The sequence below is a fragment of the Eudoraea algarum genome, from assembly GCF_050589645.1.
Lineage (GTDB): Bacteria > Bacteroidota > Bacteroidia > Flavobacteriales > Flavobacteriaceae > JBNGOQ01.
Genome location: NZ_JBNGOQ010000001.1, coordinates 489,549 through 547,219, shown reverse-complemented (window position 1 = coordinate 547,219; position 57,671 = coordinate 489,549). Strand labels below are relative to the sequence as shown.

Annotated in this window: 53 protein-coding genes (1 of these 53 only partly in view); 39 read left to right on the top strand and 14 right to left on the bottom strand. The window is 46.1% G+C overall.

What is annotated here, in order from left to right; translation table 11 throughout:
• Positions 1-762 carry the 3' portion of a TlpA family protein disulfide reductase gene (locus ACRD67_RS02490; protein WP_430965453.1) on the top strand. Its footprint begins 567 nt before the window's first position, so the window shows 762 of its 1,329 coding nt (coding positions 568-1,329); the start codon falls outside the window, past its left edge; the stop codon is at positions 760-762.
• 5 nt (positions 763-767) lie between these two features.
• Here the strand turns inward: ACRD67_RS02490 and ACRD67_RS02485 are convergent, their stop codons facing one another.
• Together ACRD67_RS02485 and ACRD67_RS02480 are read right to left on the bottom strand one after the other, a co-directional pair.
• Positions 768-1,427 carry an aspartate kinase gene (locus ACRD67_RS02485; protein ID WP_430965452.1) on the bottom strand — a complete coding sequence of 220 codons (660 nt, stop codon included), beginning with the start codon at positions 1,425-1,427 and terminating at the stop codon, positions 768-770.
• A 51-nt stretch (positions 1,428-1,478) separates the two neighbouring features.
• Complete coding sequence (locus tag ACRD67_RS02480; protein ID WP_430965451.1) at positions 1,479-1,838, bottom strand: YraN family protein; 360 nt, start codon at positions 1,836-1,838, stop codon at positions 1,479-1,481.
• A gap of 205 nt (positions 1,839-2,043) precedes the next feature.
• Between ACRD67_RS02480 and ACRD67_RS02475 the strand changes: the two genes are divergently transcribed.
• The 8 genes from ACRD67_RS02475 (at position 2,044) to ACRD67_RS02440 (ending at position 10,756) form a co-directional block, all read left to right on the top strand.
• On the top strand, positions 2,044-3,552 hold the full coding sequence (locus ACRD67_RS02475; RefSeq protein ID WP_430965450.1) for a DUF1800 domain-containing protein: 1,509 nt from the start codon (positions 2,044-2,046) through the stop codon (positions 3,550-3,552).
• Between the two features lie 11 nt (positions 3,553-3,563).
• Positions 3,564-5,255, top strand: a complete 1,692-nt coding sequence (locus ACRD67_RS02470; protein ID WP_430965449.1) for a DUF1501 domain-containing protein — start codon at positions 3,564-3,566, stop codon at positions 5,253-5,255.
• A 130-nt stretch (positions 5,256-5,385) separates the two neighbouring features.
• Complete coding sequence (gene metG, locus ACRD67_RS02465) at positions 5,386-7,476, top strand: methionine--tRNA ligase (RefSeq protein WP_430965448.1); 2,091 nt, start codon at positions 5,386-5,388, stop codon at positions 7,474-7,476.
• A gap of 94 nt (positions 7,477-7,570) precedes the next feature.
• The gene (locus ACRD67_RS02460; RefSeq protein ID WP_430965447.1) at positions 7,571-7,891 is read left to right on the top strand and encodes a GIY-YIG nuclease family protein; all 321 of its coding nucleotides are present in this window, start codon (positions 7,571-7,573) and stop codon (positions 7,889-7,891) included.
• A 167-nt stretch (positions 7,892-8,058) separates the two neighbouring features.
• Positions 8,059-8,961 (top strand): histone deacetylase family protein, encoded by a 903-nt coding sequence (locus ACRD67_RS02455; RefSeq protein ID WP_430965446.1) that lies wholly within the window; start codon positions 8,059-8,061, stop codon positions 8,959-8,961.
• A 132-nt stretch (positions 8,962-9,093) separates the two neighbouring features.
• Positions 9,094-9,924, top strand: a complete 831-nt coding sequence (locus ACRD67_RS02450; RefSeq protein ID WP_430965445.1) for a phosphatase PAP2 family protein — start codon at positions 9,094-9,096, stop codon at positions 9,922-9,924.
• A 78-nt stretch (positions 9,925-10,002) separates the two neighbouring features.
• A complete protein-coding gene (locus ACRD67_RS02445) occupies positions 10,003-10,521 on the top strand; it encodes a ferritin (protein ID WP_430965444.1) in 519 nt (172 codons plus the stop codon).
• Positions 10,522-10,591: 70 nt separating this feature from the next.
• A complete protein-coding gene (locus ACRD67_RS02440) occupies positions 10,592-10,756 on the top strand; it encodes a hypothetical protein (protein WP_430965443.1) in 165 nt (54 codons plus the stop codon).
• A 28-nt stretch (positions 10,757-10,784) separates the two neighbouring features.
• Here ACRD67_RS02440 and ACRD67_RS02435 read toward each other — a convergent pair whose 3' ends face one another.
• The 3 genes from ACRD67_RS02435 to ACRD67_RS02425 all read right to left on the bottom strand — a co-directional run bounded on the left by ACRD67_RS02435 (position 10,785) and on the right by ACRD67_RS02425 (position 13,045).
• Positions 10,785-11,231: a hypothetical protein gene (locus ACRD67_RS02435; protein WP_430965442.1), complete on the bottom strand. Its 447-nt coding sequence runs from the start codon at positions 11,229-11,231 to the stop codon at positions 10,785-10,787.
• Positions 11,232-11,365: 134 nt separating this feature from the next.
• Positions 11,366-11,692: a single-stranded DNA-binding protein gene (locus ACRD67_RS02430; protein WP_430966177.1), complete on the bottom strand. Its 327-nt coding sequence runs from the start codon at positions 11,690-11,692 to the stop codon at positions 11,366-11,368.
• 279 nt (positions 11,693-11,971) lie between these two features.
• Positions 11,972-13,045 carry a hypothetical protein gene (locus ACRD67_RS02425; protein ID WP_430965441.1) on the bottom strand — a complete coding sequence of 358 codons (1,074 nt, stop codon included), beginning with the start codon at positions 13,043-13,045 and terminating at the stop codon, positions 11,972-11,974.
• Between the two features lie 569 nt (positions 13,046-13,614).
• Here ACRD67_RS02425 and ACRD67_RS02420 point away from each other — a divergent pair.
• The 5 genes from ACRD67_RS02420 to ACRD67_RS02400 are packed head-to-tail and all read left to right on the top strand — an operon-like array spanning position 13,615 to position 20,500.
• Positions 13,615-14,220, top strand: a complete 606-nt coding sequence (locus tag ACRD67_RS02420) for a hypothetical protein (protein ID WP_430965440.1) — start codon at positions 13,615-13,617, stop codon at positions 14,218-14,220.
• A gap of 11 nt (positions 14,221-14,231) precedes the next feature.
• On the top strand, positions 14,232-14,846 hold the full coding sequence (locus tag ACRD67_RS02415) for a collagen-like triple helix repeat-containing protein (RefSeq protein WP_430965439.1): 615 nt from the start codon (positions 14,232-14,234) through the stop codon (positions 14,844-14,846).
• A 21-nt stretch (positions 14,847-14,867) separates the two neighbouring features.
• Positions 14,868-16,457, top strand: coding sequence for a hypothetical protein (locus ACRD67_RS02410; RefSeq protein WP_430965438.1), 1,590 nt, complete (start codon positions 14,868-14,870; stop codon positions 16,455-16,457).
• A 4-nt stretch (positions 16,458-16,461) separates the two neighbouring features.
• Positions 16,462-17,508, top strand: a complete 1,047-nt coding sequence (locus ACRD67_RS02405) for a hypothetical protein (RefSeq protein WP_430965437.1) — start codon at positions 16,462-16,464, stop codon at positions 17,506-17,508.
• A 40-nt stretch (positions 17,509-17,548) separates the two neighbouring features.
• Positions 17,549-20,500 (top strand): hybrid sensor histidine kinase/response regulator transcription factor, encoded by a 2,952-nt coding sequence (locus tag ACRD67_RS02400; RefSeq protein ID WP_430965436.1) that lies wholly within the window; start codon positions 17,549-17,551, stop codon positions 20,498-20,500.
• A 136-nt stretch (positions 20,501-20,636) separates the two neighbouring features.
• Here the strand turns inward: ACRD67_RS02400 and ACRD67_RS02395 are convergent, their stop codons facing one another.
• Positions 20,637-21,623 (bottom strand): M43 family zinc metalloprotease, encoded by a 987-nt coding sequence (locus ACRD67_RS02395; RefSeq protein ID WP_430965435.1) that lies wholly within the window; start codon positions 21,621-21,623, stop codon positions 20,637-20,639.
• A 141-nt stretch (positions 21,624-21,764) separates the two neighbouring features.
• Here ACRD67_RS02395 and ACRD67_RS02390 point away from each other — a divergent pair, with 141 nt between their 5' ends.
• The 10 genes from ACRD67_RS02390 to ACRD67_RS02345 all read left to right on the top strand — a co-directional run bounded on the left by ACRD67_RS02390 (position 21,765) and on the right by ACRD67_RS02345 (position 31,418).
• Positions 21,765-24,911, top strand: coding sequence for a VPS10 domain-containing protein (locus ACRD67_RS02390; RefSeq protein ID WP_430965434.1), 3,147 nt, complete (start codon positions 21,765-21,767; stop codon positions 24,909-24,911).
• Between the two features lie 124 nt (positions 24,912-25,035).
• Positions 25,036-25,887, top strand: a complete 852-nt coding sequence (locus ACRD67_RS02385; RefSeq protein ID WP_430965433.1) for an ABC transporter ATP-binding protein — start codon at positions 25,036-25,038, stop codon at positions 25,885-25,887.
• Positions 25,871-26,623, top strand: coding sequence for a hypothetical protein (locus tag ACRD67_RS02380; RefSeq protein ID WP_430965432.1), 753 nt, complete (start codon positions 25,871-25,873; stop codon positions 26,621-26,623). The genes ACRD67_RS02385 and ACRD67_RS02380 overlap by 17 nt, the downstream gene beginning before the upstream one ends.
• Positions 26,624-26,625: 2 nt before the next feature.
• Positions 26,626-27,006, top strand: a complete 381-nt coding sequence (locus ACRD67_RS02375; RefSeq protein ID WP_430965431.1) for a GntR family transcriptional regulator — start codon at positions 26,626-26,628, stop codon at positions 27,004-27,006.
• Positions 26,993-27,538, top strand: a complete 546-nt coding sequence (locus ACRD67_RS02370) for a GIN domain-containing protein (RefSeq protein ID WP_430965430.1) — start codon at positions 26,993-26,995, stop codon at positions 27,536-27,538. The genes ACRD67_RS02375 and ACRD67_RS02370 overlap by 14 nt, the downstream gene beginning before the upstream one ends.
• 80 nt (positions 27,539-27,618) lie before the next feature.
• On the top strand, positions 27,619-28,326 hold the full coding sequence (locus tag ACRD67_RS02365) for a DUF4386 domain-containing protein (protein ID WP_430965429.1): 708 nt from the start codon (positions 27,619-27,621) through the stop codon (positions 28,324-28,326).
• A 70-nt stretch (positions 28,327-28,396) separates the two neighbouring features.
• Positions 28,397-29,227 (top strand): DUF2306 domain-containing protein, encoded by an 831-nt coding sequence (locus ACRD67_RS02360; protein ID WP_430965428.1) that lies wholly within the window; start codon positions 28,397-28,399, stop codon positions 29,225-29,227.
• Positions 29,228-29,269: 42 nt separating this feature from the next.
• Entirely contained in the window at positions 29,270-30,442 is a 1,173-nt protein-coding gene (locus ACRD67_RS02355; protein ID WP_430965427.1) for an acyl-CoA dehydrogenase family protein, read from the top strand.
• Between the two features lie 129 nt (positions 30,443-30,571).
• Entirely contained in the window at positions 30,572-31,066 is a 495-nt protein-coding gene (locus ACRD67_RS02350; RefSeq protein ID WP_430965426.1) for a DUF6265 family protein, read from the top strand.
• 1 nt (position 31,067) lies between these two features.
• A complete protein-coding gene (locus ACRD67_RS02345; protein WP_430965425.1) occupies positions 31,068-31,418 on the top strand; it encodes a hypothetical protein in 351 nt (116 codons plus the stop codon).
• Positions 31,419-31,446: 28 nt separating this feature from the next.
• Here ACRD67_RS02345 and ACRD67_RS02340 read toward each other — a convergent pair whose 3' ends face one another.
• Positions 31,447-31,917, bottom strand: coding sequence for a CBS domain-containing protein (locus ACRD67_RS02340; RefSeq protein ID WP_430965424.1), 471 nt, complete (start codon positions 31,915-31,917; stop codon positions 31,447-31,449).
• A gap of 138 nt (positions 31,918-32,055) precedes the next feature.
• On the opposite strand from ACRD67_RS02340, the gene ACRD67_RS02335 reads away from it, so the two are divergent.
• The 4 genes from ACRD67_RS02335 (at position 32,056) to ACRD67_RS02320 (ending at position 36,485) form a co-directional block, all read left to right on the top strand.
• Positions 32,056-34,341 carry a M28 family peptidase gene (locus ACRD67_RS02335; protein WP_430965423.1) on the top strand — a complete coding sequence of 762 codons (2,286 nt, stop codon included), beginning with the start codon at positions 32,056-32,058 and terminating at the stop codon, positions 34,339-34,341.
• A complete protein-coding gene (locus ACRD67_RS02330; RefSeq protein ID WP_430965422.1) occupies positions 34,334-35,143 on the top strand; it encodes an NAD(P)H-binding protein in 810 nt (269 codons plus the stop codon). The genes ACRD67_RS02335 and ACRD67_RS02330 overlap by 8 nt, the downstream gene beginning before the upstream one ends.
• A gap of 121 nt (positions 35,144-35,264) precedes the next feature.
• Positions 35,265-35,639, top strand: coding sequence for a hypothetical protein (locus ACRD67_RS02325; protein WP_430965421.1), 375 nt, complete (start codon positions 35,265-35,267; stop codon positions 35,637-35,639).
• A gap of 150 nt (positions 35,640-35,789) precedes the next feature.
• Entirely contained in the window at positions 35,790-36,485 is a 696-nt protein-coding gene (locus tag ACRD67_RS02320; protein WP_430965420.1) for a hypothetical protein, read from the top strand.
• 68 nt (positions 36,486-36,553) lie between these two features.
• Here ACRD67_RS02320 and ACRD67_RS02315 read toward each other — a convergent pair whose 3' ends face one another.
• Together ACRD67_RS02315 and ACRD67_RS02310 are read right to left on the bottom strand one after the other, a co-directional pair.
• Positions 36,554-37,051: a nuclear transport factor 2 family protein gene (locus tag ACRD67_RS02315; protein WP_430965419.1), complete on the bottom strand. Its 498-nt coding sequence runs from the start codon at positions 37,049-37,051 to the stop codon at positions 36,554-36,556.
• The gene (locus ACRD67_RS02310) at positions 37,044-37,538 is read right to left on the bottom strand and encodes a hypothetical protein (RefSeq protein ID WP_430965418.1); all 495 of its coding nucleotides are present in this window, start codon (positions 37,536-37,538) and stop codon (positions 37,044-37,046) included. The genes ACRD67_RS02315 and ACRD67_RS02310 overlap by 8 nt, the downstream gene beginning before the upstream one ends.
• A gap of 64 nt (positions 37,539-37,602) precedes the next feature.
• Between ACRD67_RS02310 and ACRD67_RS02305 the strand changes: the two genes are divergently transcribed.
• A complete protein-coding gene (locus tag ACRD67_RS02305) occupies positions 37,603-38,544 on the top strand; it encodes an NAD-dependent epimerase/dehydratase family protein (protein ID WP_430965417.1) in 942 nt (313 codons plus the stop codon).
• Between the two features lie 8 nt (positions 38,545-38,552).
• Here the strand turns inward: ACRD67_RS02305 and moaC are convergent, their stop codons facing one another.
• Together moaC and ACRD67_RS02295 are read right to left on the bottom strand one after the other, a co-directional pair.
• On the bottom strand, positions 38,553-38,981 hold the full coding sequence (moaC, locus tag ACRD67_RS02300) for a cyclic pyranopterin monophosphate synthase MoaC (protein ID WP_430965416.1): 429 nt from the start codon (positions 38,979-38,981) through the stop codon (positions 38,553-38,555).
• Between the two features lie 2 nt (positions 38,982-38,983).
• A complete protein-coding gene (locus tag ACRD67_RS02295) occupies positions 38,984-39,424 on the bottom strand; it encodes a molybdenum cofactor biosynthesis protein MoaE (protein WP_430965415.1) in 441 nt (146 codons plus the stop codon).
• 173 nt (positions 39,425-39,597) lie between these two features.
• Between ACRD67_RS02295 and ACRD67_RS02290 the strand changes: the two genes are divergently transcribed.
• From ACRD67_RS02290 to ACRD67_RS02255, 8 genes are all read left to right on the top strand, one after another.
• Entirely contained in the window at positions 39,598-41,163 is a 1,566-nt protein-coding gene (locus tag ACRD67_RS02290; RefSeq protein ID WP_430965414.1) for a hypothetical protein, read from the top strand.
• Between the two features lie 421 nt (positions 41,164-41,584).
• Positions 41,585-42,175, top strand: a complete 591-nt coding sequence (locus ACRD67_RS02285; protein WP_430965413.1) for an RNA polymerase sigma-70 factor — start codon at positions 41,585-41,587, stop codon at positions 42,173-42,175.
• Between the two features lie 129 nt (positions 42,176-42,304).
• Complete coding sequence (locus ACRD67_RS02280) at positions 42,305-43,426, top strand: FecR family protein (RefSeq protein ID WP_430965412.1); 1,122 nt, start codon at positions 42,305-42,307, stop codon at positions 43,424-43,426.
• Positions 43,427-43,673: 247 nt separating this feature from the next.
• Complete coding sequence (locus ACRD67_RS02275; protein WP_430965411.1) at positions 43,674-47,153, top strand: TonB-dependent receptor; 3,480 nt, start codon at positions 43,674-43,676, stop codon at positions 47,151-47,153.
• Positions 47,154-47,171: 18 nt separating this feature from the next.
• Positions 47,172-48,587: a RagB/SusD family nutrient uptake outer membrane protein gene (locus ACRD67_RS02270; RefSeq protein ID WP_430965410.1), complete on the top strand. Its 1,416-nt coding sequence runs from the start codon at positions 47,172-47,174 to the stop codon at positions 48,585-48,587.
• Positions 48,588-48,720: 133 nt separating this feature from the next.
• A complete protein-coding gene (locus ACRD67_RS02265; RefSeq protein ID WP_430965409.1) occupies positions 48,721-49,644 on the top strand; it encodes a glycerophosphodiester phosphodiesterase family protein in 924 nt (307 codons plus the stop codon).
• 149 nt (positions 49,645-49,793) lie between these two features.
• Positions 49,794-50,729, top strand: coding sequence for a LuxR C-terminal-related transcriptional regulator (locus ACRD67_RS02260; RefSeq protein WP_430965408.1), 936 nt, complete (start codon positions 49,794-49,796; stop codon positions 50,727-50,729).
• Positions 50,730-50,844: 115 nt separating this feature from the next.
• Positions 50,845-51,270, top strand: coding sequence for a VOC family protein (locus ACRD67_RS02255; protein ID WP_430965407.1), 426 nt, complete (start codon positions 50,845-50,847; stop codon positions 51,268-51,270).
• 196 nt (positions 51,271-51,466) lie between these two features.
• Here ACRD67_RS02255 and ACRD67_RS02250 read toward each other — a convergent pair whose 3' ends face one another.
• Both ACRD67_RS02250 and ACRD67_RS02245 read right to left on the bottom strand, forming a co-directional pair.
• Positions 51,467-52,147 (bottom strand): response regulator transcription factor, encoded by a 681-nt coding sequence (locus tag ACRD67_RS02250; RefSeq protein ID WP_430965406.1) that lies wholly within the window; start codon positions 52,145-52,147, stop codon positions 51,467-51,469.
• The gene (locus ACRD67_RS02245) at positions 52,144-53,661 is read right to left on the bottom strand and encodes a sensor histidine kinase (RefSeq protein WP_430965405.1); all 1,518 of its coding nucleotides are present in this window, start codon (positions 53,659-53,661) and stop codon (positions 52,144-52,146) included. Before ACRD67_RS02245 ends, ACRD67_RS02250 begins: the two co-directional genes overlap by 4 nt.
• Before the next feature lie 66 nt (positions 53,662-53,727).
• Here ACRD67_RS02245 and ACRD67_RS02240 point away from each other — a divergent pair, with 66 nt between their 5' ends.
• Together ACRD67_RS02240 and ACRD67_RS02235 are read left to right on the top strand one after the other, a co-directional pair.
• On the top strand, positions 53,728-54,654 hold the full coding sequence (locus ACRD67_RS02240; RefSeq protein ID WP_430965404.1) for a GLPGLI family protein: 927 nt from the start codon (positions 53,728-53,730) through the stop codon (positions 54,652-54,654).
• Between the two features lie 5 nt (positions 54,655-54,659).
• The gene (locus ACRD67_RS02235; RefSeq protein ID WP_430965403.1) at positions 54,660-57,350 is read left to right on the top strand and encodes a carboxypeptidase regulatory-like domain-containing protein; all 2,691 of its coding nucleotides are present in this window, start codon (positions 54,660-54,662) and stop codon (positions 57,348-57,350) included.
• Here ACRD67_RS02235 and ACRD67_RS02230 read toward each other — a convergent pair.
• The coding region (locus ACRD67_RS02230) for a hypothetical protein (RefSeq protein ID WP_430965402.1) at positions 57,347-57,671 on the bottom strand (325 nt) is incomplete at its 5' end. The two genes, ACRD67_RS02235 and ACRD67_RS02230, sit on opposite strands and share 4 nt — an antisense overlap.

Genomic DNA, 57,671 nt, shown 5'->3' with positions numbered 1-57,671 from the left:
TATGTGGCCAACAAGAAACAGGCGTATTTTGAGGCGGTGGACTTCAATGATCCTTTTTTACAGGCCTCCAATTTTTTGCGGGACAAGGTGGTGAACTATGTGTTGACCGCACTGCCCTTAACACCTATGACACCCGAAGTAAGGGAAGGAGAAATGCAGAAGAACATCCGTGTGGTGCACAAGTTGCTGCAGGAGGTAGATACAACCTTTAAAATGCGCTTGTACGATGCGCTTTGGACCCAGCTGGTGGCCAGTAATAATAATGCCGCATCGGACTTTTTATATACCCAATATTTAAAGCCCTTGGCAATGGCTAACGGAGCTACCGAAATTGTAGAGAAAGTGGCCATGCACAATAGGCTGCGCCTAGGAGCCGTGGCCCCTGAAATACGCTGGAAATCGGGAACAGCGGAGAAACATCTGCGCACCCTGGAGGATTCTGATTGCTATATATTGGTCTTTTGGAGCAGTACCTGTTCCCACTGTCTTGCAGAGTTACCTGTATTACACGAACGGTTAAGGGAAAATACAGCAGTAAAGGTCGTAGCCATAGGTTTGGAAGATGACAGGGCGAGTTGGGATCGGGAATCGGCCAAATTATCCAATTTTGAACACGTACTTTCTTTGGGCAAATGGGAAAGTGAGCTTGCCAAGCGTTACCATATAGAAAGAACACCCACATACTTTGTGCTGGACAAGGACAAACGGATCATTGCCAAGCCCCAGGCGTATGAGGAACTTATTTCCTTTCTATCCAAATAAGCTGCCTAGAGCGTCTTCAAATCCTTGATAGTGCGGAAGGCGATATCTACCTGCTCATCATTGACCAAAATGGTAAACTCGTTTGTAGTGGATATCACCTCGTACAATACAATGCCTTCCCAGGCCAAACGCTGAAAGATAAAATAGTAGATACCGGGTACCGATACGTTCTCTGCCGGTAATTTAACGGTAATGGAAGAAAGATTTTCCGCTTTTTGTGTGCACTTTTCCTTCTTAAAAAGGGTCTCTACGGTATCGTCCAAACTGTTGCTGATCACTATGTTGATCTCGTTCACCCCCCGCGAGGAGGTATAAAACACATCTTGGTTGGCATTTACTTCCTCCAGAAGTTGGGCCTGCTGTGATAAGATGGTGTCCGAGGCCAAAAAAGTATAATCCGAGAGCGAGGAACGCACGGTAATCTCCCCAATATTCTTCAACACCTTGATAATTTTGTGCGTAGCCCTGAACTCCAGATCATCGGACAAGCGTTTCAGCGCCATGACAATGGCCCCGTTTCGAATGTCCTTTCCCAATTCTTCTTCGATCTCGGGTCTTACGATCCTGGAAAGGGAAGTCAGGTTAATGATACCTTGCGCCAAGGCACTCTGTAAAAAAGGTTTCTTTTTGATGTACTGTTCTACAACAGAGGAGATGGTTTTCATAGCCGTGTGTTTGAAACAAAAATAACAATTTGTTACAAATAAAACAAATATTTAAAAATGATAGAAAGCATTTTCCAAGTGTTCTATTTCAAAGGACCCCTTGTCCTTGCGGATCGTTATAATATCAAAACGCACTTCCCGATCCAAATCGTGCGTTAGCACATAATAATCTGCCGCCATGACCAATCGCTTAATTTTTGCCTTGGTTACCGTTTCCGCAATGTGCTCAAATAATGTGGAACTCCTTGATTTTACCTCAACTACGGCCAAAATATCCCCTTTTTCCGCTATGATATCTATTTCTGCTTTTAGGTATCTGTAATTGGTGCATTTTATCAGATAGCCCTTTTCAGTAAGGAAACGGACCGCCAATTCCTCGCCTTTTTTTCCAAATTCATTGTGTTTCCCCATGGATTTCCTTAAAATCTTAAAAATCTTTGCATTTCATCGAAAAATTTAACATTTCATCGGTCTATTGACCACAAGATTGTAAATTGGCGTCTGACAGACATCGAAAATACGGGGATTTACATACTATCCCAAGTATTGAAACGTTTAGTAATAGTTTAATAGTTGCCCCTAATACTATGAACCTATAAATAACGCACCATAGACTATGGAATATTTCATCAATTGTAATACTTCAACTCTGGCGCCCTACACCGTTCCCTTGGACCAACAACGGGCCGCCCATTTGTATAGAAGACTTGGATTTAGTGCTTCTGTGGACACCATAAACCTAGCGGTTGGCCAAACGGCCGATACCTTAGTGGACAATCTGATCAACGAGGCCCTAAACTTAGCCCCTTTGCCCGCCCCTGTTTGGGCAGATTGGAATGACAACAACTATCCTGCCGACGAGGACGCCGCCAGGCAGCTGAGAAACCAGCAACTGCAGGATTGGAGAATTGCCTATACCAATGCCTTGATCGGTGGCAATCTTAGAGATCGCTTAAGTTTTTTCTGGAGCAACCATTTGGTAACGGAAGTGGACATTTACAACTGTAACTCCTTCTTATACTATTATACCAATACCCTACAACGGCATGCCATCGGGAACTTTAAGACCTTTGTGAGCGAAATGGGACTAACCAGTGCCATGCTCTATTATTTGGACGGTGCCTATAACAACGGAAACAACCCCAATGAAAACTACGCCAGGGAGCTTTACGAGCTCTTTACGCTAGGGGAAGGCAATGCCTATACAGAACAAGACATCATTGAAACGGCTAGGGCCCTATCGGGCTATGTCAATCGTGGGGAAATCGGGTGTAGCCCGGTAGCCTTTGATGCCACGGCCTTTGATGCCGGTTCCAAGACCATTCTGGGCCAGACCGGAAATTGGGGCTATGACGATGTTATGGATATCCTATTCAATGAAAGGCCCAATGAGATCGGTCGTTTCATTTGTAAAAAGTTATATGAGTTCTTCGTACATCCCGATTCTTCGGATGATGCGGGGAATGCCGAAACGATCATACAGCAATTGGCCAGCACTTTTGTGGCCAACAATTTTGAAATTGCACCGGTACTGAGCCAACTTTTTAAAAGTCAGCACTTCTTTGATGATGAGGCCATTGGTGTAATCATCAAGAGTCCGTTCGATTTTTACCTGAACGTTATTAAGGAAACTAGTTTTTCTTATGACGACAGCGTAATGCTCAATGTTATCGATGCCAGTAGGTTGTTGAGCCAAAATCTTTTTGACCCGTTTGACGTTGCCGGTTGGCAGCGCGATAGGAGTTGGATCAACACCAATTTTATTATTGGTAGATGGCTCTCCATTGAAATTCTGATCGAAGGCTTCTATCAAAACAATCCGGAACAGTTCAGGACTTTTGCCGTAAACGCGGTTGATCCTGCCGATAGCAATACCAGTAACCCCGAAATTGTGACCAGGGCCATTCTCAATAGGCTCCTGCCCAAGGGAATCCACGATGACGAGTTTGCGAACGCACTTTCCGCCTTTGCGGAGGCCGAAGGGGTTATTCAAGAATACTACAGCCCCGATTATATTCCTGGAGGATTGTCTCTATGGATGCTTTCCATTAGCCCGGAGGTTCCTTTTCAGGTTTATCTCCTACTCCAGCATATCGCAAGACAACCAGAATTTCAATTAAAATAAAACCTACGATTATGTGCAACAATCACCATATACCCGCAAATCTTGGCAAGAATGATGAAGGCCATGATATGGAACACAAGTATTGGAGCAGACGTTCCTTTCTTCAGGCATTGGGAATTGCCGGATCAGGTTCCATGATGTTGGGCAGTAATATGCTCACCGCATCCGCCCCATCACCACTTACCGCTGCGATAGCAGATGCGGAAACCGATAATATTTTGATCCTAATCCGCCTATCGGGCGGTAATGATGGCCTTAGTACGGTCATTCCCATGGAACAGTACGATACCTATCGCAACGCCCGACCCAATATCTATATCCCGGAAAGTAAGGTGTTGCAGTTGACCGATGAATACGGTGTACCTTCCTATATGACGGCCTTGGAGCCTCTTTGGGGCGATGGCCAGTTCAAGGCAGTGCATGGTGTAGGTTATGAAGGCCAAAGTTTATCTCACTTTACCGGCTCTGATATTTTTGCCAATACGGATTTGACCACTACCGGTGAATCCGGGCTCAATACAGGATGGATGGGTAGGCACTTTGAACAGTGCTTCCCAGACTACCTTTTAAATCCACCACCAGCACCGGCCGCTATTCAGATTGGTAATTTCGGAAGCTTGGTATTCCAGGGTGAAGAAACCAATTACGCTTTTGTGACCAACAATATCGATCAATTGGAACAAATTGCGGAAGATGGTGTGGTATACGGCTTGGACGATGCCTTGTTCAACGGCTGTATGTATGGGGACCAATTGAAGTTCCTCAGAGGGGTGGCAAACACCACTTATGAATATGCCGGTAAAATCCACGAGGCTTATGAGCGTGGTCAGAACCAGGTAGAGTATCAGGAGAACAATTTTGCCAGACAATTGGCACTGTTGGCTCGCTTGATCAAAGGAAACCTGGGCACCAAGGTCTATATGATCTCTATGGGTGGTTTTGATACCCACGGAAATCAGCCCTTGGCCCATGAACGTTTAATGACCAATTTATCCGTCGCCGTGAACAACTTCTATGAAGACCTTGCCTTTACGGAACAGGATGATAATGTATTGAGTATGACCTTTTCCGAATTCGGAAGAAGGATTTTCGAAAACGGTTCCAACGGTACGGACCATGGAAAAGCGGCTCCTACCCTATTCTTTGGTTCCGGTTTAAATGGAAGTGCCTTTGTTGGAGATCATCCTTCGCTGGATAGCCCCAATGGCCGAGGCAACTTGGAATACACTATGGATTTTAGGGACCTGTACGCCACGGTTATGGCAGAATGGTTATGTGTCCCCATTCCGTTGGTAGAACAGCATTTGCTTAACCACCCCTATGCGCCAGTTAACCTAGGATTTAACTGTAGCGGTGTGGATTTCCCCGATATCGTGTATAGCGATGGGGAGCCTACATTGCCTACTCCTGGAGACCCGGAAGCCAATCCGGAACTGTTGAACGCCATTGTGCACAGGCCTTTTTATCCCACTGCGGAAACGCCACATATTTATTTGGAAATGCCATTTAGCGCACATGTAGACATTCAGTTGTTCAACATTTTGGGACAGAATCTAGGTACTGTGTTCAACGAGATGATGTTGGAAGGTTCCACTGAGATCAATATCAGGGAAAGGATGTCCTCACAGTTGGCCACAGGAAAGTACATTTACCGTATACAGGTTCAGGATCAGAAGATGAGCAAGTCGGTAATGGTTGCTTAATTACGCCCCACTATGCAACTTAGCCTTCGGCAGTACTGAAAATTTCAGTACTCCGAAGGTTTTTCTTTTATAAAGGCTTGGGATAACTCTATCCAAAATTGGTATTTTTGTGCCCTAATACAAATTTTAGATGTCCACGAACCCTCAAGCCCCTTCCCAAACAAGAAGTAGGTATACCGTCACCGCCGCACTTCCCTACACCAATGGGCCCATTCATATTGGCCATTTGGCAGGTGTATATGTGCCGGCAGATATCTATGTGCGCTATTTGCGCCTTACCCATAGGGATGTGGCCTTTGTATGTGGTAGCGATGAACATGGGGTTGCCATTCCCATGAAGGCCAAAAAGGAGGGTGTTACGCCCGAGGAAATCATAGATAAGTACCACAGTATCATAAAAAAATCCTTTGTTGATTTTGGGATTTCCTTTGACAACTATTCCCGTACCTCGGCCAAGATACACCATACCACCGCGTCGGATTTCTTTAAAAAAATGTATCGCCAGGGCGATTTTTTGGAGGAGACCACGGCGCAGTTGTACGATGACGAGGCCCAACAGTTCCTGGCAGACCGCTTTGTAATTGGAACCTGTCCAAGGTGTGGATATGAAGAAGCCTATGGCGACCAGTGTGAAAATTGCGGCTCTTCCCTAAATGCCACGGATCTGATCCATCCAAAATCGACCCTTACGGGCACACTGCCCACCTTAAAGGAAACCAAGCATTGGTTTTTGCCCCTAGATCGATATGAGGATTTTCTGAGGGACTGGATCTTGGAACAGCATAAGACGGACTGGAAACCCAATGTATACGGACAATGCAAATCTTGGATCGATGACGGACTAAAACCCAGAGCAGTCACCCGTGATCTGGATTGGGGTATTCCGGTTCCTGTTGCCAGTGCCAAGGGCAAGGTACTCTACGTCTGGTTCGATGCCCCTATCGGTTACGTCTCCTCCACCAAGGAATGGGCAGAGCGGGAGGGCAAGGATTGGGAACCGTATTGGAAGGACAAGAACACCAAGTTGCTCCATTTTATTGGAAAGGACAATATTGTGTTCCACTGCATTATCTTTCCCAGTATCCTCAAGGCCATGGGCGACTATATTTTGCCAGAAAACGTGCCCGCCAATGAATTCCTGAACCTAGAGGGCAACAAGTTGTCTACCTCCAAAAACTGGGCTGTATGGTTGCACGAGTATCTGGTGGAATTTCCCGATATGCAGGACGTATTGCGCTATACACTCACGGCAAACGCTCCCGAGACCAAGGACAACGACTTTACCTGGAAGGACTTTCAGGCCCGAAACAACAATGAACTGGTGGCCATTTTCGGCAATTTTGTGAACCGTGTCGTGGTCCTTACCAACAAATACTACGAGGGGGTGGTTCCTGAACCGGGCGCCTTTAACGAAGTAGACCAAGCAACACTCGCCAAGCTTAGGACGTTCCCTCAGACCCTTTCCGCATCCCTAGATCGCTATCGCTTTCGCGAAGCCAGTCAGGAACTCATGAACCTGGCCCGGCTGGGCAACAAATACTTGGCCGATGAGGAACCCTGGAAAGTGATCAAGCAAGACGAGGAACGGGTCCGGACCATTATGTACGTGGCCCTGCAGATCGTTTCGGCCCTAGCAGTTTTGAGCGAACCCTTTTTGCCCTTTACGGCAAAAAAATTAAGCGCTATCCTCCAGCTTTCGTCGCTGGATAAGGAGACCGATTGGAATGACGTTTCCAGTCGTGAAACCCTGCTCCCTTCCGGCCACAACATTGGGCAGGCGTCACTGCTATTCCGAAAGATCGAGGACAAGGAAATACAGGCCCAATTGGATAAATTGGAGGCCACCAAAAAAGCAAACGCAACAGAAAACAAAGCCATCATGCCACAAAAAGAGACCATTACCTTTGATGATTTTTCCAAACTGGATATCCGCGTGGGCACCATTGTTGAAGCCGAGAAAATGCCCAAGACCAAAAAGCTATTGGTCCTGAAGGTGGACACAGGCCTGGACACCAGGACCATTGTTTCGGGTATCGCAGAAAGTTTCAGCGCCGAGGAAATTGTAGGCAAAAAGGTGAGCGTGCTGGTCAATTTGGCCCCAAGAGCGCTGCGAGGCGTGGAAAGTGAGGGCATGATTCTGATGACCGAAAACAGCGATGGCAAATTGGTCTTCGTGAACCCTGATGAAGATGCAGTAGGCAACGGGGAGACCATTAGTTGATTGGCAAACCAGCTCCATATGCAGCCTTAAAGGTTTTCAAAAGCAGAACAATGTCAGGTCGAGCGCAGTCGAGACCTCCATATAGCGTTCATCCATGAAATTATATTATGTCTACATTCTTAAATGCGCGGACGGACTTACCTATACCGGTATTACCAATAATCTCTCAAGAAGGTTTTTGGAACACAAAAATGGTCTAATTAAAAGTTGTTTTACCTACAAACGAAGACCCGTAAAACTCATATTTCATCAAGAGTTCAACGACGTGGTCCAAGCGATATACTTTGAAAAAAAGATAAAAAATTGGAGTGCAAGGAAGAAACTTGCCTTGGCCAATGGCCAATATGATATGCTCCAAATTTTAGCGGAATGTAGAAACGCGACACATTCCAATTACAATCCTGAAAATGAATAAGGTCTCGACTGCGCTCGACCTGACAAATAGTGTACAAAACCCATGTTCGAAATAGCCTATGATCCCATCTACAAACGTCCGTTACCGGTGGGACATCCGTTCACTATAATCCTGAAATTAATCAAGGGTTCGACTGCGTTCGACCTGACAAATAGTGTACAATATCCATGCTCAAAATAGCCTATCATCCCATCTACAAACATCCGTTACCGGAGGGCCATCGGTTCCCTATGATCAAGTACGAGCTCTTGCCACAGCAACTGTTATATGAGGGGTCTTGTAGCCCGGAAAACTTTTTTGAGCCCGAAATCCCCAACGATAAGTACATCGTAGCTGTACATGAACCGGAATACTTCTATGACCTGCTCAACATAAAGATTCCACCTCGGGAAGCCCGAAAAATAGGATTCCCGCTTACAGAGGATCTCGTGGAACGGGAACGCACCATCGCTGATGGCACTATGAAAGGCTGTGAATTTGCTTTGGAGCACGGCATCGCCATGAACATAGCCGGAGGCACGCATCATGCTTATACGGACCATGGGGAGGCCTTTTGCATGCTCAATGACCAGGCTATAGGGGCGCGCTATCTGCAGGCCAAGGGATTGGCCAATAAAATACTGATCGTGGATCTGGATGTACATCAGGGCAATGGAACGGCAGAAATCTTTCGGGACGATCCCTCGGTCTTCACCTTTTCCATGCACGGGGCAGGCAACTATCCCTTCAAAAAGGAAAAATCGGACCTAGATCTGGCACTTCAAAAGAGTACGGGAGATCGCGAGTATCTTTCCCTCCTCAAAAACACCTTGCCCCGACTTATTGATACGGTAAGACCCGATTTTGTCTTTTACCTGTGCGGGGTGGACATTATCGCAAGTGATAAACTCGGTACCTTATCCCTGACGACAGCGGGGTGCAGGGAGCGGGACCGGTTTGTATTGAACACTTGCCATACCCACCAGATTCCTGTACAATGCAGTATGGGAGGAGGGTATTCGCCCAATATCAAAGACATAGTGGAAGCCCATGCCAATACCTTTCGCCTAGCCCAGGAAATTTACTTTTAGATTATCCAGATATGGAGTATATTCATCCTATCAAAAATAAAATTAACAACTACTTCCCCAGTTTTAAGTTTCCCATAGCACTGCTTGGTAACACTTGGGCAGTACCTTTACGAAGCCATTTAAACCTAAATAATGAATAGACTGTACCTAGTACTTTTGCTTTGTACCCTTCACCTACAAGGGCAAAATCCCGAAACCCCGGTTTCCAAAACCAACTGGCAATTGTTCACCTACGACATAGCCACCGTATTTGAAGGGGTGGGGTATGCCTACAGCAGGCCCTTGCATTGGAAAGGAAAACAATGGGCCACCTTTGGGGCCGTTATGGGCGGTACCGGAATGCTCTATCTGGTGGATCAGGAGACCTCTGACTTTCTCAGGAGGCAGCGCGAAGGCGTACCTCAGTTCATCAGGGACTACGGCACCAATTTTGGGAGTCCGCAGTACAACTATATGTTTACCGGGGGCGTATACCTCACCGGACTCTTCACCAAGGACGAAAAATTACGGCGCATGGGGGTACTTTTGCTCTCCTCGGCCACGGCGGCAGGACTGTTACAACAAATCACCAAATCGCTCGTGGGGAGGGCCCGGCCCACCAGCGGAAAAGACAAGGACACCTTTGACCCCTTCAACTCGGACAGGCTCTACCATTCTTTTCCTTCTGGCCATGTACTTTTGGCCTTCAGCAACGCCTACGCCATTGCCAAAGCATTCAAAAGTCCCTGGGTAAAGGCAGGTATTTACACCGTGGGCCTTGTACCCGGCGTTTCACGACTTTGGGACGGTGAGCACTGGCTTTCCGATGTAGCGCTTGGGGTAGCCATCAGTATTTTTACGGTGGAATCCATAGATCGCTACCTCGACAAAAAATATGACAAGAAGTACAATCAGCAGGAAAAAAAACTGAGCTGGGACCTGAATATCTCACCGAGACATGTAGGTATTACCGCGAGATTTTGATTCAAGGGAACAGGGAGCAGCCCTATACCATCCTATTTGAAAATTGCGTAATTTTATAACATCTTAAAATAAAGGACTATGCTATCAAAAAAATTGGAACAAGCGCTGAACGATCAGATCCGGATAGAAGCGGAATCCTCGCAGGTATATCTGTCCATGGCCTCTTGGGCAGAGGTTAAAGGTTTGGAGGGAATTGCTGGTTTTATGTACGCGCATTCCGATGAGGAAAGGATCCATATGTTAAAACTGGTGAAATATGTAAACGAACGTGGCGGACATGCTCAGATTTCGGAGCTCAAGGCACCGAAGACCGATTTTGGCAGCTTTCAAAAGCTGTTTCAGGAACTGTACGAACATGAAATTTTTGTCTCCGAGAGCATCAATGAACTCGTCCATGTTACCTTACAGGAAAAGGACTATGCCACCCACAATTTTCTCCAATGGTATGTGGCCGAGCAAATTGAGGAAGAGGCACTGGCACGGACCATTCTGGATAAAATTAACCTCATCGGGAACGACAAGGGCGGCCTCTATCTCTTTGATCGCGATGTGCAACAGATTACCGTGGAAAGTGCCGCGGCAAATCCACAGGCATGATTTAACATTTAATCTTATTTAGATTGAATTAAAATAACTATGTTTGCGCTTGTTATTCAGAACCTAGCGCATGGGCAAAAAGAAAAAGGCGAAAAAAAAGGAACTCAAAAAGGCGAAGCTCAAGGAGCTGGTTCCCAAGGGTTGCAAGACCAAATGCTGCAAAAAATACAAGAAGTCGGAGGCCAAGCGCTGTGGCCGTTGCCCCTGTTACGACCTTCTACAGAGAGTCGCTTAAGGGTCCCATTGCTTCGGAAGTCATCGAACTATTGAAATTTTTTCTTGCTCACGGCCGAGATTTCGGCGGGCTTACCAGCCTTGTCCCCTAGGAAGGCGCTACTGTAGCTGGTCTTGGATTTACCATATTGGTAATAGAACGCCGCCTGCAGATAGTATTGGGCATCGTGCTTGCAGTGGGTGCTACAATGCAGCTCATGCTCCAGGTAGGCATCCCTTTTTCCTTTTAAATAGCCTTGGTAGGCCGTATAATTCCTTTTTTTAAGGGCTTTTTCGAAGTTTTTTTGATCCGTCCAGAAATCGGCCTCGTCCGTCCCGTTCAGGGACTGCAGTGATTGTTCGTACATGGCATCGGTCTTGGCCAGTTGTTCAAAGGCGGCCATATCCATGACCTTCCGCTCCATTTCTTGCGAAAAGATTCCCGCATGCAACAGCAGCAGTAAGGCTAAAAGACCGATATGTGCTTTCCTTTTCATCCTTGGGGCTAAGGTTAACAACTTCAGGGGAATATCCCTTTAGCTTTTACCTTAAATTAGGAAAATTATTACCCCAATCAAAAGAAAGGGGGCAAAACGCCCCCTTTATCGATAAATTGTGTTAAAGAAGCCTTTCACAGCATCAGGAGTTCGTTACATCGTATTTCTGTGACATAGCGCTTTTCGCCCTCCTTGTTCTCATAGGAGCGATTCACCAGCTTGCCTTCCACCGCCACTTCCTTACCCTTGGTGAGGTAGTTTTCCACGATTTCCGCGGTCTTCCCCCAGGCCACAATGTTGTGCCATTGGGTGTCCGTGACCTTCTCCCCCTTGGCATTTTTGTAGTTTTCGTTGGTGGCAATGGAAAATTTGGCCAATTTACCGCCATTTTCCAGTTCAATCACTTCGGGATCTTTCCCCAAGTTTCCGATCAATTGTACTTTGTTTCTCAGTGCATTCATCATACATAATTTTTAAGCCCTGAATTAACTTCAGGACGGGTTAAACAGTTCATGTCATCGTCTATGCATAGTTCGATAGCACAAACATATTAGGGGTATGACAAAGGATTCGGTTAGGAAATATTTATTTTCGTTTGTAAACGTTTGTAGTCGTTTGCACATGATTAGAAATGCTGTCTATGAGGCACCTGTTCCAAGGTATGTTCTTTTGATTTTGTTAAAAAAAACTGCCAATGCGATGATACACATTGGCAGTTAAAATGGTATGGTTTCAGTAATTTAGTCGTCGCAATGGCCTGGGCCGATTTCTCCATTATTATAGGCATCAAGGATGTCATTAACTGACAAAAATTGAGCTCTTAGCGGATCATCGCCCTGCAATGCTCCTATTTCGGCCGGGGTATACGTATTGAATAAATCAGTTCCCAGTGCAAGGGCCTCATCCACCTCATCGGGAGAAGAAGCGCCATTGGCAACATTGAGCGAGGCCGCAATAAACTGGTGCGCGGCCTGATAATAGCTATTTCCACTAGGCGCAGTTTTTAAAACCTGCTGATAGGTTTTACCACTTAAAAAGAAAATATCATCCCTATTGTGGGGTGCAGGCCAAGGCCCTTTTTTGGGGTTTTTCCAAAATCCTTGGGTAAGGGTACAACCTTCATCCCCTTCCTCTACATTAACACAAAAATTATCTACCGCTCCGGAACCGTCCAGCGTAATGACCAACACTTCTACGCCCGTAGCATTTACAGCAACCATTTGTTGCGTGCCATTGGCAATCATACCTATGTCACCATCGGCAATCAAAATACCATCCCCGTCGAAAGCCTCGTAAGTTCCTCCTTCCTCCGTGTCTATGGCGGTAAATTCAACAACATCGACCACTCCGGTTCCAAAACCGGAAAAATCGAACGTAAAAATACCTCCGGGAACACCATCATCATCCGGATCGGCGGCATCCAAATCCTCGGAAATAATCAACACTTCCTGATTATCCGCGCCGGGAACCACAAGGTCGTCATCACCACCAGTGGGATTATCGGTATCAAAGACCATCGCGTGGTTTACATCTGGACGTGCAGGGTCAAGATTTTCTCCGTACACACTTATTGATCCTGCAATTACTTCTCCGGAAACTCCGTTACCCGAGGAGAGACTACTCACAACAGTACCTGCCGCTATGGGCGTAAAATCAATTACTGCGTCACAAGCGATTTCTGCCTCAAAGTTTACCGCCTTAAGTGTAAGGCCCTCCTGAGATTCTTCGCCGATACCTTCTGTTTCACAACTGGTGAAAATCAATGACAGCCCCAACATTAGGGTAAAGGGCAATCGAATTCCTAAGTTTTTCATATAGAATTGGTTTATGGTTAATACAAATTTTTGAATGCGAAATTAAAATGGGGGAGAAATAAACCCGATTATCACGGTCTATCCTAAACAATATAGACAATTCCCATGGTGAAATTTAAAGGGATTCGGTATAACGCTAAAAGTAGACGTTAAAACGCTTAAAATCCGGCTTTAGCAATCGTTCGTCCCTAGGGAATCATTAAGGTAAGTGGCCATTTCATAATATCACAAAGGCCAGGCATATGAAAAATCCCTCTTTGGTGTTGATGGAATTGAAAAGCCCATCTTGTGGTTATTTGTTCTCCTTTTTCAATAGAGTGAAGGTAGAACACTTGCCTACTTTTGCACTCAAACCTAGGCCTTTTAACTACTTCTGCCCCACAAAACAGCCCCATATCATTGCCTTTTTCACCTATGTTACATTTCCGAAAGCCTTTGTTACATATCGGAAATCCAATAGCAATGCCTATCTCTAATTTCGGATTGTGATTTGGATAGTTTCCTCAACCGAGTGCATGCACAAATCAAATTTCCCCCAATAAAGAAGTTTACCAAAAAGAAAGCAAGGTATGAAAACACGAAACGGTATTTCAAGGATGATGTCATTGTTTCTATGGGTATTACTGATGGCTTGTTCCGCAGAGGACGGGGCCGTTGGACCGGCCGGACCCCAAGGGCCTCAAGGTGAACAAGGGATTCCCGGAACAGATGGACAGGACGGACAGGACGGTGCGGATGGGCAAGATGGCACGGCCAATGTATTTTCTTCGGGATGGTTTGAAATCGATCCCTGGGACACCGATATACCCGACTTTAAATTCCATAGGATCCCTGGGCTTATACTCACCGAGTTCCAAATTGAAAATAACCTGATTTTGGTCTATCGGAGGTATCAGCCCATCCCTACCTTTACCAGTGTAACCCTTTTGCCATTAGCGGAATACAATGGCAGTGGAACTGTGGAACTTTTGCTGACAAGTCGGGTTCAGGGCAACGGTTTGTTCATCCAGATAGAATCCTATGGCCGCAATGTGACCAATGATGAATATCTAGGTCCGGAAACCCAGTTTCGCTATATCATCATCGAGCCCGACCCCACATCGGATAAGAGGCCCATCAGTTTTTCCAAGATGCAGTACGATGAAGTTATTAAATATCTAGGGCTAGACCCATAAAATCCAATACTATGAAAAATTCCAATGTATTTAAAACCATAGGCCTAATGGCATGCATGATCCTCTTTTTATCTTGCAGTGCGGAGGACGGCGATGTGGGACCCCAAGGGCCCCAAGGAGAACAAGGTCCGGCAGGTGCACAAGGCCTACAGGGCGAACAGGGACCTGCGGGCGCAGATGGACAGGACGGTGCCGACGGACAGAACGGCAACGCCAACGTCATTTACTCGAATTGGATCCCTGCGGACTGGAACCTTCTAGACCTTCCACGCGTAAAGGAAATGCGTATTCCCGTTACCGAGATCGGCATTGACGAACTCAGGAACAAAACTTTGGTCTTTGTGTACTTCACGCAATGGGGAGATGGCAGGGTCCATGCCATGCCCAGTGGTGGCCGTTGGAGCAACACTTGGTATTCCTTTACTTTTGGCAACCGTGGCATCAACAGTCAGGGCATAGTTGTTTTGCTCGAGAGCACCAATGGGGTGGATTTAACGGAAAACCAGTACTCCGGCTCCCGTAATAATGATTTTCGGTACGTGCTGGTGCCTGAAAGCGCGCCCTCCGGAAAATTGGATTATACCGATTACCAGGCCGTAAAAGCCTATTATAACCTACCCGATTAACATCCCTAAAACCTCAAAAAAATGAAACGAATAGCACTGTTCACCGTTTTGCTCATCCTGGGAAACTCCCTTTTGGGCCAGACCAAAAAGATGACCACTTTTAAACCTGCACAACACGGCTTCAAATTTGATAACAGCTTCAAGAACATCTTTATCGATGCCATTGATTGGAGAACAGGTGGTCTTTGCGGGGGAATGACCTATGCCTCCCTGGATTATTATTACGCCAGGGATATCCCCGCTCCAAAAACCACTTTAAGACCCAATGAGGGCAGTCCACTGCAAAAATACCTGTACCAACGCCAAGTAACCTCCATTACCTCAAATCTGGACAAATGGGCAGAAATCGGGTTTAATCCAGGTGGCACCCGGAACGGTGAGTTCTTTACTTGGGGGGTAGAGAACAAGAAGGGAAGCAGGATCAATGAACTGCGCACCTTCATTGACCGGGGAAAACCGGTACCCTTGGGCCTTCAAAGTGTTGGAGAGAAGGATTCGGACCCGGGAAACCACCAGGTGCTGGCCATTGGTTATGATTTTGGGACCGTCCGAGATCTGGCAAGCGGCACCTACAAACGTAAAATGAAAATCTACACCTATGACCCTAACTATCCCAATGAAACGATGACCCTAGTGCCCGACTTTAACGGGCAGGTTTTTTATTATATGGAAAAGCCGCATATGCGATGGCGTACCTATTTTGTGGACCAAAACTACCGTATCCACCGTCCTATACGGACTTCGTTAAAGGACTATCCCAACGACGGAAAAGTACACGAATTGGTGTTTGAATTTGGAGTGGGCAACGATGACCTCAGAGGTGGCAATGACAACCTGAACCTGACCGTTTTTTATCACAACTCCACACCCCAACGCGTGTACAATGTGAATAAGGGAAACAAATGGATCGATGACTATGCCCAGTCGATCGTCATACCCCTGCGGAGGCCCGTACCCTTGAACACGATCAAATCGGTTCAATTGAACACGGTTTCGGGCAATGATAACTTTAATTTGAACCGACTTCTTATCCACGCAAAAGGGTTCGATATGAACAAGAAAATCTACGACAAACGCGGAGCCCCTTTAAAACGCTTTACGGGGCGGGACAAGGTCTTTCTGGCCAACATCAACAGTAAATCCCCCACCGTAGCTTCCCGATCTTCCACCCAAACCGGTTCTGGGAGCGTTGGCCAAGGGAAATCTACCTCGACCCGTAAACCCATTGACAAGCTGCGATTTTGGATACGAACGGGTGATGATGACCTTAGGGGCGGCAAGGACAATCTAAATATTGTTGTGCATTACCGTAATGGCAAGCGGCAACTCGTAAAAAATGTAAACAAAGGGACACGTTGGAAGGATCATACCACCACTTCCTTGGATATTAAACTGAACCAACCTATTTATGCCACCTCCGAGATATCCAAAGTGATTTTACAGACCACTTTTGGTGGAGGCATGGGGGGAGATAACTGGAACCTGAACTATTTGCACATCGTTGCCTATAAGGGAACCACCAAGGAAGACAGTTTTTATGAAAAAGGGGGCAACGATCAACGACTGTATCGGTTTACGGACAAAAACAACGCCTTTATGGCCAAAAGATAAACGTATGAGCGGCAGACCCTACAGCATAACACGGTATTTTGCCATCCTGGCCCTGGGTTCTTTGACCCTTGCCTGCGGGGGCGATGAGGACAGTGGTCCGCCCCCCCTATCGGCTTGCGAAACCGGTTCCAATCCCAATGTACGGTTCACGGCCTCCTTTACGGACCTCGATGACATCCAACACATTGAACCCCTGGGCGAACTGCAAGCGTTCCACAATTTTTCGGCACATACCTACGTGTTCATCAAACCGGAAGTGACAGAAGTACCCATTTACGCCCCGGTGGATATGGATTTAATCAATGTTACAAGTGATGGGGTCGATTTTCAATTGGTGTTCAAAGCCAGCTGTGAGGTGGCCCTCCGTTTTGGGCATGTCACCAACCCCATACCCTCCATTCGGAATTTGGTCGTGGGCCAAGGCATAAGCATGTTCGAAGGCCAGCCTCCTACCCTCTTACCGGTTTCGGCCGGAGAACAGATTGGGACCACCTCGGGCACGGCCCAGGCCAAGAGCTTTGACTTTGGGGTGTACCATTCCGAACGACCGCTCACGTTTTTGAACAACGACCGTTTCCATCCCGTGGAAACCTTTAGATACAGTAGTTGTCCTTACGACTACTTCACCTCCGACCTAAGTAGTCAAATGTATGATCTTTTTGGTCCGAAACCCTTGGCCCAACCCTTAAGTTGTAGAGGGCCAAGAGGTAGGGCAGGAACCATTGCCGGACCCTGGTTCGATACCGTGGAGGTGTTTTCCACCCCGCATTTTGGCCAGACCGAATTTTCACCCTTGCTGGTGGCCACCACTTTGAATGGCACGGTAAAGATTGTCCGTGGAACCGAACCCGACGTATATCGGATATCCCTGGGTGCGGCAACTCATATAGATCCCGAGACCGTGACCACCGAACATTGTTACGAGCCGTCCAGCGGGGGCTATTTTTACTTGCAGTTGCAGCCAGACGGCAGCCTCCGGGTGGCTCGGGAGACCATGGGTAGCTGTCCGTCCGAATTTCCGGCTTCCGGGTTTATTACCTATTACCGCTGATGGCTCAAGTTTTTGTATCTTTTTATGACAAACCAGTACCATGAAAACCTTTGGCCTTACCCTTGCCCTTCTATTTACTTTCTATGGGCTATTTTCCCAAACTCCAAAACAGATGGATTCCCTGGAACGGCTGCTGACCAGCACCTCCAGTGACAGTGTTAGAATAGCGATACAACGGCAATTGTATCTTGGTTACTACGATTCCCTGCCAAAAAAAGCGGCCCGTGTAACCCGCGACATGATCTCCAGGTCTATGAAATCCGGGTACGAAAAAGGAACGGCCGGGGGGCATTATTTATTGGGCCATCTGTATGTCACTTCCGCCAATTACGATTCTGCCAATTACCATTTAAGAAAGTCATTGGAAATAGGTATACGGACCATGCAACCCAATATTTCCCTGAATGCCTTGGAATGGATAGCGAACGTACATCAAAAAAAAGGAAACCTGGACAGTGCCCTCCTCAGTGTGCAGAGGGCGGTAAGGATAGCGGATGAAAATTCCGCTATATCTGGCGAAAAAATTGCCAGAATAAAGATGAACGAGGGCAGAATATACGATGCCCTGGGGAAATACGAGGAAGCGGTGAATACCTATGTGGAAGCCGAGAAGGCCCTACCGGATGGAGAGATTGGCTTACGAGGGACCATTAAAGCCTGGATCGGCAACCTGTATTACCGGCTGGAAAGGGATGAAAAGGCAAAGGAGTATTTTATACAGGCACAGGCCATTTTTAAGGAAACCTCAGATAGAAATGGCTACTATACCATGGAGAACAAACTCGGCAATATTGAGCAGGCCGCCAATAACCTAGTCGCCGCAGAAAAACACTATCTAACCGCTTATGCCCACTTTGAGTCCGTAAACGGATTTTCCAATATGGCCACCATAGGCAGTAATTTGGGGTACATCTATCTATCCCAAAAAAAATACGATCTGTCCAAAAAATACTTTGGGGAATCCACGGCACTGGCGGAAAAAACAGAACAAATAAGCCTCCTTCCTTATTCCTATAACGGCTTGGGAGAGCTGTACCGCAAAACCAATAATTTGGACAAGGCGGTTGCCAGCTACAAAAAGGCAATCGATTTGGCCGAAAAAAAAGGGGCTACTTCCTACCTCACGGACAGCTATACCTTTTTGATAGAGGCCTATGGCGAAATGAGCGATTTCAAAAACGCCTATGAACATCAGGCCAGCTTAATCCGGATAAAGGACAGTATGCACCAAAAGTCGAGCTTGGAACGCATCAGTGCAATTGAAGCCCAATACCAAAATGAAAAGCAGGAGCAGGAAATCGCGCTCCTCACCTCACAGGCGCAGTTGGCCGAACAGAAGACCAAAAACCAGCGCAATCTGTTCCTTGCCGGCATCTCCGTTTTAGGGCTGGCGTTGATTACCATGTTTGTCCTTTTCAAGAACAAACAGCGGACGAATCTAAAGCTGAGGCAATTGGAAGCGGCAAAATCGAAGTTTTTCGCCAACATCTCCCATGAATTCCGAACACCATTGACCTTGATATCCGGTCCGGTTGCCCACCAATTGTCCAAGGAGGGTCTTTCCTCTGATGATAAGACCGACCTTGGACTGATCCAACGGAATGCCAGTCGTCTGTTGAAGTTGGTGAATCAGATATTGGACCTTTCGAAAATTGAGGCCGGCAGCAGAAAACTCAGGGTTTCCAAAGGAAATATGGAACTTTTCCTGAAGCATTTGATAGAGCCCTTCCACTATCAGGCAACCCAAAGGGACATGGCGTTCAAGAGTGAAATTGATATTCCGGAAAAGGTTTGGTTTGATCGCGATGTGATAGAAAAAGTAGTGTCCAATCTGTTATCCAATGCACTAAAGTACAATCCGAATGGAGGCCGCATTGATTTTAAGGCCGTACAAGAGGACCAACAGATACTGATAACAACGGTTAACGAAAACAACGATCTGACCGAAAAAGAACTTCCCCTTTTATTTGATCGTTTTTACCAGAACAATGCCATGCATCAGGGTTTTGGTATTGGCCTTTCATTGGTACAAGAGTTGGCAATCCTTTCCCATGGGACCATACACGCTTACAAACCGGATGCTGCTACCATAGCGTTTGAGGTAAGCTTACCGGTATCAAAAAATGCCTTTTCAAAAGCAGATGTAAGCCTAGAGGATGGGGCAGCTACCAAGATCCAAAAACCTAAGAAAGAAGTGCTTTTAGAACAAAATAATGGGGAAGAACAGCTTCAGGAAAGCTCCCTTCCCGTGTTGTTGGTTGTGGACGACAATGCCGAAATCAGGCTTTTCATCAAAACGCTCTTCAAAAAAGAATATCAAATCCTCGAAGCGGAAAATGGGGAAGAGGGGATAAACAGTGCACTCAAAACCATCCCTGATTTGATCATTTCGGATATTATGATGCCGGTAAAGGATGGCATCCACTTGAGCAATACCCTTAAAAACGATGAAAGAACCTCACATATCCCCATTGTGCTGCTGACTGCAAAATCTGGCGAGGAAAATGAGCTGACCGGCCTCAAAACCGGGGCCGACGCCTATATGGTAAAGCCATTCAAGGAGGAAAAGCTGCGCGTTGTCATTGAGAAACTAATAGCCACCAGGGAAGCCATACGTGAAAAGTTGAATAAGCAAGTGATTCTGAGCCCCAAAGAGGTCAAGCTAACCTCGGCAGATGCCAAACTGATAAGTAGAATTCGGCAAATACTGGATATGGAGTTGACCAACCCCGAGTTCAATGCAAGCGCTTTTTCTGAACAGATAGGATTGAGCCGTATGCATCTGCACCGTAAACTAAAGGCGCTTACCGGACTTTCTACGTCCGAGTTCATCCGCGTACAGCGTTTGAAATTGGCCGCAAAACTGTTGAAAGAAGGGCATTCCCATATCTCCGAAGTGGGTTATTCGGTGGGGTTCAATCAACCGGCATATTTCGCTACCGCTTTCAAAAAACAATTTGATTGTTCACCTTCAGAGTATGTCAATACCTGATCGATGGGGCCTTTATTAAGAATTGGGTCGTATGTGACTGCGGATTCTTTTTCAGGTTCAGGAGGGTTTTCCCATATTGTATATTTGGTGCCGAAGCAACAATCCAAGGAGATTAGACGCCCAGGCAACCTATCCATCAAGGCGCGTTCAATCCCGGACTTGTCAAAAGCGCTTTTCGCCCTGGGTGCTTATCCAGCACGTATCGCATACGCGCAATTTGGTCCAGAGTAAAAATGTTCATGACATCATCGTCCGAGTAGTTCATATAGTTGCCGATCATGATGTTTTCTCCTGCACAGCCCGCAAAGGCCTCCCGGCCAAAAACGGTTTTGTCCACCGCCGGGGTGTCATCACAATAATCGTTAAACGCGCAGTCCTTGCCGCCCCAAGTATGGAGCAAACCCAGGTAGTGCCCCATTTCGTGGGTCAAGGTCCTCCCCCATCGCGCATGGCAATCGATATCCGATTCCCCAAAATGGTTCCAGTTAACCAGTATGCCCTCGGCATCCCCGGGTCCTGGAAGGGACAGCAACTCGGTCCCGGGCAGATCGGTGTCCGGCCCTGACGCTTCTCCCAGTACCACACATTTGGCGTCATCGGGCAAGGGCGTGGTCCAGATATTGATGTATTGGTTCGGGGCCCAATAACTGTATTGTGCAAAATGATTGACGTTATAGCCCAAGTTGGGCTTCGCAACGCTCGAAGTATCGATCCGCACAATGCCCGTACTGGCCTCCCCATCGGGATTTTGTCTCGCCAGTCTGAATTCGATACGGGCGTCCCCCCCGTCCGGATGCTCATTGAATCCGCGGGTACCCTGCTTTCTTCTAAAATCCTCATTGAGGATCTCGATCTGTCTGGCAATCCGTTCCGCGGATAGGTTGGGCCCTTCTCCCAATGGCTCCCCATTGTGCAGCACATGGACCACCACGGGAAGGTACAAAAGCTCCGCCACGGGATCGGGGTCGGGGTTGGGCACTACCGGCGCCAACTCCTCTGCATCGCCCGAACAGGAAAGCAGTCCGACCAAAACGGTTAGGCATAGGGCCATGAGTCCTTTCTTCATCGGTTTGTTTTTATTCACTTCTTCTAGATGGGCAAAATAAAGGGGGTTGCTTTCCATAGCCAAAATTTTTAAGATTTTTAACGCGAGTTTAGTATTGTTTTGATTTCCAAGGGATAACGCCATATTCATATCACCAGGGTATTGGTGAACAGCTTCACATATTTGCTTATATTTAGTTGAAAATCCAACCAATATAATATGAAGACTGTTTCCTTGTTCCTGCTGGCCCTTTTGTTATACCCCCTTGGCACACCTGCACAAAAAAGAAAAAAGAAGGAGCAACCGCCCAAGGTGGTGCTCCAGGACTCCCTTTTCCACGGACTTAAGTGGCGTAATATCGGTCCCTTTCGCGGGGGGCGCAGTGTAGCCTCTACCGGAGTGGTAGGGCAGCCCATGACCTATTACATGGGCAGCACCGGAGGCGGTATTTGGAAGACCGTGGATGATGGCATCACTTGGAAAAATGTATCGGACGATTTTATCAAGACCGGAACGGTAGGTGCCCTGGCGGTCGCTGAGAGCAATCCCAATATTGTGGTCGCCGGTATGGGCGAACACGCAGCACGGGGGGTAATGACCTCCATGGGAGACGGGGTCTACAAATCCACCGACGCCGGAAAGACCTGGACCCATATGGGACTGGACAAAACGCGTCATATCTCGGATGTGGTCATTCATCCGAAGAATCCCGATATCATCTTTGTTGCCGCGCAGGGAGCACAGTATGGCACCACGGAGGAACGGGGCATCTATAGGTCCCAAGACGGGGGGAACAGTTGGGAAAGGGTGCTGTTCGTAGATACCCAGACAGGAGCGTCCTCGCTCTCCATGGATATGAACAATCCGCTGATCCTCTATGCTGCGCTCTGGCAGCACCGACGTTATCCCTGGACCATGGAATCCGGGGGCGCAGCTTCGGGCCTTTACAAATCTACCGATGGAGGCAGTACATGGGATAAAATGGAAGAGGGTCTACCCAAGGAATTCGGCAAGGTGGGCATTTCGGTCTCCCGTGCCAATCCGGAACGTGTCTTTGCCGTTATCGAGGCCGAAGGCAAGGAAGGCGGCGTCTATCGCTCCGATGATGCTGGTAAAAAATGGAAGCAAATCAACAAGGACCGGGTGAATATTGCCCGTTCCTGGTACTATATGGAAATCTATGCCGACCCTCAGGACGAAAACCGGGTCTATGTGCTCAACGCCCCGGTCATGAAATCCATTGACGGGGGAAAGACCTTTAGCAATCTGCCCACCCCCCACGGCGATAACCATCATTTATGGATACATCCTTACGATAATTCCAAGATGATCAATTCCAATGACGGGGGCGCCAATATTTCCAACAATGGGGGCAAAAGCTGGAGCCCCCAAACCAATCAGCCTACCGCACAGTTCTACCGGGTCATTACGGACCATCTGGTCCCTTACAACGTATACGGGGGGCAGCAGGACAATTCGGCCATAGCCATTGCCAGCCGCACCAACGATAGCGGTATCGATTGGAAGGATTGGTACTCCGTTGCCGGTTGTGAAAGTGCCTATCTCGCCTTTGATCCCGATCGACCCGATATTATTTATGGCGGTTGTTACCAGGGGATTATTGAAAAATGGGTGAAAGCCTCCAAGGAGGGCAAGCCCATAAAGGAATATCCAGAGCTTGCCCTGGGTAATGCCCCGGAGGATTTTAAGTACCGGTACAATTGGAACGCTCCGATCATCAGTTCCCCGCACGACCGTAACACCATCTATCACGCGGGCAATGTGGTCTTCAAAACTACCGATGGGGGAAACAGCTGGGACGTGGTGAGTCCGGACCTCACCCGTAACGATAAAAGCAAGCATGGTCCCGGTGGCGGACCCTATACCAATGAGGCGGCCGGTGGGGAAAACTACAATACCATAATGTACCTGACGGCCTCACCGCATGAGGAAGGGGTCATTTGGGCAGGCTCTGATGATGGCCTGATCCATATTACCCGGGATGGCGGCAAAAATTGGGAAAACGTTACTCCAGAAGGCCTTGCCGAGGGCATTGTAAACAGCATAGAGGTATCCCCGCACGACCCGGCAACGGCTTACGCCGTGGTCATGCGCTATAAATTTCTGGACCTAAAACCCTATATCTTTAAAACTTCGGACTACGGAAAAAGCTGGACCAAGATCGTCAACGGTTTCTCCGACGAACACACTTTTGTACGGGTGGTCCGTGAGGATAAGAAGGTAAAGGGGCTATTGTACGCCGGTACGGAAACCGGGCTCTATCTGTCCTTTGACGATGGTGAGAATTGGCAGTCCCTTCAATTGAACCTTCCGCCCGTCCCCATCAATGACCTGGTTATCCGGGACAATGATCTTGTGGTGGCCACGGCAGGCCGTTCCTTTTGGATCTTGGATGATATCGCTGCCCTACAGCACCGCGTACCCCCCAACAAGACCGTGACCCTATTCCCACCTAAGGACACCTATCTGATTTTTGGCGGGAGCAGCGAGAAACCCGTTCCCGGTCTGGGACAAAACCCCAAACAAGGGGTTACCTTTGATTACCACCTGGACAAGGATGCGGATAGCCTGGACCTAAAATTGGAAGTCTGGGACAAGGACAAACTGCTGCGGACCCTGACCAATAAAAAACCTAAGGACTTCAAATCCTGGCCAGGCGGACCTTCAAAACCGGCGGTACTGCCCTCCAAAAAGGGATACAACCGCTATACTTGGGATTTTAGAAGGGAAAGCCTGCCTGCGGTGGACAAGGTTTTTGTATTTGGCAACTATGGGGGAGGTAGAATCGGTCCGGGAAGTTATACCTTAAAACTGAGCCTTGAAGGATCCACTTCCGAAACCGAGGTACGGGTATTGCCCAATCCAAAAGTAGCGGCTACCCAAGCAGATTTTGAGGAACAGCAAGCCTTACTCGTTCAAATAACCGAGACCGTGGAGGATATTCACAAGTCCGTGAACCAAATGCGATCTGCCAAATCACAGTTGGAAGCCTATGCCAAGCTGCTGAAGGACCGTTCCGGGGCAGATAGCCTCATTAAAAAAGGAAAGGTCCTGATAAAACGGATAGATAGCTGGGAGCAGAGCCTCATACAGCCCGAGCAAAAGACCTTTCAGGACGTCATTAATTACAACAACCAACTCAATGCGGAACTCATGTACCTAAAGGGCTTTGTGGATACCGCGGAACCCAAGGTGACCGAGGGGGCCAAGGAACGTCTAAAGGACCTGTTGGCAGATTGGGCCGTTTACGAAAAGGAGCGGGATGCCATTGTAAGCAAGGAAATGGCGGCCTATAATCAGTTGTTTAAGGCGCTGGAACTACCTGCCATACTGCTGAAGGAATGATTTCGTAAGGGTTATGCGGATAAGGTTCCAACCCTTCGGAATTTTTCAATTTTCAAGAAAAAAATTTGTATATCCGATTTTGTTTGTTACTTTTGACGTGTACTAGATAACTAATACACTAATCATGATAGCGATCAACCGCTTGCGATTTCATTATCCCAAGGACAAAATGGTTCTTAACAATATCTCCCTGGAGCTGGAGCCTGGCAATATTTATGGGCTTTTTGGGAAAAATGGGGAGGGAAAAAGCACCTTGATCAAAATCATGGCGGGCCTGTTGTACCCCAAGACCGGAAGTTGTCTTGTGATGGGTGAACGCTCCGAGCGCAGAACGGTCAAAGGCCTACAGGAAATTTTTATCGTACCCGAGGAATTTGAACTGCCCGGAATTCGGATTGCGTCCTACGCACGGATCAATGCCCCTTTTTATCCCAACTTCTCCAAAGATCGTTTTAATACGCTGTTGGAGGAATTTAAGCTGGGCCCACACGAAAGAATCGGTCGCTTATCCTTTGGGCAAAAGAAAAAAGTACTCATCGCCTTCGGTATCGCTGCCAACACCAAAGTGTTGTTGATGGACGAGCCCACCAACGGACTGGACATCCCCTCCAAAAGCCAGTTCAGAAAAATCATGGCCTCCGCCGTAGATCAGGGAAAGTGTATTGTAATCTCTACACACCAGGTAAGGGATCTGCACAGCCTGATCAATCACGTAGTCATCCTGGACAATGCGGGGCTTGTATTTGACCGTTCTCTATACGAGGTCTCCGAAGGCCTATGGTTTGGAAAGGCCCAAGCGGACGACACCGAGCACCTCATCTTTTCCGAGGCTTCCTTTGGTGGAAAATCAGTCCTTCCCCGGGCCCATAGGGACGAAACGGAAGTAGATTTGGAATTGTTGTTCAATGCCGTGTTAACGGCCCCGGAACAAATAAATCAAGCATTAAACATAGCGACCCATGGCACCACAGTTTAATCCAAAGCGTATCGGCCATTTTATCTATCGGGACCTTGTGCTGCTCAAGGGAACCTTGATTACCAGCCTTTCTGTGGCCGGTGGTGCGTTGTTTCTCTTTAGCCTGTTCGCTATGATTAGGGACAAAAACCTTACGGACGGGGAGTTTACGGGCATTTTTGGTCTATTTTATATTCTAACGGGACTGGTGTTCACCTTTGCCATTTTTAGGGAGGCACAGCACAAAAAAATGGACCATTTGTACTTCGCCCTTCCGGTGTCCCCCTTGGAGCGCCTCATCGGTGCGTGGTTTGCCACGACTGTGCTCTACACACTGCTGTTCTCGATAGTGGCTCCCCTAATCGGGCAGTTTGCCATTTTGGTGGGCAGTGTTGTTTTCGGGGCGAATTTTCATTTGCTGTCCCTTTTTCAAGAGGCATACTGGCAGGTGGTGAAGGTTTACTTTTTTATTCATCCGGTCTTTTTGTTGGGTGCCATTGCCTTTGGCAAAAACCGGGTAGGCAAGACCTTGCTCTTCCTGGTCCTTCTGGTCTTGGGGGTGTTGTTTTACAATATGTTGCTCTACGGCATCCTCAATCACGGCCATGGGGTGTTTGACGATGATGCCTTGGCCTCGTATGCCTTTGACAGTGCCAAAAGTGATTTTGTCGGAGCCGGTATTGTTTTGTTCGCCGGCATATTGGGACCCGTACTATTGTTAACGGCATATGTAAAGATGGTGGAAAAGGAAGTATAACTATGGATTTTGACAATAGCAAACCTATTTATTTGCAGATAGTGGACTTCTTTTACGAAAACATCCTGATACGAAGGTGGCAGGACAACGAGCGGATTCCCTCGGTCCGTGAGATTGCCGTGATGGTCGAGGTAAATCCCAATACCGCCATACGTGCCTTTACCCATTTGCAGGAGCAAGAGGTGATTTACAACAAAAGGGGAATCGGGTATTTTGTCTCGGAAAACGGCTATGGGAAAGTACTGAATATTAAGAAAAAGGAATTTATGGGAGAGGTACTCCCCGATGTGTTCAAAAAAATGCGCTTGTTGGATATCAGCTTTGAAGAAGTAAGGCACGCATTTGACCAACAGAAAAATGAAACCGACCATGAAAAAAAGTAATCTGATCATATGGGGTGCCATAGCGGTGGTCTTTATTTTTTTCACCGCTTTTCAGCTAAGGGTACATGGCTATGTGCGTAAAGGGGCTCCCAAGGAGGACTTGGGCGATCGGCGAAGCGAGGCACGCACCCTAACGGATTTTAAAACGTTGTCCGTGGGCAAAGGCCTCCACGTCTATTTTCAACAGGACAGCCTTGGTTCACTGCGCTTGGAAGCTCCGGAAAAGCTGCTGCCCGAAATCCAGGTGGTGCAAGGCCCCTATACCTTGAACATAACCGGCACCGAGCGGATACGGAAGGTAGATTCAATAAAGATTTTCCTATCCAACCCATTTCTGGATACCTTAAAAGTGGGCACGCAATCCCACTTTGAAACCAACGGGGCCGTTTCGGGAAAGGAGGTGGTACTGGAATTTGAGGGCAACAGCACGGGGGTACTGCAATTGTCCTACACCAGGGTGAAATGTATAGGAAGTTCAGATTCCAAGGTGAAAATCACCGGGGATTCCAAGGAAATCGATTTTTCCAACTAAAAAACAAAACCATTGACAGGCATACCATAATCAAAAAACGAACAATCATTACATCAATCATCAATCAAAAAACGAACATCATGAATGCAAACAAAAAATTAGGTAGAATTATAGGAGTTTTACTACTAATCGTGGTCATTTCAGGGGCTCCGGGAACCCTGTTAAGAGGACTGTCCCGTTCGCTATACGAGACGCCCGATTTCCTTGATCAAGTGTCCCAAAACGCGGTGCAAATGCGATTTTCAGTACTTCTGGACATGATTGCAAGCTCCCTTTGGGTGGGGATTTCCATTGTATTGTACCCGCTGATAAAACAATACCGGCACAGTTTGGCCCTTGCATTTTTTGGGCTTTGGATCGCCAATATTGCCATTATCATCTCGGGCAATATGAGCCACCTCTCCCTTTTATCCTTAAGTGAGGAGTATTTGGGGACCGCAGCATCGGACCAGGGTGTTTTAAACGCCATCGGCATGGTGAAAATAGAGGAATATTTTTGGTCCCATTTTATGAGCCTCATGCTCTATAGTTCGGCCTCCCTTTTCCTGTTCTACTTTTTCTTTAAGACCCGTTTGGTTCCCCGTTTTTTATCGGTCTGGGGCATGGTGGCGGTCAGTGGCGTATTCCTGGCCTGCTGGTCCAACATCTTTGGCCAAAGCGTGCCCATGTACGTATACATGCACAACGGTCTTCATATCATCTCTCTCATCATATGGCTATTGGTCAGGGGCTTTAACAGCTCCTCTTTGGTCTCCGCACCCACCAGGCCCATGGCCCATGGGGGTTAGGGGCCCAAAAGGACAGTGCTAAGGCAAACATCATCATCAATCATCAATCATCAATCAAAAAACGAACATCATGAATACAACAGACAGCGGGGTACGTACCGCCCTACCCAGAAAAATCGGAGCCGACGCGCTCCTAAATGCCGCAGTTAAGTTTTGGTTTCTGGTCGCAGTCCTCGGCCAATGGATCTTTGTCTATTACGTAAGCGCATTCTACGGCGGTACTGCGCTGCAAGGGGAATTTGCGCGATGGAACGAAGTACTCCCCCACGGTTATGTTGAGGGCGAGACCATGGGCAATTTGGCCGTGGCCCTGCATATCTTGCTGGCCGTAATCATCATTGTGGGCGGACCGCTACAGCTTATTCCACAAACCCGGACCCATGCCCCCAGTTTTCACCGTTGGAACGGGCGGTTATACGTTATGCTAGCCTTTCTCATCAGCGTGGACGGCCTGTACATGGTGTGGACCCGTGGAACCATCTCGGGCTTGGTGGGCGATATCAGTGTCAGCATCAATGCCGTACTCATTATGCTCTGTGCTGCCCTGGCCTGGCGCTATGCGGTAGCCAAAAACTTCCCCGTACATCGACGTTGGACCCTCCGCTTGTTTCTGGTGGTCAACGGGGTCTGGTTTTTTAGAATCGGCCTTATGTTCTGGCTTTTTGTAAACGGGGGTCCTGTAGGCTTTGATCCGGAAACCTTTCGGGGACCTTTCCTTACCTTCCTGGGTTTTGCCCAATACCTTTTGCCCCTGGCCATCCTGGAGCTTTACCTGGCGGCCCAGCGCTGGGGCGGCACCCTGGGCAAAACCACTATGGCTATAGCGCTCTTTGTCATCACTATGGTAACGGGGGTCGGAATTTTTGCGGCCACCACAGGCATGTGGTTGCCCCGACTCTAACTTTTGCCCCCCATATCACTTCAACTAAAAAATCGTAGAAAAATGAACAGCACTGCACTATCACAGTTACCCCAGAAGGAGCAAGACCCCTTGGAAAAAGTATACCAAAGCCTTCGCACCGTAGAACGGACCAAGGACTACAAGGACTTTTATTCCTATCTAAAATCCACACGCATACCCTTCATCCCTTGTGATGAAAGAAAGGCAGGGACCATGTATAGGGAATGTTTCAAGGTCCTACACGGTATGGGACAAATTTCCATTCCCGTAGCCGTAGCCCTGTCCATGCATTATTATATGCTGGCCGCCCTTGCCGCCTATCCCCTTTCAAAGAAAAGTACTTCCTATTGGAAAAGGGAAATGCTGCTCGCCAAAATTAAGAAGGAACGCCTATTGATTGCAAATACGGGCTCTGTCCGCACCTTCAAGGACACGGCCGAAAATTCGGGTATCCTAGCACGTAAGGAAAAGGGGGGCTATACCATACAGGGCAAGGCCCCTTTTATGTCCCTGGCCGGAGTGGCCAATTATGTGGTCTTCGCGGCAGAGTTGCCCTCCGGTGAAAAGGCAGTGTTCTTTGTTCCTTTGGACAATGACCAAATTGAATTTGAACATACTGCCTTCGGAGACAGCATGCAGGGATCTTTTACCAAAGCCGTAAAATTCAAGAACCTAAGGGTAGGCCATGCCAATGTACTTTCCTTGCCAGATTCCCAGGCCAGCAACTGCGAAATCCTGGTATACCAAAGAGCGTGGTTCCAGGCCTTTATACCCGCTCCCTATCTGGGTGCAACCTCCGAGGTCCTTTCTTGCGCAAAAGCCTTTGCCAAGAAAAAAATAAAAAATGGCAAATCCTTGGCAGCATCGGAAAGCTTTCAAGGGCGAGTGGGCGAACTACTGATCAAATACAGGGCTGCCCAGCAGTTATGTGAGCATACCAGGGCGGCCATGGACGATTTTAAAAGAGGGGACCGGATCTCCCTGGAAAAGCTGTTCGAGAGCTCAGTGCTTTCCAAACACTTTTCCACCCATTTTGCTGAAGAGATCGTGACCCAGGTCCGCTATCTGATGGGGTCCCAATTTCTGTTGCCCGGAACCCTGACCAACAAAGTGTACAAGGAGATTGTCTTTGGTGCGCTACAGCCCATGAGCGACACCGATATCAAGGACTATTTTGCCCGGGCATTTATGGATCCTTGCAAGCTATCTTTTTAGCGTGTATCTTTACCTTTAGGTAATCCCTTCCAAGGGCATGTTTTGCGAAAGTCTCGCTTTATCCGGTTTATCCCTCCCATAAAACAAGCGTTCATAATTTGTATATTGTATCGATTTAAAACCCACGATATGAGAATGCTCATCCTTTGTTTCATGCTGTGCACCCTAGATTGCAGCGCCCAAAACACGATTTCCTTGGAAGAAGGGGCCGCTTCCCCCAAAGCGTCGCTCGCCGATGTGGAATGGATCGCCGGACATTGGAAAGGCGAGGCTTTTGGAGGGATTACCGAGGAAATATGGAGTCCGCCCCTGGGAGATTCCATGATGTTTGTGTTTAAGCTTGTTGTAGACGGTGCGGTACAGTTCTATGAGGTTGGGGGCATTAGGCAGGTAGATGGAAGCTTGTTGCTGCAACTGAAGCACTTTCACGGTAATTTTAAAGGTTGGGAAGAAAAAGAGGAGACGGTAGACTTTAAACTGGTAAAGCTTGAAGGAAATCGTATTTACTTTGATGATTTCACCTTTGAAAAGGTCACGGAGAACGAAATCAATCTCTATGTCGTGATCTCAAATAAGGATGGCTCCCAGGAAGAGGTAAAATTCAATTATAAAAGGCAAGGTTAGCGTGCAAAAAACCTGTTTGGAATGCAATGAGGTCATTGTAGGTCGGGTAGACAAAAAATTCTGCTCGGACTATTGCCGTAATTCCTATAACAACAAAATAAATAAGGACAGTAAAAACCTTATCCGTAACATCAATAACCGATTGCGAAAGAACTATAGGATACTGGACAGTTTTCCCTTAAAGGAGAACAAGACCAAAACCACCAAAAACAGGCTGTTGGACAAAGGTTTTGATTTTGAGTATTTCACACATCTATACACTACCCAGAAAGGTACGGTATACTACTTTTTATACGACCTGGGTTACCTTCCGTTGGATAATGATTACTATATGATCGTGAAACGGGAATAGGGATAAGGAAATTTTTGTCCGTAAAAATTTACTTCCAGTTCTGACCGCTGAGCTTAAGGGCTGCGATCACAATATCCTTTCGGCTGATCTGCCCTACCAGGATATCGTTTTTCATTACGGGCAATCTACGTCTATTGTGCTTGTCAAATACCCCCGCAGCGTCAAAAATGCTCATATCGTGCGCAATGGTCTCCACATTCTTGGTCATAAAACGTTCCACACTTTTGTCCAATATGGGCTGATTGAAGTAACGACTTTCTGAAATCTGCTTCATACAATCCGCTTCGGAAATGATTCCGACCAGGAATCCATTATCGTCCATTACCGGTCCCCCGGAAATTTTGTTCTTCGCAAAGGACTCCATGACCTCTAAAATAGATTGTTCGGGTCTAAAAGTCACCAATTTTCTGGTCATATAATCCTCTACCAGTATGGGAGCGTTGTATTCCTTTTTGGAAACCTCCTTTGCCCTACGCCCCTGAAAACTCTTGATTCCCATAGTAATTACTTTTTAGGTTGATTAATAAAGTTAGTGAATTTTGGTGAAATTCCGTGAATTTTTTAAATAATATTGGATGAAATACACAAAACCTTGAGAATTTTATATTTTTAGGCCACAATTAGCTACTTCTGAAAAATGAAACAAATTACTTCCCTCACCTGCCTATTACTCATTTTGTTGGCTGCCTATTGGAGTTTTCGGGCGTTAACACCTTCCTATACCAACAATCGCTCCCTTCCGGAGGCTTCTTTTTCTACCGATAGGGCCATGGCGCATGTGGAAAAGATGGCCAAGGCCCCTCACGGAGTGGGTTTTAAAGCCCATGCAGCGGTTAGACAATATATTGTTTCCGAATTGGAGCAACTGGGATTGGAAACCAGCTTGCAGGAAGGGTATACGGCCGGGGACTGGGCCAACCTCAGCAAAGCCACCAATATTTTGGCTCGAATAAAGGGCTCGGGCTCGGGAAAAGCCCTGCTACTGTTATCACATTACGATAGCAGTCCCCATTCCTCCCTGGGTGCCAGTGATGCGGCCAGTGGCGTGGCCACAATTTTGGAAAGTGTGCGCGCCTTTCTATCCGAAAAAAAGACGCCCAGGAACGATATTATCATTTTGATTACCGACGCCGAGGAGTTGGGCCTTAACGGAGCGGATCTTTTTGTAAGCCAACATGCCTGGGCGAAGGAGGTGGGATTGGTATTAAATTTTGAGGCCCGTGGCAGCGGTGGGCCAAGCTATATGCTCATTGAGACCAATGGGGGCAATGGGAAGCTTATTGATGAATTCTCCAAAGCCGATCCAGAATTTCCCGTGGCCAATTCCTTGGCCTATAGCATATACAAGATGTTGCCAAACGACACCGATCTAACCGTATTTAGGGAAGATGGCGACATCCAAGGCTTTAATTTCGCCTTTATTGATGATCATTACGACTATCATACCGCCCGGGATACGCCGGAGCGATTAGATGTAAATACCCTTGCCCACCAGGGAAGCTACCTGATGCCCTTGCTCCGACATTTCAGTAATGTGGACCTGGATCGGTTGAAAAGCCAGGACGACTATATCTATTTCAATGTGCCATTTTTTAGGCTGGTATCCTATCCTTTTGCCTGGATATGGCCCATGTGGGGACTGGCCGCACTGCTCTTTATGGTCCTATTGATTCACGGATTCCGACGGAATGCACTACAGACCAAAGGTGTTTTTTCGGGTTTTTTGCCTGCCTTGCTGGCCTTGGTCATCAATGGCCTTATTGGTTTCTACAGCTGGTCGGTTTTAAAATGGGCCTATCCCGAATACGAAGATATGCTCCACGGATTCACCTATAATGGGCATACGTATATCGCTGCCTTTGTATTGCTTTCGGTGGCGGTTTGTTTTTGGGTCTACCGCAAGTTCAAAAAAATAGGCACACCAAACCTTTTGGTGGCCCCTATCTTCATATGGTTTCTGCTCTGTGCAGTAGTTTCGGTTTACCTAAGGGGTGCCAGTTTTTTTATCGTTCCGCTCTTTGCCCTCCTGGCCTCCTTCTTGGTGGTGCTTAACCAAAAACATCCCAGTCCGTATCTATTGGTCTTTTTGGCGCTTCCCGCCATATGGATCTATGCGCCTTTCATTAAGATGTTCCCTGTAGGACTTGGATTGAAGATGATGATTGCCGCCACGCTGTTCACCAGCCTGCTCTTTTTGCTGCTCCTGCCCATTTTTGGGTACTTTAAACATATGGGGCGTTTAGCTTCCATTGGCCTGTTGTTGTTTTTGGGTTTTATGGTGGGTGCGCACCTGAATTCGGGTTTTTCCCAAGAAAATGCGAAACCCAGCAGCCTTTTATACGTGCTGGACGCCGATAAAAATACGGCCCAATGGGCCACTTACGAGCACGAGCTTTCGGATTGGACGGCACAATACCTAGGGGCCGATAAAACGGTACCCCAACAACTGGCCGATAAGACCATCAGCAGTAAATATGCTGCCGGCTTTACCTATGTGGTCAGTGCGCCGGCAAAAACCATTGCAGCACCCAAAATCGAAACGACCATGGACACCCTCATAGGAAATGAGCGATTGTTGGAAATCTGCATCAGTCCGCAGCGGACCGTGAACCGTTTGGAGGTCTTTTCCAATGACATCCCCATAACAACGGCCTCGGTCAACAACATTCCCCTATCTCCCTATTATTTGGAACACAGAAAACGGGGGAAATTGGTAACGCACTACATAAGCGATAACACCCCTACCGAGTTACGACTGCGCTTCCCAAAGGATTCCGTACTGGAACTTACGCTCTACGAAGCCTCCAACGATCTGCTGAACAATCCCTTGTTTAGCGTTCCACCCCGGCCGGAAAATAGTATTCCCATGCCATTCGTACTCAATGATGCCATTTTAGTGACCAAAAAGGCCCGGTTTGAGTAAGTGCATAGCTATCCTGGGTTGTGGCTGGTTGGGGCTGCCACTGGCCAAGTCCTGCATAGAGGATGGTTTTAAGGTGAAAGGAAGTACCACTTCACCGGAAAAACTGGGACTATTGAAGGAGGCGGGTATTTTGGCTTACAAGATCTCCCTTTCCGAGGAGGCCGTGAGCGAAGAAATCCATGATTTTTTGTTCGGGGTAGATGTCCTGGTCATCAACGTCCCCCCAAAGCTGAGGCAGCGCAATGCAGAAAATTACGTGGAAAAAATGCGGCGACTGCATAAAGCAATCAAAGCATCAAAAACCAGGAAGATTATTTTTGCCAGCAGCACCTCGGTCTATGGGGAAATCGAAGGGGAGGTTTCCGAGGACAGCGCTCCAAGTCCGGTGACCGCATCGGGAAAACAGCTATTGGAATCCGAAAAGCTATTTGTTAAGGACAGTGAGCTCAATACCACAATCATACGTTTTGGAGGACTCCTTGGACCAAAAAGGCATCCCATTCATATGCTTGCAGGAAAAAAACTGCCCACCCATGGCAAGGTGTTTACCAATCTCATCCATTTGGACGATGCCATTCGGGTCATACAGGCAGTAATTGCCCATAATTGGTGGAACGAACTGTTCAATGCCGTCTATCCCAAGTACCCTTTTAAGGACGAATACTATACCCAGGAAGCCAAAAATAGGGGTCTTATTCCACCACAATACCAGGGAACAGGGACCAAAATGGGGAAGAAAATCCTATCAAGTAGGCTAATACATGTTAAAAAATTCCGTTTTAACACTTCAATTCTCTCTTGATTCACCACGCAAAAAGCATTTTTCACAACAAAAAACGGGCAATTTCGTTAAATTATGTCATTGATTTTAAGCACTTTACATTTTAAGCTGTACCTTTATTAGGTAATTAAAATCGATTGATATGGAAAATTCAAGTCTAAAAAGGAGGATTCTCTCGGAAATTGAGAGCTTGATCTCCCGCAGCTGTCCCAATCGAAAAATTCCCAAAAACTTTGAAAGCCTACACATTGCTATTTTAAAGAAGCATTACAATGCGGCAGAGGTCTCCATTGATTATCACCGAAAACGTGTGGCGATGGACATTGTAATGGACGACAAAGATTATGACCCTAAGAAGGTGAACCTACATGTTCCCACCCTGCATGCAAATCTCCTGTTCAAAAACCTACGCGATTTCTTAAAATCGTGCATTGACAAGGATACGAGGAGTTTGGCCTTTTATGCCGGTTTGCTGCGTTCCTATGAAAACAAGGACGTAACGCTCACGGTAGCTTGATTTAAATACCACTAAAAACCACCATACGGAAAAAGGATGCGCTCTAGCATCCTTTTTTTATTGGTATAGAAGTGTTTATGAATATCCTTAACACTTTACTTAAAAATATTTTAATAGTTTTGCCGCACAGTAATTTTTGAGAAGAAACACATGAAAAAAATTGTATTATTTCTATTGATCGGCCTGCCGCTGTTGGGCATGGCACAGAACAAAAGTGAACTGCTACAGCATTATGAGGCTTTTTATAAGGAAATGAAGTTACAAGGAGATGTGAACGGGGTAATCAGTGCCTTGACACATTTAAACGTATTGGCTCCGACCAAGGAACGCAAGGACACACTTGCCTATGTATACGCCAATAACAATCAACACCTACAAGCGCTGAATACTATCGGTATTGAAAGCAATGAAGGTGATTCCGATTTGGCGGTACGTGTTAAGGCCGTTTCCCTGAAAGCGCTCAACCAGCCCAAACGGGCCTTGGAGCAATTTGAAATTCTATTCAAACGATCGCCCAGTCCCTATTTGGCCTACGAACTGTCTGATCTAAAGGTACAGACCGGGGACAATACCGGTGCGGCGTCGAATATTGAGTATGGGATTGCCAATGCCAAGGACGATATGAAGTATGCTTTCTATGAAAGACAGCAACCCTACGAGGTTCCTTTAAAGGCGGCTTTGATCCATATGAAAGGTTTGGTAAAATACAATACCGACAAGGACGATATAGATGGTGCCATTGCTATTATTGATGAGGCCCTTAAAATTGATCCCAATTTTAATCTGGCCAGTTTAAGCAAGCAAGCCTTGGAATCGCGCAAGGCGCAGCCAGAAACCCAGGAATAACCTATATTGCATATGAAGAAGGGGCTTTATGAAAAGCCCTTTTTTTATTCCCCCAAACCCTTGAATGGTCAATTTTGTTTTAGACGGCGCAGTAAAAGACTATCCTTCTCCTTTTTAATGGCAACTAGCTCCGTGACATTTTCGTTGGGTACGGCAATGGAAAGTACATAATGCGCTATTTTCCACTTGCCATCCACCAATTTCAACACACCGGAACCGCGACAAAGCTCCATCTGCGTGTCCAATAATTCATCGAACCAAGCAAGGTCCAAGGCTTCGTTCAGGTAGATATTCCGTTCCACGGAGGTAAAGCTCCATGCCTTGCCCCGATCAAAATAGGGTTTGGAAAATTCCCTGAAAGCCTTGTTCTGCCAGTTCTCCGTAGCATCCGTACCGATAAACACCCCATCGGCCGTCATCTTGTCAAAATACGCTTTAAAATCGGCCTCTGCAGCTGCCAGGTGCCAAGCATCCAAAACCGAATGTATCTGTTTTTCAACTTCAGTCTCCTGCGCGCCCAACTGGGCAAAAAACACGAGCGCCAGACCTAAAACTAATTTATTCATCTAATATCAATTGTGTATCCAAGGTATTGTTTACAATAACATTGAATTGGTTTCTCATTGCGTTGTAGGCCTCTACCATTTCCAGGGCAGGGCTGGCCGTTTCCGTTCGATATTCCAAACTGGCCTTTACCTTTAATATATAGGTGCGGAAAACCCTTTGCCTACTTTTTATCTGCGGAATATCAAAGGCTTCAGGGTAGGTAGAGGCTGCAAGCAGCTTTTGTTTTTCGATCAAATCGTCAATAACAAACCCCAGGTCTTCCTTGTTTTTGGCGCGATATAAGGCCTCGAAACTGGTCTCCAGGCCGTTGAACTCGGGCCACTCCCCAAGGATTTTTTTTGCCTTGGCATTGACCAGGAAGATTTCTGGTAGTTCGTCCGCATCAAAGTCGCTCCCCGATGCACCATCGGCATTATCATTGTTTTTGTTTTGATTGCAGGACAGGAGCAACAAGAAAGCTGCCCCTAAAACGAATAATTTTCCCATGGAACGAATGTACAAATTTTAATAAAAGTTATCTTTGCCCTCGAATCCATTTAACTTCGATTTGATGCAAAAATCCATCTTGATTTTAGGCGCCTGTGGACAGATAGGCACGGAACTTACCTTGGCGCTCCGCGAGAAATACGGGAACGATCAGGTGGTGGCCAGCGACATTCGGGAAGGCAGTAAAAATTTAATGGATTCCGGACCCTTCGAATTGCTCGATGCCACCAATTATGACGCCATGGAGGATGTAATCATGTATTACGAAATTGAAGAGGTCTATCTTATGGCGGCCATGCTGAGCGCAACGGCAGAAAAATTCCCCATGCGGGCCTGGAATTTAAACATGAACTCGCTTTTTAACGTGCTCAACCTGGCCAAGGAAGGAAAAATCAACAAGGTGTTCTGGCCCTCGAGCATTGCTGTTTTTGGACCCAACACCCCCTTGGAGAACACCCCGCAGAGCACCATTATGGAACCGAGCACGGTTTACGGTATCAGCAAACAATCCGGGGAACGATGGTGTTCCTATTATTTTCGCAAATACGGCGTGGATGTTCGCAGTGTTCGATACCCGGGACTCATTAGTTGGAAAACACTTCCAGGCGGGGGCACCACGGATTATGCCGTAGAAATTTACCACAAGGCGGTTTCGGGAGCCTCCTATACCAGTTTCTTAAAGGCCGATACCAAATTGCCTATGATGTTTATGGACGATGCCATTAGGGCTACGGTAGATATTATGGAAATTGAAAGTGACAAACTTACCGTGCGCTCGTCCTACAATTTGGCGGCCATGAGTTTTACACCAGCGGAAATTACTGCGAGTATCCAAGCTTATATCCCTGAGTTTAAAGTAGATTTTAAACCTGATTTTAGACAGGACATTGCGGATTCCTGGCCCAACAGCATAGATGATTCCCAGGCAACGGTAGACTGGGGCTGGCAGCCTCAATTTGATTTGGAACGTACCACGGAAGAAATGTTACGGAACTTGGGCAAGTAGCGTATTTCTCAGGTGTTGAGAATATCGGATTTCCCCCCAGTTTTCTTTAGCAGTTTGATCTGATGGATCTCCACGCCCTTATCGATAGGTTTTAGCATATCGTAGATATTCAGGGCCACCACACTGGCTCCGTGCATGGCCTCTACCTCCACTCCCGTCTTATATACCGTCTTTACGGTAATCTTTATTTGGATCTCAAGGTTTTGGATCTCATAAGCAATATTGGTGTACTCAATGGGCATAGGGTGGCAATCGGGAAGTAGGTCTGCCGTTTTCTTAACACCGAGGAGTCCTGCCGCCCGGCTCTGGGCAAAAACATCCCCTTTGGGAACCGTCTTGTTTTGGATGGCGTCTATGGTGGCCTGGGTGCTGACCCTCACAATGGCCTGGGCAATCGCGGTTCTTACCGTAGGGGACTTATGGGTGATGTCTACCATAATCAGTTATTCACTTTCCATTGATAGCTTTCGTCCTCAAAAAGTTCCTTGCCAAAAACGGGGACTTCTGCCTTTATTTCCTCCACGATATAACGTATGGCCTCAAAGACCACCTTGCGGTGCGGGGAGGACGCAAAAACGAACAAGCAGATTTCCCCGGCCTTTACAATTCCCGAGCTGTGGTAAATATGCATACAGCTCAGATCAAATTTCCCAAAGGCGGCCTCCCGTATTTCCTGGAACTTGAGATTGGCCATTTCCTCATAGGCCGTATATTCAATGGCGGCCACGGTTTTTCCGTTGATCTCATCGGCCCGTACCTGCCCCAAAAAAATATCATGGGCCCCAATATGGGTCTTGGACTGGTGCAGGGCAATGGAATTCGCAATGAATTCCGGGCTTATGGCACCGTTTACAAATACGTTTTTGGTTTTTTGTTCCATAACAGAAGTTTCTGCTAAGGTAAACAACAAAAGTCAAAAGACTAAATTGCATCCTCCGCCATTTCTATTTTGTTTTACCGATGAATATTACCTTTCATCCATTTTAACATGAAACATAAAAAATCTACGATAATTATCCTCCGTAAAAAAAACGAATTCCGTACTTTCCACCCATGAAGAAACACTACTTTGTCCTGATTTCCACAGCGCTACTTTTCTTTGGATGTAGCAGTTCCAATGAAGATCCTCCGGTGGTAAACCCACCTGAAACACCGGATAATACAGCTCCCTCCATAACACTTTTGGGTCTGGAGGCGGTGGTAGAGGTACTCACTACCTTAAATATTACCGTTACGGACAATTCAGATAATGTTACTTCTTCCGTATTGGTGGATGGCACCGAGGTATTCAGCAGCTCCCAGAAGCAGTTTTCCTACGAATTGGATCCTTTCGATTTCTTGGATGGCGAACACGAGATTTCCATAGAATCCGTGGATGACAGTGAAAACAAAGGCATGGCATTGGACACCTTTGAATCCAAGAAACTGTTGTTCGCAGTGACCACCACCGATTTCAATAGCGATCTCATTGATCTTTTTTTTTCACTCCACTCCTTGGAGGGTAAATTGATTGAATACAGAAATGTAGCGATCTCAGCAGAAGAGCTGCATTTCTATGCTCCGGACAACTTTAAAAGGCAATCCTTTATTGCTTCCGAAATTGTCTTGGGTAAAAACGGTTTTGAGTTTGATGTCATAACCTCCTATGCGGATATCGTGCCTGGCACCAATGAGACCGAAATACAAAATGCGAGGGCAAATGAGTTTCCCAATTACAGTGGCATAAAAAGGGATGGGAGTTTTAGTCTGGGTATAATGGACACGGATTTTACACCTTTTGGACTTTTCAGCACCAATTATTCCACCATTAGGACCTTCCGAGGCGCCACATCTTCAAGCTTTGATTTTGAGTATGATACAACAGCTACGCAGAACATATTTATCTATACACTTCCCATTAATAGTAGGAACCTAGACGAATACAGCTATTTTATTCTTGATGATTTCAAAGATCAAACCATTAGTCTGAACGATTTCGAATTACCGCCTCAAACAAATACAGTAAACCTACCTGCCGGCTCGTTAAATTTTAATTTTTCATTACGTGGGTTTGCCAATGAAGCTGGTTTTAATAACAACAACTTCAATCAAATAGTCAATTTTGCAGGCAATCCCAGTGATTTTAACAATACTATGGAACTGCCGGTTATAGACGCGTACAATGTGGTGCAACAACGCTTGAACATCCAATTGGATAACAAAAGGTCTATTGAGTCCTGGTTCAAAGGATTCGGTGATATTGTTATTCCGGGATGGAGCGTTTCCAGGGCAGGAAATGAGGTCAGCATTTCCGCGGACTACGTTCGATCTTCGTTTCGTTTGGATTTTGAGCGGCCTGGGTCTACTGGTTCCAGTCCTTTAGCACCTTTTATCTGGAGTTTTACAAATCGCCCCAACACTACGGTCTCCATTCCGTTCGGGAGCATGGAAATTCCGGAAGAGGTTGCCAACAATCTGTTGGCCAAGGGGTTTGATTTAACGAATATGGACTCTCCGGACAAGTTGACCTTCACCCTGTACACCTTTGAAGAGGAAACTTCTTATGAAGAGTTGATTTTTAACTTTTATACCAACCAACGGGGCGATCAAACCTTCATGACATTTGATATCAATGATTAGGTGTTCTTGTCATAGCCTAAAACCGGGAGCACGGTTAGATACAATGAAATATTTCCTACCGTACTAGCTTACATGGTACCTTGGGTATTACCTAAACCATTTTTGCACATCTCGGTCAGGCCGCTTTTAATGAACCATTGGAAATCGGTATCGCACAAATACGTGAAGTTATTCTTACAGCATCCCGGCAAAATGCAATTTGGCAAGCGGGTGCCCTGTTGGAAACCTTCCCTTAAAAAAGTGCAGTCCAGAATGGCTCGGATGCCTGTGATACCCGTGTTTTTTATCGAGGATCCACTGCATCGATCATATTAAATAATCCTTATCTATCGGTTACGATTTTTATCATCTTTTAGTGATAAAGACATTTTTTTATACATTTATCCTATGCAAATTTCATTTAATGAAGCATTAGATTGAAATGTCGGTCACAAAACCAAAAACGAACAAGTTACTCCTAGCGGAATTCAAAAAGGGCAATAAAAAAGCTTTTCGAAAGCTATTTGAGCTATTTTGGGAGCCCATGTACGTCAATGCCAAATCCATCGTTCTTGATGAGGCTATCGCTAAAGATATCGTGCAGGATATTTGGTTGAATCTATGGCAGAAAAGAGAGCACCGGGAAATCAAGAATTTTGAAGCTTATATTTTCAGATCGGTGAACAATGGCTGTTTTAAATATTTACGGGACAACAAGCTAAGTGCTTCCCAGCTTCAGGTTATTGAGTCATTGGAATTGACCTCCCCGTCCGATGCAGAAAGTCAACATAACCTGGATCAGACCCGATTTATTATCGAAAAGTCCTTGACGGGCCTGTCACCCAGATGTCAACAGATTTTTAGGCTCAGTCGTATGGAAGCTGCCAGCAATGAAGAAATAGCCAGGCGCTTGGGCATATCAAAACGATCTGTGGAAAATCAAATGTCCATAGCGCTGAAGTCCATTCGCCAAAACTTGAGGCTCGCCCAATCTTCCCTGACTTCCCTTTTTTTCTTGAGCATCCTCCTTTGATTTTCTCGTTAACGGCCAAAAGCCATGCGCGCTGATTCTACAGCTATATATGTTAATGAAATGTTAATTTTATAAAACTTGTGTGCGTTCCCCCCGCTTTACGGTTCTTACTAGTATAGCGCACCAAATATGCAAGAGAAAGAATTCAGAAAATTGTTGGACAAATACCTGAACGGATCCATATCCGAGCAGGAACTGGAGGTCTTGGAAAAGTTCAAGGCAGAACTTTCATCCAACCAGCAACCCTATTTTAAAAACGAGGCCCATAAAAATACCGTGAAGGAATCTATATGGACGGCCATTAACGCACAAACCCGGAATCCCAAAAGGAGAAAGGCTTCCCTTTGGAAGGTATCCTCGGCCGCAGCCCTGTTTATAGGCCTCCTGACCAGCGCGTATTTCTACCTGCAAAATTCCACCTCAAATACCCCGGCCGTACTACCGGAAAATGCCATCACCCTTCAGCTCGAAAATGGTGACCTGCAGATTATCAATGAAAATGGGCAAGTGGAAGTCCTGGACGCCCAAGGCCAAATTGTTGGGAAACAGGACGGGAAGAGTTTGAAATATACGGGCAACGACTCCAAAAAAGAACTTGCCTACAATACGCTGGCCGTACCCAACGGAAAGACCTTCGAGCTTCAACTATCCGATGGTACCGTGGCCCATCTCAATGCTGGTTCCTCCATCAAATACCCCGTGCAGTTCGTAAAAGGTTTACACAGACAGATCTTCGTGACCGGGGAAGCCTATTTGGACGTTGCCAAGGATGCCGAGCACCCTTTTATCGTGAGCACAAATGGATTGAACGTCCGGGTATTGGGGACACAATTTAACGTGTCGGCCTATCCAGAGGACGAAACAACGGAAGTGGTATTGGTAGAAGGTGCTGTAAGCCTCTATACGGAAGCGGAGGGATACAATACCGACAAAAACGTATATCTGAAACCTGGGTTTAAGGGAAGTTTTGATCGGACCAAAAACAATATCGACACCGCTGAGGTAATCACTAGTTTATATACCTCATGGATCAATGGAAAACTGGTCTTCAGGAACATGACCTTTACCAACATACTCAAAAAGCTTGAACGGCATTACAACGTGACGATCATTAACAACAATACCGACTTGACCCATGAGGAATTCAATGCCAATTTCGGAAATGAACCCATTGAAAATGTGCTTGAGGAATTAAAGGTCAATTACGGAATCGAATACGAGATTCTGGACAATAGGATACTGATCGAATAACAACCTAATACTAAAGTTTTAAAAGGAACGCCTATGAAGTAACCCTAATTGAAGATGTAACCAAAAAAGATTACTTCTTGTGATGGTCAGATATGGCCATAAAAAAATCGGAAAATGCTACGAACATCTTCCGATTGGTCGAAGTGATCAAACTTAAAAGATTAACCACAGTTAACACTATAAAAGTATGAAAAAACTTTTTAAGCTTAAAAGAAGCCCTTATCCAATATTTAAATATGATCTAAAAATGAAACTCAGTACGTTGTTCATCCTGGCTGCTCTCTTCTCCATGCAAGCCAATGAGACCTACGGACAACGCACCAAAGTTACACTAGACCTGAACAACGTTTCCGTAGGGCAATTGATCGATGAAATTGAAAGTAAGACCGAGTTTGAGTTTGTTTATAAAATCAAAGATGTAAACCTCGATCGTATTGTCTCCATAAAAGTAAACAGGGAACGGATAGCCAATGTGCTCAACCAGGTTTTTCAAAACACAAATACCACTTTTAACCTCAATGACCGCCGTATTTATTTGGTAAAACGAACGGAACCCGACCTTTCAATTCAACCCGAGGAGGCCAATTCGACGGCTCCTGTACAAAACGCCGTCCAGGGAACAATCACCGATGAGCGTGGGCAACTCCTTCCTGGTGCCAGTATCATAGAAAAAGGAACCACTAACGGGGTCAGTTCGGATTTTGATGGAAACTACTCCATTGAGGTATCTGGTTCGGATGCCGTACTTCAGGTTTCCTATTTGGGATACTCCACCAAAGAGGTTGCCGTAAACGGACAAAGTACCCTAAACATTCAATTGCAGCCCGATGCTGGAAAGCTCGAGGAGGTTGTAATCATCGGTTACGGGTCCACGACCAAAGAAAAGTTCAATGGAGCGGTATCCAAAGTAGATAGTGAAGAGTTGAACAATTACTCTTCCGCCAATTTTGAACAGGCCCTTGCGGGCAATGTTTCCGGGATACAGATTCTGGGAAATGGAAAAAATCCGGGCGAGAACTCCGTTATTCAAATTCGGGGACTCAACACCTTGACGGCCGGTACAAATCCATTGATCGTCATTGATGGCAACCCTTTATCGGAAGGTTCTTCCTTTAGTTCGATCAGCAACCAGGACATTGAATCCATCAACATTTTAAAGGATGCCGCGTCGGCCGCTATCTACGGATCCAGAGCCTCCAATGGGGTTATTTTGATTACCACAAAAAAAGGAAGACCGGGAGGTTTAAAAGTTACCTATGACACCTACTACGGTTTTCAGGACCGCATAGACAATTTTGAGTTGGTAGATGCCTATGATGCTGCCCTATTTGATTCCGATTCCAGAAACTTCGGTTATGTCTCCGGGGGGCCGGGAAGAAGTGTTACCGATGATAATGCCACCCGTGATGCCAATGGAGGGGGCAAGCGCAGTAGGATTCCAGGATACCTACAGGGCTATCTGGACGGACAGGCCGGTCTGACCAATACCAACTGGACAGATGCCGTTTTCAGGACAGCCGCCCAACAAAACCACTACCTAAACCTCAGCGGGGGAACCGAAAAGACCGATTATTCCGTTTCTTTTGGGTATTTGAACCAAGAAAACATCATCATCGATTCGGACTATAAGCGCTATACAACCAATTTCCAACTCAATTCAAAAATAAGTGACCGCATCCGTTTTGGAATTAGCTCCAATGTTTCCTTGGTCAATTCCAATCCAACAGGAGAAGCCGGTTGGTCCAATTATGGCCTGAACCCAGGAGCCCAGCCAGACCCCAGTTTTTCCATCATATTAATGCAACCCTACTACCCCATCCGCAACTCGGACGGCACTTTCGCCATTGCCAATCAATTGAACGACAACAATGACAATTGGGATGGCCCTATCTCTGAAAACACCATTGCGCAAACCGAATTGAGCGACTTTTTTGAGCGCCGTTTACGGGTATTCGGAAACGCCTATGTGGAAATAGAGCCCTGGGACGGCCTAAAATTTAAAACCTCTTTGGGAGGCGACTACAATAACATTTTTACGGAATTCTTCGCCCCTTCCAACATAGGAAACTACAGGACCCCGGTGGCCAACAACCTTGCGCAAGCCTTTGAAAACAATGCAAGAAGGGAAAACTATATTACGGAGAACCTCCTGACTTATACCAAAACCTTTGACAAGCACACCTTTGATGTGTTGCTCGGTTTTAGCTATCAGGAAGAGCGCTTTTTCAACAGCAGATTACAGAGCAACAACTTTGCCGATGACAACCTGCGCAATATTGCCGGGGCCACCAATCCTTCGGCTACCGTGAACAGGAGCAAATGGGCGCTTGAATCCTATTTTACCCGCTTACAATACGATTATGATGGGAGATATTCGCTTTCAGCTTCCTTTAGAAGGGACGGTTCATCACGTTTTGGAGCCAATACCAAATATGGGAATTTCTCCTCCATTTCCGCCGGATGGAACATAAGCAATGAGGCCTTCTTCCCTGAGGACGGCCTGGTAAGCTTTGCCAAGTTAAGGGCAAGCTGGGGCCAGACAGGGAACAATCAGATAGGCGATTTTGGTTCCATAGCCTTGATCGCCCCGGACAATTATGTGATTGACGGGGAATTGGTTTCAGGCTCCTTTACCGAAACCTCACCAAATCCCGATTTGTCGTGGGAAACCAATAGTGCTCTGAACCTTGGTTTGGATTTGGGCTTTTTGGACAACAAATTGTTGTTCGTCGTGGAATACTATAACTCCAAGACTACAGATCTCCTATTGGATGTGCCCGTACCCCAGCAGTCGGGATTTTCCGAATCCTTGCAGAACATCGGCGAATTGGAAAACAAGGGATTTGAATTTGAAATCCGGGGAAATAGTTTTGAGATCGGCGAACTGAGCTTAGGTTTCAATGCCAATATTACTACCAACCAGAATGAGGTGCTGGCCTTGGGCGAGGGCCAAGAACAGATTATTCAGAACAATGGTGGCATGGATTTCCTTACCCGTGTAGGGGGCAGCATTGCCGAGTTCTATGCCTACGATATCGAAGGGGTGTTTAGGTCCCAGGCAGAACTGGACGCGGCAACCGTTACCCCCTTGGCCGGTACCGAAGTGGGCGATTATATCGTTAGGGACGCCAATGGCGATGGCCAGATAACCCCGGATGATCGGGTAACATTGGGCGATTACAATCCCGACTTTACTTATGGTTTTGGTTTTAACCTAAATTATAAAGGTTTCGATTTCACCGCACAATTCACGGGAATTGAAGGTAGGAAAGTCTCGGACCGTATGGTTTATTTTGCGGAAAGCGGGGAAGGGTTTTTTGTACCTACCCAGCATTATTTTGATAATTATTTTTCGGACCGCAACGCCAACGGTTTTTTCAGGAGACCTGATTTTTCCAGTTTTTCGTCGGCCGGTCGTCTTACAAGGGCTTCCAGTCTTTCGGTATACGATGCGGATTACTTTCGCTTAAGGAGCCTGCAACTGGGCTACAACTTTGAGGAAGGTATTACGGATTACCTGGGAATCGATTTTCTCAGAATTTACCTTACGGGGAACAATATTTTCAACAGCACCAATTTTAGGGGCTTCAATCCCGATGGCATAGATACCAGACCGGATCCCTCCGGTACCCGGGGAAGCAGAAGACAAACGTTGACCAGGGGCTGGATCCAGTCCGCAAGCCCTTTGACCCGTTTTATTGCACTTGGATTAAACGTTAAATTTTGAACCAAAAAAGAAAACAAAATGAAATTCAATAAATATACATTGCTAATGGTGGTCGTCTTGCTTGGATTGTTCTCCTGTGAAAACGAATTGGACATCGTGCCCATTACGGAAAAAGCCTCGACCAACTTTTTTTCAAACGAGCAGGAGTTGGAAAGTGCGGTACAGGGTGTCTATGCACAATTGCAGGAAGGCGGACTCTACGGTCTGGACCTGATCGGTGTGGGTGAAATTTCGGGGGAGGACTCCTTTGAGGAAATTGCGGCCAATGACGGAGGTCGTTTTGGTCAATTGGACGATTTTTCCACGAATGCCGGAAATGACCTAGTGGGTGGTATTTGGAGGGAATCGTACCGGGGCATTCAACGGGCCAATACGGTACTGAACCGAATAACCGACATTGAATATGAAACCCCTTCCCTTAAAACAAATAGAATAGGGGAAATGAAATTTATTCGTGCTTTACTGTACTTCAACCTGGTACGCCTGTACGGTGATGTTCCTTTGGTAACGACCGAAACGGAGAGTCCTTTCGATTTCTTTGGACAGGGCCGTACGCCATTGGCAGAAGTCTATGCCCAAATTGAAGCGGACCTCAATGATGCCATCCAAGATCTTCCCGCGGACAAAGCATCGGGCAAACCTGCCCGAGGAGCGGCACAGGCCCTTTTGGGCAGCGTATTGCTCACCCGGGGCAATTTCAGTGGGGCCTTGACCAATTTTGAAGCCGTGGTCAATTCAAACAGCTATGCCTTGGCAGCGACCACTTCCGAAATATTTGGCGTGGCCAATGAGGGCAATTCCGAGATTTTGTTCGAGGTACAGTTTGCCAGTGGTTTTAATGTTGACGGCGTTCTCGAAGGGAGTCCGGCCGGCTCCCAGTTCCGACCCTCCGGTACCACCGCCAACGCAAAGGGGCATAATTTGCCAACACAGGCCTTTATAGATTCCTTTGAAGCCGGGGATACCCGACTGGGCGATTATGTGGATGTGGACCTAGGCGCAAACCCCTTTTATTTTTCCACAAAGTACGAAGTGTCCCCTACCGGGGCCGACGATGGCGGAAGCGATCACCTAATTATCCGATATGCGGACGTCATCCTGAAATACGCGGAATCCCTTAATGAAAATGGCCAGACCGCCGAAGCCGTAGTGCAACTTAACGCCATACGGGCCCGGGCCGGTCTGGCGGCTACAACGGCCACCACACAGGCAGATGTGCGGGCGGCCATCCGATTGGAACGTCGGTTTGAGTTTATTGGCGAAGGACAGCGTTGGTTTGACCTAAAAAGATATGGAACAGCGGTGAGCGTTATGAACGCCTTCTTTGCCAGCACCGGGGCCGGCGTTACAATCGATGAGAACAAATTGGTATTGCCCATTCCGCAGAGTCAGTTGGATACGGATGCCTCCATAACCCAAAACCCGGGTTATTGAGCTTAGGACGGGGCAAGAGCAAGACAGGTATTCCAATATAACGATAGTTAGTTTGAGTTAGTTTTTTTTTAATTCAGTGGGGGGACTATGTCCCCCTTTTGTTTCCTTATCAACAAATTTCAAAAATCATTACATGAAACCTTATTTCTTATTTGCGGCCTTACTCCTCTGGGGAAGTTGCAACAACCCTAAAACCATAGAACCTACCACAGTCGCCCAGGCAGCACCCTCCTCCATACAGGACAAAATTGCCAATTTACGGGATGCCCAAAATAAAGAGGTTCTTGTGGTGGCCCATAGGGGAGACTGGCGGCACGCCCCGGAAAACTCATTGCAGGCCATTCAAAACTGCATCGATATGGGCGTAGATATGGTAGAAATTGACATTCGGGAAACCAAGGACGGCCATTTGGTCTTAATGCACGATGAAACCATAGACCGCACGACCAATGGAAAAGGGCACATAAAGGATTGGACCCTGGACTCCTTAAAGACATTGCGATTAAAGGATGGGCTTGGAGTTCCGACCGCGCATAGCATCCCCACACTGGAAGAGGCACTTTTAACCACTAAGGACAAGATCCTTGTTAATCTGGACAAAAGTTACACCATCTTTGACAAATGTTATGAGGTGGTAAAAACAACAGGAACCTTGGACCAGGTCATCATCAAGGGAGCAAAGACACGGGAAGCGGTTGAAAAAGAATTCGGGGCCTATTTGGACAAAGTGTATTTCATGCCCATAATCAGACTTAAACCGGGCAGTAAGGGTGTTGTGGACGATTATATAAAGCACAGAAAACCCGTGGCCCTTGAATTTATCATCCCAAGGGATACGGTTGGTTTAGGTACCTATTTCAATGACATTAGAAAAAAAGGTACAGGGGTATGGGTCAATTCGCTGTGGCCCCATCTCAGCGGTGGTCATGACGATGAAAGGGCGGCGGTAGATATCAACACCTACCAATGGTATTTGGATAATCATGTGGATATCATCCAAACAGACCGTCCGGAACTATTGCTGGAATTTTTGAGGAGCAAGAAGCTGCACCATTGACACGGATTCCGGTACAACGTATGAAAAATAAGGAAAAGTTTCGAATATAAACGAGTTGGCAAACATGTGGTGGTATGGTGATCATAGGGCGATAAAAAAGTAATCAACGGCTGTAATATCCCCTTTTCTCCATAATTTAGTTGTCAACGATGAACGATAAGGATTATTTTTCCCATTTATATGAGATAGCGAGCCACCTGAACAAGGAATTTTCCTTGCATTCGGCGCTTCGGAAATCTTTGGAGCGCACGGTGGAAATTCTGGAGGTGGAAACGGGCTGGTTCTGGCTTACCGAACCGGACAACAAATCGGTTTATTTGGCCGCTTCCTACAACCTGCCGCCTGCACTGAGCAATCATCCCGAGCGCTTATCCGGGTGGTGCTATTGCATAAAGCAATACCTGTCTGACGATATCGATCAGGCCGTGAATATCAGTGAAATCAGATGCTCCAGGTTAGAAGATATCAGCACGGGAACCAAAGACCTGAAATTTCACGCAACGATCCCCATAACCATCAACGGCCAAAAGGTAGGCCTTATGAACCTGCTCAGTAAAGAAAGACGGCAACTGGACGAAAAGGAGCTGGCCATTCTTAACACCATTAGCGAATTGGTGGGCACTGCGGTTCAGCGTACCCGTTTACAACAATCCTATAGTACGGGGAACATGGAATCGGATACGGGCATTCGGCGTGCGCTGGAACGAATTTGCAACCCGCAAATGGAAACCTTGATTTCCTGCCTTGATGGCCCAAAGAACAACCAGGACAAAGTGAAGGAGGCGCTGAAAAAGGCGAAGGAACTCCAGAAGCAATTATCCATGTTATGCAGAGAGGCAGAGGAACATGAAGGAGCCGTTAAGGCCAAAGCGTTTCACTATCCCGAGTTACCGCTTACCAAACGCGAATTGGAGGTACTAAACCTGATTAAGAAAGGCCTCACCAATGGCCAGATCGGCAAACAACTCTTTATAGCCGAACGTACCGTTAAATTTCACGTTACCGCCATCCTGTCCAAGCTCAATGCGGACACGCGCACCGAAGCCGTGGATATTGGCCTAAAAAGGGGGTTGTTAAGCATTTAATCTAGAATCGTTTGTTTTCTAACCTGTACCATAGTACAGTAACTTTTCTGTACCTAAGTCCGTTTTACAGATCACCTGCGCTCTTGATCTTTGTACCGAACAAAAAACAAGAATTATGCAAAGACAAAATATCTATCTGGAGCACGCCAACATCACGGTAAACGATCTGCAGGAAGCGATCAAATTCTTCCAAACCGCTTTTCCCCACTTTAAGATACGAGGTGGTGGCAATAATGAAAGGGAATGGGTCCATATCGGGGATGACAACACATATATAGCGCTGAACCAAGCCAAACAAAGCGATTTAGGAGTTAGCAAGAATTACGACAGTGTGGGGATCAACCATCTGGGCTTTGTGGTAGCCGATGTGGAGGAGATTGCCAACAATCTGTTGAGCAGGGGGTACAAACGGGATTTTCCAAAACAAGTGGAGCGATTCAGGATCAGGGATTATTTTGCCGATAAGGACGGCAACCAGTATGAGTTTGTACAATACCTCAGCGAAGTGGTGCAGGAAAAAAACAGTTACGCCGTCGACTAGAGCCCCGGCGATCAAAAACTAGGGCGCCCTATACTTAGAGGTTATTTGATCTGGTTATAGGTAACAGGCCACTGCAGGGTCATCAAAATATCCAGGCACGGTTGAAAAATCAGTTGCCTTTTCTGGATTAACTTGAAGGATGTCGATACATATCTTGGAAGAGGATTTTCCCAAAATAAAAGAACTCCCATTTAGTTTAGCAAATCAATTTATAACCATAACCCCTGACATTGAGAATCTGCACATCGGGGTCTTGTTTTAGTTTTTTTCTGAGTTTGGTGATAAACACATCCATGCTTCGGGCGTTGAAAAAATCATCATCGCCCCAAAGTGCTTTCAAGATGGTGGAGCGGTCAAGGACAAGGTTCTTTTTTTTAACAAGATGATATAACAACTGTGATTCCCGATGGGTGAGCATAATTTCTTCGGCTCCCAAAGACAACAACTGTTTTACGCTATTGAAGCGAAACTTACCTATGGCAATATCCTCCAAATTTTGTTGCAGGGTCACCCGATCTAAAAGCGCCTTTATACGAACAATAAGTTCTTCCATGCTAAAAGGCTTCTTTAAATAATCGTTGCCACCGTGTTCAAACCCTTCCACAATATCCTTGGTCTGCGATTTAGCGGTTAGAAATATAATAGGAACGCTCGGATTCTCCATTCTTATTTCTTGTGCCAGTGTAAAACCGTCTTTTTTTGGCATCATCACATCCAACACTAAAAGATCCGGTTTAGTCTGACGGTAGGCCTTGAGGGCTTTTTCCCCGTCTTCGCAGAAAGTAACGTCAAAATCCCGTGTTTCCAGGCTTTCCTTAATAATAGTACCTAGAGCGGTTTCGTCCTCGGCTAGAATTATTTTGATGGGTGGAGTCATAGCAAGATTTTGAAAATGGTGAGTTTTTTATCGGCGACCAATTGCAGCGTACCCCCATGTTTTTCAATGATTTTTTGAGAATAAAAAAGCCCAATACCAAAACCCTTTACATCATGTTGGTTTCCAGTTGGTATGCGGTAAAACTTTTCAAAAATACGATCTCTTTGCGTCTGTGGGATGTTGCCTCCATTGTCAGCCACCGAAATCTCCGTTTGGTCCATCAAAGAATTAAGATTGACCTGTATCTGGTCCCCTCCATACTTGAGGGCGTTGTCAATTAGGTTGGCCACGGCGTTCTCAAAATGGAAGGGGTCTATTTTGAGCTGTAATTCTGAGATGTTGGTGCTGAACAACAATTCCTTTTCAGGTGTGATCATGCGATATTTTTCAACCAATTGTTCCAGCATTTTTATAACATTGGTGGGTTCCTTGTTTATAAGGAGCTTATCATTATCCAAGGTGGCTGTTTCCAAAAGCTTTTCTACCATTTGATTCAGTTTTTGTAACTGTTGGTTGGAGATGTCCAAGTATTTTTCGGTTTTTGCCCTATCGTTTTTCTGATTAAAGTTCTTAATACCCTCAATGGCCGTGGTTACCGTGGCAATGGGTGTTTTAAACTCGTGGGTAATATTACTAATAAGGTCGTTTTTGATTTCGGACAATTGTTTTTGTTTGGTGATGATACGAAGTAGGTGCAAAAGACAAAGAATGATGGCCGAGGACAGCACAAATGAGAGCAAGATGCCCGTTAAGCTCCTTTTGAGAATCGCCAGGGTTGGATTTGAGAAGAACAACTGTAAATTCTGGGAGTCGGGAAGGTAGGTGGATTTTGAAAAGGTTTTTAATTTGAACCTTTTTGGAATATTCCCGCTGGATCCGAGGCGTATGGAATCATCCTTAAAATGAACCAATTTGTAACCTATGGTTATGTCCTTTCGCTTAAGTTCGTGTGTAAGTAAGCTGTCCATAGTGGTAAAGTTTATACTGTCGTTTATGGCAGCTATGACCAATCGGTTGGCAAGTTTTCTCATTTCCCCCAAGCTATCCCCCATCATTTGCCGGAATACGTGCAAGGGTTTTATGGAAGGATGGTCTTCTCTCAATTGTATTATAGAAATCGATTCTTGCGTACTATCCTTCCCATTGAAAACGCTCTGATGTTTACGTAAAGAATCCAGTCTGAATTTTATTCGTAGGGAATCATCACCGACTGCCTTCCAGAAAAAATTACTTCTTTTTTGCCTGTTTTGTTGATTGGTTCTTCCGGCAAAAGCAAAAAAATCTGTTTTGGCAAGACCAGCATAGTAGGCTTCCACGCTATTGTCCAAACTGATCTGTACTTCATTGATCAATCGTTGTTTGTTGGTGGCATAATTTTGAACGTTCCAATATATCTGAATGCCAATGGTAACCAGGATGGTCAATCCTATGAGATAAACTAAGATCCTATGTTTTTTGTAGTCCACTGCCCCTAAAGTAAAGGTTTGTTCCGTGAATTTATTGGTGGTTAACACTGGTTAACGGTATTTTCTACTGATGGGGTTCAAATTTGTGGAAATGTCTAACCCAAAAAAACGAATATGAAAAACATACAGTTTACACTTCTGATTCTAGCGGTCATTTCAGTTTCCAGCAATGGGGTTGCACAAGATTTCCAAGGAAAGGCCACTTATTTTAGTAAAACTTCCATCGATCTGAATTTGGACGAAAGGCAAATTTCCGAGGAACAGAAACAACGTATACGGGAGCGAATGAAGAATTTCTCGGAACGGACTTATGAACTGACCTTTGACAAGAGAACTTCACTATATAAGGAGGAGGAAAAACTGGAAGCCCCATCCAATTCCCAAGGAGACGGTGGTCTTCGCGTGTTTGCCAGCTTTTCAGGGGCAGATGGCAAATACTATAAGGATATACAGGGTCAAAAATATCTAAATCAGACCGAGATGTTCGGGAAGCAGTTTTTAATTCAGGACAGTCTTAATCAATGGGAATGGGAGTTGGGTTCCGAGACGAAAAAAATAGGGAACTATACCTGTTATAAAGCCACGGCCATCTCACGTCCGGATACTACTTCATTTAATCGCATACGGCGTACGGCCAGCAGTGCCGGGGACAGGCAAGGGCAACAAGGAGGGGAAACCAATGCCCATGCTAAGGATAGCACGCAAAACAATTCCCTTTTATCACGAATTGAAGAACCTGAGGAGCGGATTATCACCGCATGGTATGCTCCTGAGATCCCAATTAGCCAAGGACCTGGACCGTATTGGGGGTTACCCGGTCTCATTTTGGAAGTGAACGATGGCAGAACCGCTATCCTGTGCAACATGATAAGCATGTACGCGGAAGACAAGGAAGAAATCAAAGCGCCTTCCAAAGGGAAAAAAGTGAGTCAGGAAGAATATGACCAAATATTGGCAGAAAAAATGGAGGAAATGTCAGAACGTTTTCGCGCTGGGAATAGACGAGGTAGCAATTCAGTAAGAATCATAAGGGGTAATTAGAAGGCATGCAAAATTATAAATTGTTAGTCTGCGCCGTCCTGTTTGGTGCATTGGGAAGCTACACCCAAGCTCAAAAAGTAACAATCCGTGGTACGGTTAAGGACAGTTTGGGGAATGCTTTGGACGTTGCCAATATTGTTGCTATCAATCAGGCTGATCAAAAATTGGACGGCTTTGGGATAACCGATCCCAAAGGTTTTTATAAAATCAATGTCAAAGCGAATGCAACCTACACCTTAAAGGTGAGCTATTTGGGATTCCAAACGCAAGAAATTCCATTGACAACCCAAGAAAATGATGTAGGGCTTGATATTACCCTATTTGAAAAGCCTGAGCACTTGGATGAGGTGGAAGTCGTATATGAAATTCCCATAATCATACAGGGAGACACTATTGTTTACAACACCGACTCCTTTGTTTCCGGTACTGAAAAAAAACTGGCCGACGTACTTGAAAAACTCCCAGGAATTGAAGTAAATGATGATGGTGAAATTGAAGTGGAGGGCAAACGTGTTTCCAAAGTTATGGTGGAAGGAGAGGATTTTTTTGATGGAGATTCTAAATTGGCCTCAAAAAATATACCCGCCAATGCATTGGATAAGGTGGAAGTGTTGCGCAATTTTAGTGAAGTCTCACAATTAAGGGGAGTAACCAATAACCAGGATAATGTTGCTCTCAACATTAAACTTAAAGAAGGAAAGAAGAAATTTTGGTTTGGGGAAGTTACCGGTGGAAGTGGACCGGATGGTCGTTATGTCGCCCATCCCAAACTATTTTATTATAGCCCTGACTATAGCATCAATATCCTTACGGATCTTAACAACATAGGGGATTTACCCTATACGGCCCGTGACCTATGGAATTTTACCGGGGGGTTGCGCGGGGCGACCCGTCAAAATAACGGTACCCTATTCAATACGGGTGCCAATGATTTGGGTTTGAGTACACTGCAAAACAATAGGGCAAAGGAAATCGATTCACGATTTGCAGCTGTCAATTTTAGCTATAAACCCTCAAAAGAATGGCGTTTTAGCGGTTTTGGTATCTATTCATATAACAATAGTCTTTTAGAGACCAATGCTGTGCGAACCTTTATCACGACAAACCAACAAGAATCTACAATGACCGGAACGGATCAAGTGTCCAAATTAGGTTTGATAAAATTTGAATCCCATTTCAGTCCTTCATCCGATCTGCAATGGAATTATGACGGATTTGTAAAATTCTCGGATGAAAAGGAAGCTGTAAATGTACTTTCTGTTGCGGACGTTACGGACAATATTGAGGAAAACAGGGTACAACGGCCAACAAATCTCACACAGAATTCAAACCTGTATTACACCTTGAACAAAGACCACATTCTTGCCCTTGAGCTGCAATATGTGCATACCGATGAAGACCCTTTCTACAATGCCATGCGTGAAGAACAGCCATTTTTGAACATCATTCCATTTGATGATACACAAAGCAATTTTGATATAGGTCAAGAACAGCGTGTATTGACCAATAGGATGGATGCCAAATTGGACTATTATTGGGTCACGGGCCCAAAAAGCAACCTAAATTTTACTTTTGGAACCACCCAAAGTAGTCAAAATTTTGACTCGGGCATTTTCCAGATTTTGGATAATGGATCAACATTGAATTTTGCTGAAGATGAACTAAACAACAGGGTAAGCTATGATTTTTCCGATATGTTTTTAGGGTTTCACTATAAGCTGATCGCTGGTAAGTTTACTTTTAATCCAGGATTTACAGTGCACGATTACACGGCTACAAATTCGCAATTGGGGACTGATGTGAAAGATGAACTTTTTAACATTGCACCGGATTTGTTTGTCAACCTGCAATTGAAGCAATCTGAAAGCCTTAGGTTGAACTACAATGTAAGACGCAACTTTTCCGATATCAACCGTTTTGCCCAAGGCTACGTGTTCAGTGATTATAATTCGTTATACCAGGGCAACAGGAATTTGGAAAGTGCTCTTTACCATAATGTATCGCTGAATTTTTTCAGTTTTAATATGTTCAACCTGCAGAATATTTTCGCCAATGCTTCCTATAGCAAAAGAATAGATGCTTTTAAAAGCAGTACGGATATTGGAGGCATTAACCAAGCCAACACTACCATTAACTCCAATTTGGAAGATGAAACCTTTAATGTATCTGGGAACTTTCAACGCACATTTGGAAAAGTAAAGCTAAGTTCCAGAGCCAGCTTAAACTATTCCAACACCAATAATATTGTGAATGATGCCCCTAGAAACTCCACCTCTCTAACGCAAAGCTATAGTGGGTCCGTGGGTAGTAGCTTTGTCAATGCACCAAATTTGGAATTGGGGTATCGCTATACCGTAAACGACTATGATAATGGTGGAACGGAGTCTACCTTTTTTACCGACCGCCCATTTGCCAAATTCGATATGGCATTTTGGAACGGGTTTATACTTCTGGCAGATTATGACTACTATTTTTATCGGGATAAATTGGGTACTGTAGAAAATAAATACGGCTTCTTAAACGCCAGTCTGTCCTATCAAAAGAAGGATAGCAAATGGGAATATAGTGTAAATGCCACAAATTTGACCAATAACCAAGTGTTGAACAGCGATACCTTCAACGATCTCTTTTTTAGGACATCGTCTTATGTGGTGCAACCTCGTTACATTATTTTTAAGATTAAATACGATATTTAACCAGAGGCATCAACAACGGATTGCTGAATAACTATCAGCATACAATAATCAAATCTCCTTCGTAAAATATCTATTATTTGGAGAAAAGGTTCTTTAAATCCGATTTTAAGGATTTCGGAGCGCTGCTCCACAGCGCTACGCGCTGATGCCACGCCTACTTCGTAGCCCCGGCAAGAAATCACCTCGACGGCGCTCGGCACGGGCTTCGATCCGGAGCGTTGCTCCACAGCGCTGCGCGCTGTTGCCACGCCTACTTCGTAGCCCCGGCAAGAAATCACCTCGACGGCGCTCGGCACGGGCTTCGATCCGGAGCGTTGCTCC

Bases quoted from the DNA above. Each gene is read 5' to 3' on its own strand.
- ACRD67_RS02400 (WP_430965436.1), top strand. From the start codon at position 17,549: ATGAAAACCTTTGGCCTTACCCTTGCCCTTCTATTTACTTTCTATGGG.
- ACRD67_RS02325 (WP_430965421.1), top strand. From the start codon at position 35,265: ATGGAAAATTCAAGTCTAAAAAGGAGGATTCTCTCGGAAATTGAGAGC.
- ACRD67_RS02460 (WP_430965447.1), top strand. From the start codon at position 7,571: ATGAAATTATATTATGTCTACATTCTTAAATGCGCGGACGGACTTACC.
- ACRD67_RS02415 (WP_430965439.1), top strand. From the start codon at position 14,232: ATGAAAAATTCCAATGTATTTAAAACCATAGGCCTAATGGCATGCATG.
- ACRD67_RS02475 (WP_430965450.1), top strand. From the start codon at position 2,044: ATGGAATATTTCATCAATTGTAATACTTCAACTCTGGCGCCCTACACC.
- ACRD67_RS02310 (WP_430965418.1), bottom strand. From the start codon at position 37,538: ATGGGAAAATTATTCGTTTTAGGGGCAGCTTTCTTGTTGCTCCTGTCC.
- ACRD67_RS02405 (WP_430965437.1), top strand. From the start codon at position 16,462: ATGAGCGGCAGACCCTACAGCATAACACGGTATTTTGCCATCCTGGCC.
- ACRD67_RS02335 (WP_430965423.1), top strand. From the start codon at position 32,056: ATGAAACAAATTACTTCCCTCACCTGCCTATTACTCATTTTGTTGGCT.
- metG (WP_430965448.1), top strand. From the start codon at position 5,386: ATGTCCACGAACCCTCAAGCCCCTTCCCAAACAAGAAGTAGGTATACC.
- ACRD67_RS02395 (WP_430965435.1), bottom strand. From the start codon at position 21,623: ATGGAAAGCAACCCCCTTTATTTTGCCCATCTAGAAGAAGTGAATAAA.
- ACRD67_RS02445 (WP_430965444.1), top strand. From the start codon at position 10,003: ATGCTATCAAAAAAATTGGAACAAGCGCTGAACGATCAGATCCGGATA.
- ACRD67_RS02340 (WP_430965424.1), bottom strand. From the start codon at position 31,917: ATGGGAATCAAGAGTTTTCAGGGGCGTAGGGCAAAGGAGGTTTCCAAA.
- moaC (WP_430965416.1), bottom strand. From the start codon at position 38,981: ATGGTAGACATCACCCATAAGTCCCCTACGGTAAGAACCGCGATTGCC.
- ACRD67_RS02250 (WP_430965406.1), bottom strand. From the start codon at position 52,147: ATGACTCCACCCATCAAAATAATTCTAGCCGAGGACGAAACCGCTCTA.
- ACRD67_RS02265 (WP_430965409.1), top strand. From the start codon at position 48,721: ATGAAACCTTATTTCTTATTTGCGGCCTTACTCCTCTGGGGAAGTTGC.
- ACRD67_RS02425 (WP_430965441.1), bottom strand. From the start codon at position 13,045: ATGAAAAACTTAGGAATTCGATTGCCCTTTACCCTAATGTTGGGGCTG.
- ACRD67_RS02280 (WP_430965412.1), top strand. From the start codon at position 42,305: ATGCAAGAGAAAGAATTCAGAAAATTGTTGGACAAATACCTGAACGGA.
- ACRD67_RS02470 (WP_430965449.1), top strand. From the start codon at position 3,564: ATGTGCAACAATCACCATATACCCGCAAATCTTGGCAAGAATGATGAA.
- ACRD67_RS02380 (WP_430965432.1), top strand. From the start codon at position 25,871: ATGGCACCACAGTTTAATCCAAAGCGTATCGGCCATTTTATCTATCGG.
- ACRD67_RS02360 (WP_430965428.1), top strand. From the start codon at position 28,397: ATGAATACAACAGACAGCGGGGTACGTACCGCCCTACCCAGAAAAATC.
- ACRD67_RS02365 (WP_430965429.1), top strand. From the start codon at position 27,619: ATGAATGCAAACAAAAAATTAGGTAGAATTATAGGAGTTTTACTACTA.
- ACRD67_RS02390 (WP_430965434.1), top strand. From the start codon at position 21,765: ATGAAGACTGTTTCCTTGTTCCTGCTGGCCCTTTTGTTATACCCCCTT.
- ACRD67_RS02270 (WP_430965410.1), top strand. From the start codon at position 47,172: ATGAAATTCAATAAATATACATTGCTAATGGTGGTCGTCTTGCTTGGA.
- ACRD67_RS02320 (WP_430965420.1), top strand. From the start codon at position 35,790: ATGAAAAAAATTGTATTATTTCTATTGATCGGCCTGCCGCTGTTGGGC.
- ACRD67_RS02385 (WP_430965433.1), top strand. From the start codon at position 25,036: ATGATAGCGATCAACCGCTTGCGATTTCATTATCCCAAGGACAAAATG.
- ACRD67_RS02480 (WP_430965451.1), bottom strand. From the start codon at position 1,838: ATGGGGAAACACAATGAATTTGGAAAAAAAGGCGAGGAATTGGCGGTC.
- ACRD67_RS02235 (WP_430965403.1), top strand. From the start codon at position 54,660: ATGCAAAATTATAAATTGTTAGTCTGCGCCGTCCTGTTTGGTGCATTG.
- ACRD67_RS02485 (WP_430965452.1), bottom strand. From the start codon at position 1,427: ATGAAAACCATCTCCTCTGTTGTAGAACAGTACATCAAAAAGAAACCT.
- ACRD67_RS02420 (WP_430965440.1), top strand. From the start codon at position 13,615: ATGAAAACACGAAACGGTATTTCAAGGATGATGTCATTGTTTCTATGG.
- ACRD67_RS02255 (WP_430965407.1), top strand. From the start codon at position 50,845: ATGCAAAGACAAAATATCTATCTGGAGCACGCCAACATCACGGTAAAC.
- ACRD67_RS02350 (WP_430965426.1), top strand. From the start codon at position 30,572: ATGAGAATGCTCATCCTTTGTTTCATGCTGTGCACCCTAGATTGCAGC.
- ACRD67_RS02290 (WP_430965414.1), top strand. From the start codon at position 39,598: ATGAAGAAACACTACTTTGTCCTGATTTCCACAGCGCTACTTTTCTTT.
- ACRD67_RS02305 (WP_430965417.1), top strand. From the start codon at position 37,603: ATGCAAAAATCCATCTTGATTTTAGGCGCCTGTGGACAGATAGGCACG.
- ACRD67_RS02295 (WP_430965415.1), bottom strand. From the start codon at position 39,424: ATGGAACAAAAAACCAAAAACGTATTTGTAAACGGTGCCATAAGCCCG.
- ACRD67_RS02455 (WP_430965446.1), top strand. From the start codon at position 8,059: ATGCTCAAAATAGCCTATCATCCCATCTACAAACATCCGTTACCGGAG.
- ACRD67_RS02375 (WP_430965431.1), top strand. From the start codon at position 26,626: ATGGATTTTGACAATAGCAAACCTATTTATTTGCAGATAGTGGACTTC.
- ACRD67_RS02370 (WP_430965430.1), top strand. From the start codon at position 26,993: ATGAAAAAAAGTAATCTGATCATATGGGGTGCCATAGCGGTGGTCTTT.
- ACRD67_RS02285 (WP_430965413.1), top strand. From the start codon at position 41,585: ATGTCGGTCACAAAACCAAAAACGAACAAGTTACTCCTAGCGGAATTC.
- ACRD67_RS02240 (WP_430965404.1), top strand. From the start codon at position 53,728: ATGAAAAACATACAGTTTACACTTCTGATTCTAGCGGTCATTTCAGTT.
- ACRD67_RS02440 (WP_430965443.1), top strand. From the start codon at position 10,592: ATGGGCAAAAAGAAAAAGGCGAAAAAAAAGGAACTCAAAAAGGCGAAG.
- ACRD67_RS02435 (WP_430965442.1), bottom strand. From the start codon at position 11,231: ATGAAAAGGAAAGCACATATCGGTCTTTTAGCCTTACTGCTGCTGTTG.
- ACRD67_RS02355 (WP_430965427.1), top strand. From the start codon at position 29,270: ATGAACAGCACTGCACTATCACAGTTACCCCAGAAGGAGCAAGACCCC.
- ACRD67_RS02430 (WP_430966177.1), bottom strand. From the start codon at position 11,692: ATGAATGCACTGAGAAACAAAGTACAATTGATCGGAAACTTGGGGAAA.
- ACRD67_RS02315 (WP_430965419.1), bottom strand. From the start codon at position 37,051: ATGAATAAATTAGTTTTAGGTCTGGCGCTCGTGTTTTTTGCCCAGTTG.
- ACRD67_RS02450 (WP_430965445.1), top strand. From the start codon at position 9,094: ATGAATAGACTGTACCTAGTACTTTTGCTTTGTACCCTTCACCTACAA.
- ACRD67_RS02275 (WP_430965411.1), top strand. From the start codon at position 43,674: ATGAAACTCAGTACGTTGTTCATCCTGGCTGCTCTCTTCTCCATGCAA.
- ACRD67_RS02260 (WP_430965408.1), top strand. From the start codon at position 49,794: ATGAACGATAAGGATTATTTTTCCCATTTATATGAGATAGCGAGCCAC.
- ACRD67_RS02410 (WP_430965438.1), top strand. From the start codon at position 14,868: ATGAAACGAATAGCACTGTTCACCGTTTTGCTCATCCTGGGAAACTCC.